At 64.5% G+C, this 57671-nt stretch carries 49 protein-coding genes (1 of these 49 running past the window's edge); 16 read left to right on the top strand and 33 right to left on the bottom strand.

Annotated features, from left to right (window positions below; genetic code table 11):
* Positions 1-15: the 3' end of an MDR family MFS transporter gene (locus JQ604_RS30400; RefSeq protein ID WP_212364382.1), read on the top strand. The gene continues 1545 nt to the left of window position 1, outside the view; only the last 15 of its 1560 coding nucleotides appear in the window; its start codon lies beyond the left edge, outside the window; the stop codon is at positions 13-15.
* An 86-nt stretch (positions 16-101) separates the two neighbouring features.
* Here the strand turns inward: JQ604_RS30400 and JQ604_RS30395 are convergent, their stop codons facing one another.
* From JQ604_RS30395 to JQ604_RS30345, 11 genes are all read right to left on the bottom strand, one after another.
* Positions 102-1928, bottom strand: coding sequence for a tannase/feruloyl esterase family alpha/beta hydrolase (locus tag JQ604_RS30395; protein WP_212364381.1), 1827 nt, complete (start codon positions 1926-1928; stop codon positions 102-104).
* Between the two features lie 294 nt (positions 1929-2222).
* Positions 2223-4082 carry a bifunctional sugar phosphate isomerase/epimerase/4-hydroxyphenylpyruvate dioxygenase family protein gene (locus JQ604_RS30390; protein ID WP_212364380.1) on the bottom strand — a complete coding sequence of 620 codons (1860 nt, stop codon included), beginning with the start codon at positions 4080-4082 and terminating at the stop codon, positions 2223-2225.
* 31 nt (positions 4083-4113) lie between these two features.
* Positions 4114-4851, bottom strand: a complete 738-nt coding sequence (locus JQ604_RS30385) for an ABC transporter ATP-binding protein (RefSeq protein WP_212364379.1) — start codon at positions 4849-4851, stop codon at positions 4114-4116.
* A 10-nt stretch (positions 4852-4861) separates the two neighbouring features.
* Positions 4862-5605 (bottom strand): ABC transporter ATP-binding protein, encoded by a 744-nt coding sequence (locus JQ604_RS30380; RefSeq protein ID WP_212364378.1) that lies wholly within the window; start codon positions 5603-5605, stop codon positions 4862-4864.
* Entirely contained in the window at positions 5602-6603 is a 1002-nt protein-coding gene (locus JQ604_RS30375) for a branched-chain amino acid ABC transporter permease (RefSeq protein ID WP_212364377.1), read from the bottom strand. Before JQ604_RS30375 ends, JQ604_RS30380 begins: the two co-directional genes overlap by 4 nt.
* Positions 6600-7475 carry a branched-chain amino acid ABC transporter permease gene (locus tag JQ604_RS30370; RefSeq protein ID WP_212364376.1) on the bottom strand — a complete coding sequence of 292 codons (876 nt, stop codon included), beginning with the start codon at positions 7473-7475 and terminating at the stop codon, positions 6600-6602. Before JQ604_RS30370 ends, JQ604_RS30375 begins: the two co-directional genes overlap by 4 nt.
* A 232-nt stretch (positions 7476-7707) precedes the next feature.
* Positions 7708-8844, bottom strand: coding sequence for an ABC transporter substrate-binding protein (locus JQ604_RS30365; protein ID WP_212364375.1), 1137 nt, complete (start codon positions 8842-8844; stop codon positions 7708-7710).
* Between the two features lie 137 nt (positions 8845-8981).
* Positions 8982-9962, bottom strand: coding sequence for a LysR family transcriptional regulator (locus JQ604_RS30360; RefSeq protein ID WP_212364374.1), 981 nt, complete (start codon positions 9960-9962; stop codon positions 8982-8984).
* Between the two features lie 146 nt (positions 9963-10108).
* Entirely contained in the window at positions 10109-10666 is a 558-nt protein-coding gene (locus tag JQ604_RS30355; protein WP_212364373.1) for a DUF4863 family protein, read from the bottom strand.
* 27 nt (positions 10667-10693) lie between these two features.
* A complete protein-coding gene (locus tag JQ604_RS30350; protein ID WP_249158891.1) occupies positions 10694-11419 on the bottom strand; it encodes a nitroreductase in 726 nt (241 codons plus the stop codon).
* A complete protein-coding gene (locus JQ604_RS30345) occupies positions 11395-12603 on the bottom strand; it encodes an ABC transporter substrate-binding protein (protein ID WP_212364372.1) in 1209 nt (402 codons plus the stop codon). The genes JQ604_RS30350 and JQ604_RS30345 overlap by 25 nt, the downstream gene beginning before the upstream one ends.
* Positions 12604-12812: 209 nt before the next feature.
* Here JQ604_RS30345 and JQ604_RS30340 point away from each other — a divergent pair, with 209 nt between their 5' ends.
* The gene (locus JQ604_RS30340) at positions 12813-13856 is read left to right on the top strand and encodes a LysR family transcriptional regulator (RefSeq protein WP_212364371.1); all 1044 of its coding nucleotides are present in this window, start codon (positions 12813-12815) and stop codon (positions 13854-13856) included.
* Between the two features lie 12 nt (positions 13857-13868).
* Here JQ604_RS30340 and pcaG read toward each other — a convergent pair whose 3' ends face one another.
* The 3 genes from pcaG to pcaF all read right to left on the bottom strand — a co-directional run bounded on the left by pcaG (position 13869) and on the right by pcaF (position 16481).
* Complete coding sequence (pcaG, locus tag JQ604_RS30335) at positions 13869-14465, bottom strand: protocatechuate 3,4-dioxygenase subunit alpha (RefSeq protein WP_212364370.1); 597 nt, start codon at positions 14463-14465, stop codon at positions 13869-13871.
* Positions 14466-15167, bottom strand: coding sequence for a protocatechuate 3,4-dioxygenase subunit beta (gene pcaH, locus JQ604_RS30330; RefSeq protein ID WP_212364369.1), 702 nt, complete (start codon positions 15165-15167; stop codon positions 14466-14468).
* Positions 15168-15272: 105 nt separating this feature from the next.
* Positions 15273-16481, bottom strand: coding sequence for a 3-oxoadipyl-CoA thiolase (gene pcaF / locus JQ604_RS30325; RefSeq protein WP_212364368.1), 1209 nt, complete (start codon positions 16479-16481; stop codon positions 15273-15275).
* Positions 16482-16696: 215 nt separating this feature from the next.
* Between pcaF and mutS the strand changes: the two genes are divergently transcribed.
* Positions 16697-19420 (top strand): DNA mismatch repair protein MutS, encoded by a 2724-nt coding sequence (gene mutS, locus JQ604_RS30320; protein ID WP_212364367.1) that lies wholly within the window; start codon positions 16697-16699, stop codon positions 19418-19420.
* 123 nt (positions 19421-19543) lie between these two features.
* On the top strand, positions 19544-20554 hold the full coding sequence (locus tag JQ604_RS30315; protein ID WP_212364366.1) for a hypothetical protein: 1011 nt from the start codon (positions 19544-19546) through the stop codon (positions 20552-20554).
* Between the two features lie 231 nt (positions 20555-20785).
* Here JQ604_RS30315 and JQ604_RS30310 read toward each other — a convergent pair whose 3' ends face one another.
* The 5 genes from JQ604_RS30310 to JQ604_RS30290 all read right to left on the bottom strand — a co-directional run bounded on the left by JQ604_RS30310 (position 20786) and on the right by JQ604_RS30290 (position 25105).
* Positions 20786-21586, bottom strand: a complete 801-nt coding sequence (locus JQ604_RS30310; RefSeq protein ID WP_212364365.1) for a hypothetical protein — start codon at positions 21584-21586, stop codon at positions 20786-20788.
* Between the two features lie 128 nt (positions 21587-21714).
* Positions 21715-22224: an OsmC family protein gene (locus JQ604_RS30305; RefSeq protein ID WP_212364364.1), complete on the bottom strand. Its 510-nt coding sequence runs from the start codon at positions 22222-22224 to the stop codon at positions 21715-21717.
* A gap of 57 nt (positions 22225-22281) precedes the next feature.
* Positions 22282-23067, bottom strand: coding sequence for an ABC transporter ATP-binding protein (locus JQ604_RS30300; RefSeq protein ID WP_212364363.1), 786 nt, complete (start codon positions 23065-23067; stop codon positions 22282-22284).
* Positions 23067-23915, bottom strand: coding sequence for an ABC transporter permease (locus JQ604_RS30295; protein ID WP_433996298.1), 849 nt, complete (start codon positions 23913-23915; stop codon positions 23067-23069). Before JQ604_RS30295 ends, JQ604_RS30300 begins: the two co-directional genes overlap by 1 nt.
* 215 nt (positions 23916-24130) lie before the next feature.
* Entirely contained in the window at positions 24131-25105 is a 975-nt protein-coding gene (locus tag JQ604_RS30290) for an aliphatic sulfonate ABC transporter substrate-binding protein (RefSeq protein WP_212364362.1), read from the bottom strand.
* Positions 25106-25302: 197 nt separating this feature from the next.
* Here JQ604_RS30290 and JQ604_RS30285 point away from each other — a divergent pair, with 197 nt between their 5' ends.
* A complete protein-coding gene (locus JQ604_RS30285) occupies positions 25303-28098 on the top strand; it encodes a [protein-PII] uridylyltransferase (RefSeq protein ID WP_212364361.1) in 2796 nt (931 codons plus the stop codon).
* A gap of 166 nt (positions 28099-28264) precedes the next feature.
* On the opposite strand, the gene JQ604_RS30280 is transcribed toward JQ604_RS30285, so the two are convergent.
* From JQ604_RS30280 to JQ604_RS30270, 3 genes are all read right to left on the bottom strand, one after another.
* On the bottom strand, positions 28265-30208 hold the full coding sequence (locus tag JQ604_RS30280) for a glycosyltransferase (protein ID WP_212364360.1): 1944 nt from the start codon (positions 30206-30208) through the stop codon (positions 28265-28267).
* The gene (locus JQ604_RS30275) at positions 30205-31458 is read right to left on the bottom strand and encodes an HlyD family secretion protein (RefSeq protein ID WP_433996297.1); all 1254 of its coding nucleotides are present in this window, start codon (positions 31456-31458) and stop codon (positions 30205-30207) included. Before JQ604_RS30275 ends, JQ604_RS30280 begins: the two co-directional genes overlap by 4 nt.
* 319 nt (positions 31459-31777) lie before the next feature.
* The gene (locus JQ604_RS30270; RefSeq protein WP_212364433.1) at positions 31778-32344 is read right to left on the bottom strand and encodes a methylated-DNA--[protein]-cysteine S-methyltransferase; all 567 of its coding nucleotides are present in this window, start codon (positions 32342-32344) and stop codon (positions 31778-31780) included.
* A 93-nt stretch (positions 32345-32437) separates the two neighbouring features.
* Between JQ604_RS30270 and JQ604_RS30265 the strand changes: the two genes are divergently transcribed.
* The 3 genes from JQ604_RS30265 to JQ604_RS30255 all read left to right on the top strand — a co-directional run bounded on the left by JQ604_RS30265 (position 32438) and on the right by JQ604_RS30255 (position 35645).
* Positions 32438-32800: a DUF1304 domain-containing protein gene (locus JQ604_RS30265; RefSeq protein ID WP_212364358.1), complete on the top strand. Its 363-nt coding sequence runs from the start codon at positions 32438-32440 to the stop codon at positions 32798-32800.
* Positions 32801-32959: 159 nt separating this feature from the next.
* The gene (locus JQ604_RS30260; protein WP_212364357.1) at positions 32960-34183 is read left to right on the top strand and encodes an ABC transporter substrate-binding protein; all 1224 of its coding nucleotides are present in this window, start codon (positions 32960-32962) and stop codon (positions 34181-34183) included.
* Between the two features lie 235 nt (positions 34184-34418).
* Positions 34419-35645 carry an ABC transporter substrate-binding protein gene (locus JQ604_RS30255; protein ID WP_212364356.1) on the top strand — a complete coding sequence of 409 codons (1227 nt, stop codon included), beginning with the start codon at positions 34419-34421 and terminating at the stop codon, positions 35643-35645.
* 171 nt (positions 35646-35816) lie between these two features.
* Here the strand turns inward: JQ604_RS30255 and JQ604_RS30250 are convergent, their stop codons facing one another.
* The gene (locus JQ604_RS30250; protein ID WP_212364355.1) at positions 35817-36242 is read right to left on the bottom strand and encodes a DUF1330 domain-containing protein; all 426 of its coding nucleotides are present in this window, start codon (positions 36240-36242) and stop codon (positions 35817-35819) included.
* 131 nt (positions 36243-36373) lie between these two features.
* On the opposite strand from JQ604_RS30250, the gene JQ604_RS30245 reads away from it, so the two are divergent.
* Positions 36374-38638 (top strand): transglycosylase domain-containing protein, encoded by a 2265-nt coding sequence (locus JQ604_RS30245; protein WP_212364354.1) that lies wholly within the window; start codon positions 36374-36376, stop codon positions 38636-38638.
* Positions 38639-38809: 171 nt separating this feature from the next.
* Here JQ604_RS30245 and JQ604_RS30240 read toward each other — a convergent pair whose 3' ends face one another.
* The 4 genes from JQ604_RS30240 to JQ604_RS30225 form a co-directional block, all read right to left on the bottom strand.
* A complete protein-coding gene (locus JQ604_RS30240) occupies positions 38810-39649 on the bottom strand; it encodes a M48 family metallopeptidase (RefSeq protein ID WP_212364353.1) in 840 nt (279 codons plus the stop codon).
* A 198-nt stretch (positions 39650-39847) separates the two neighbouring features.
* A complete protein-coding gene (locus JQ604_RS30235) occupies positions 39848-41176 on the bottom strand; it encodes a polyhydroxyalkanoate depolymerase (protein ID WP_212364352.1) in 1329 nt (442 codons plus the stop codon).
* A 125-nt stretch (positions 41177-41301) separates the two neighbouring features.
* Positions 41302-42123 carry an ABC transporter permease gene (locus JQ604_RS30230; protein ID WP_212364351.1) on the bottom strand — a complete coding sequence of 274 codons (822 nt, stop codon included), beginning with the start codon at positions 42121-42123 and terminating at the stop codon, positions 41302-41304.
* A complete protein-coding gene (locus JQ604_RS30225; protein ID WP_212364350.1) occupies positions 42120-42914 on the bottom strand; it encodes an ABC transporter ATP-binding protein in 795 nt (264 codons plus the stop codon). Before JQ604_RS30225 ends, JQ604_RS30230 begins: the two co-directional genes overlap by 4 nt.
* A 108-nt stretch (positions 42915-43022) precedes the next feature.
* On the opposite strand from JQ604_RS30225, the gene JQ604_RS30220 reads away from it, so the two are divergent.
* Both JQ604_RS30220 and JQ604_RS30215 read left to right on the top strand, forming a co-directional pair.
* Positions 43023-44348 carry an ActS/PrrB/RegB family redox-sensitive histidine kinase gene (locus tag JQ604_RS30220; RefSeq protein WP_212364349.1) on the top strand — a complete coding sequence of 442 codons (1326 nt, stop codon included), beginning with the start codon at positions 43023-43025 and terminating at the stop codon, positions 44346-44348.
* 118 nt (positions 44349-44466) lie between these two features.
* Complete coding sequence (locus tag JQ604_RS30215; protein WP_212364348.1) at positions 44467-45021, top strand: ActR/PrrA/RegA family redox response regulator transcription factor; 555 nt, start codon at positions 44467-44469, stop codon at positions 45019-45021.
* 61 nt (positions 45022-45082) lie between these two features.
* Here JQ604_RS30215 and JQ604_RS30210 read toward each other — a convergent pair whose 3' ends face one another.
* Both JQ604_RS30210 and JQ604_RS30205 read right to left on the bottom strand, forming a co-directional pair.
* A complete protein-coding gene (locus JQ604_RS30210) occupies positions 45083-45502 on the bottom strand; it encodes a hypothetical protein (RefSeq protein WP_212364347.1) in 420 nt (139 codons plus the stop codon).
* 103 nt (positions 45503-45605) lie between these two features.
* A complete protein-coding gene (locus JQ604_RS30205) occupies positions 45606-46091 on the bottom strand; it encodes an MmcB family DNA repair protein (RefSeq protein ID WP_212364346.1) in 486 nt (161 codons plus the stop codon).
* Positions 46092-46238: 147 nt separating this feature from the next.
* Between JQ604_RS30205 and JQ604_RS30200 the strand changes: the two genes are divergently transcribed.
* Both JQ604_RS30200 and JQ604_RS30195 read left to right on the top strand, forming a co-directional pair.
* The gene (locus JQ604_RS30200; RefSeq protein ID WP_212364345.1) at positions 46239-47357 is read left to right on the top strand and encodes a vWA domain-containing protein; all 1119 of its coding nucleotides are present in this window, start codon (positions 46239-46241) and stop codon (positions 47355-47357) included.
* A gap of 100 nt (positions 47358-47457) precedes the next feature.
* Positions 47458-49149 (top strand): alpha-amylase family protein, encoded by a 1692-nt coding sequence (locus tag JQ604_RS30195; RefSeq protein ID WP_212364344.1) that lies wholly within the window; start codon positions 47458-47460, stop codon positions 49147-49149.
* Here the strand turns inward: JQ604_RS30195 and JQ604_RS30190 are convergent.
* On the bottom strand, positions 49146-50750 hold the full coding sequence (locus JQ604_RS30190) for an alpha-amylase family glycosyl hydrolase (protein WP_212364343.1): 1605 nt from the start codon (positions 50748-50750) through the stop codon (positions 49146-49148). The genes JQ604_RS30195 and JQ604_RS30190 overlap by 4 nt on opposite strands.
* Before the next feature lie 96 nt (positions 50751-50846).
* The gene (locus tag JQ604_RS30185) at positions 50847-51659 is read right to left on the bottom strand and encodes an RMD1 family protein (protein WP_212364342.1); all 813 of its coding nucleotides are present in this window, start codon (positions 51657-51659) and stop codon (positions 50847-50849) included.
* A 183-nt stretch (positions 51660-51842) separates the two neighbouring features.
* Here JQ604_RS30185 and JQ604_RS30180 point away from each other — a divergent pair, with 183 nt between their 5' ends.
* The gene (locus JQ604_RS30180; protein WP_212364341.1) at positions 51843-52511 is read left to right on the top strand and encodes an MBL fold metallo-hydrolase; all 669 of its coding nucleotides are present in this window, start codon (positions 51843-51845) and stop codon (positions 52509-52511) included.
* A gap of 17 nt (positions 52512-52528) precedes the next feature.
* Here JQ604_RS30180 and JQ604_RS30175 read toward each other — a convergent pair whose 3' ends face one another.
* Positions 52529-53722 (bottom strand): extracellular catalytic domain type 1 short-chain-length polyhydroxyalkanoate depolymerase, encoded by a 1194-nt coding sequence (locus JQ604_RS30175; RefSeq protein WP_212364340.1) that lies wholly within the window; start codon positions 53720-53722, stop codon positions 52529-52531.
* A gap of 123 nt (positions 53723-53845) precedes the next feature.
* Positions 53846-55252 carry an MFS transporter gene (locus tag JQ604_RS30170; RefSeq protein ID WP_212364339.1) on the bottom strand — a complete coding sequence of 469 codons (1407 nt, stop codon included), beginning with the start codon at positions 55250-55252 and terminating at the stop codon, positions 53846-53848.
* Between the two features lie 234 nt (positions 55253-55486).
* Between JQ604_RS30170 and JQ604_RS30165 the strand changes: the two genes are divergently transcribed.
* Both JQ604_RS30165 and JQ604_RS30160 read left to right on the top strand, forming a co-directional pair.
* On the top strand, positions 55487-55687 hold the full coding sequence (locus JQ604_RS30165) for a hypothetical protein (RefSeq protein WP_212364338.1): 201 nt from the start codon (positions 55487-55489) through the stop codon (positions 55685-55687).
* 162 nt (positions 55688-55849) lie between these two features.
* Positions 55850-57091 (top strand): LLM class flavin-dependent oxidoreductase, encoded by a 1242-nt coding sequence (locus JQ604_RS30160; protein ID WP_212364337.1) that lies wholly within the window; start codon positions 55850-55852, stop codon positions 57089-57091.
* The last annotated feature ends 580 nt before the right edge of the window (positions 57092-57671 follow it).

Below are 57671 nucleotides of genomic sequence, written 5' to 3'. Positions count from 1 at the left end.
GCGGTGATGGAGTAATTTTCGCGAGCACTTGCGGCACTCACAGCCGTCGTCCTGGCGAAAGCCAGGACGACGTGGATAGATTTTGCCGCGCATCAAGCGCCCTACTTGCACCCAAAGCTCGCCGCCTGCGTCACCGGGCCGTGGCCGTCCCATGTCGTCCGCTTCGGATAGACGCAGATGGGATAGCTGACGCTGCCGTCGCGCGACGTCAGCATGATCTCGCCGGGCGCAATGCCCTTCTCCACCCAGTCGGTCAGCGCCGAGAAGAACTGGTCCTTGTCGCGGGTCGGCGTCTGGTTGGCATTGCCCGGCAGCTTCGGCAGCGGTACGGCGTCGTCCTTGCCGGTGACGGTGTAGGGGCGGCCTTGCGAGGAATGCGCGACGCCGGGCACGAGATACATCCGCATGAACTTGCCGACCTCGGCATCGCCGCCCATCGCGGCCAGCACGCGCTCGTGATAGTTGACATTGCCGGCGGGCGGGATCGCATCGTCGGCAAGCCCGCTCCACACGATCACCTTGCGGCCGAGATCGCGCAGCTTGGTCAGGTCGGCCTTGTCGGTGATGAGGTTGCTGAACAGCGTCGGCTGCAGCTCCACGTTCTTGTCGACGCCGGCGGCGAAGCCAGCGTAATCGAGCTCAAGCCAGCGGTTGCGCGTGGCGGTCGAGCTATTGGTGATCGGAATACCCGAGGTCGCATCAGGACCCGCGGCGTAGCTGACGTCCTGCAGTCCCAGCGCGAAATTGTCGGTCGAGGCGCTCTTGATCTGCATCGAGATCGAGGTGCCCCTGGTGAAGGTCCACCACAGCTGCTTCGCGCCCAACGCCTTGCCGCCGCGAGCCTCCGCCGTCTGCGCCGGATCGACGCTGCCGTCGCGGCTCGCGCCGTACCAGATCTTGTTCAGCGCACCCGCTTCCTTCGCACTCATGCAGACCGCCTTGTCGGCATTGCTGCCGGTCACACCGTCGCCCGCCTCGCCGGCGCAGAGCAGCGCCGCATCGCGTGCGGGATTGTAGTCGCAGCTGAAGGGATCGAGCAGGAAGCCGAGGCCGGCCTTGTCGCACGCCGCGACCGCGCGCTTGTTGGCGGCCTCGACCTTGGCGGCGAAAGCAGCGGCCTCCGGCTTGTTGATCGCGGTGAAGCCGAGCTCGGTCTTCATCACGATCTGCGGATAGAGCGAGGTGGTGCCGAACTTCGCGATGTTCGGCGCCGGCTGCGCGATCATGTAGCCGTCATAGAGCTCGGGATAGTCCTGCAGGATCTTCAGGCCCTGGCGGCCGCCCTGCGAGTGGCCGTCGTAATAGACGAATTGCGGCGCCTTGCCGTAGTAGAGGTTGACCAGCGCCCTGGTCTTGACCGCCTGCTCGACCATCGCGCGCACCGCAAAGTCGCGCATGCCTTCGGCGTTGACCTTGCCATCGGACAGGAAGGCGAACGAGCCGTCCTGATACCAGGGCTGGCCGGCATCAGTCGTGCCCGAGGCATAACCGATATTGGCGTTGACGATCGCCGGCACCTTGCTGCCGATCTTGTCGGCATAACGGTGCCCGCCGCCGACCCAACCGCCGCCACCATAGTTGCGGATACGCTCGTTCCAGTTCGCCGTCGTCGGCAGCCAGACCTCGATGCCGATGCCTTCCGAATATGAGCGCGCGGTCTTGTCCTTCTCGGCGGTGACGCCGGGGCCGACCAGCAGCTTCACCAGGCAGAGGTCAGCCGCAGCCGTGATTGGCTTCGGCGCGTCGGGCGCGAGCAATTCATCGCCCTTCTTGACCTGACGGACGGCGATGACGGTCGTGACCTCGTCCGGATGGAAGGCGGCCTTGATGCCGTCGTCGCAGGCCATCGGTTCGGCGGACGCCGACGTGACCTGACAAGACGCGGCCAGCAGCAGCAACGCCCAAAGATTCTTTCGCGCGATCGGCATCATTCTCTCCCTTATCTTGTTGTTTGTAATCGGTCTCGCTGTCACCTCATCCCATCAGGGAAAGTGGTTGCAGTGCTGATCTCGTGCGGCAAGCTCTGCTGTACCTTCTCCCCTTGTGGGAGAAGGTGGCGCGCAGCGCCGGATGAGGGGTATCTCTCCGCGAGCTCAGACGGAGAGAGTATTACGCGTGGAGAGATACCCCTCACCCGACTCGCATCTGACGATGCGAGCCGACCTCTCCCACAAGGGGAGAGGTGAACCACCGATGCCGCTCGACCTCGTGTCATGTGCGCGTCAATCCATCCGCGGCATCGTCAGCGGCCGCGACTCGCGGGTCTGTGCCGCGAGACGGACCGCGGCGTTGGCGGCGCCAAAGCCGTGATAGTTGCGGCGCTCGACGATCTCGAAGAAGAAGCGGTCGTCGACGGCGTGGGTGTAGACCTGGAAGAATTCGCCGTCGCCTTCGCGGTCATACAGGATCTGGTTGTCGCGCAGCGCCTGCATGGTCGCGGCATCGAGGCCATACTTGGCTTCGATGTCGTCATAGTAATTGTCGGGGATCTTCAGGAAGTCCGCGCCGCGGGCGCGCATCGCCGCCACGGCGGCGAAGATATCGCCGCAGGAGAAGGCGACGTGCTGAACGCCTGAGCCGAAGAATTCGTTGATGAAGCGCGCCGACAGCGTGCGCGTCGCCGAGGACCCGTTCAGCACCATGCGCAGGCTCTGGCTCGGATTGATCAGCGCCTGGCTCTGCACGAGGCCGACGGGATCGGCGATCTCCATCTGCGGCAGCCGCTCGAGATCGAGGATGCCGGTATAGAACAGCAGCCACGACAGCATCTCGTCGTAGGGCATCGACTGCGAGATGTGGTCGACCACATCGAGCTGGTCGGCCGCAGCATCGCTGTGCAGCGGTTCGAAATCGAGATCCCAGTTCTTGCCGGCATCCTCCAGGAAATACAGCAGGCTGCCGCCGACGCCGCGGATCGCGGGGATTTCCAATTCCCCCGGCCCGACCGGCGTATAGAAGGTGCGCGCCTTCAGCGCCTCGGCGCGCGCCATGGTCTTGGCGGCATTGTCGACATCGAGCGCGATGGCGCAGACGCCGGCGCCATGGGTGAGATAATGCGAATGGGCAAAGCCGTCGGGCTCGGAATTGATCACGAGATCGATCTGGCCCTGCGACCAGCGCTCGACATCCTTGCTGCGATGCGCGCCGGTCTTGCGGAAACCGAGCTGGCCGAGCAGCGTCGCGAGCGACGTCGCCTTGGCATCGCTGACCGCGAATTCGATGAAGCCGACACCACGGCTCTGCGCCCTCGGTTGCAGCGGCGTCCCGGATGCCGGCGCAGCGTCATCGAGCAGGATCAGCGAGCGCAGGCCGTCGGTCGCGGTGCGCACCGCCGAGCCGGCGCGGAACTGATCGTTGAAGATCTCGTGCGACAGCGGGCCGGAATAGCCGGTGGCACGGACCGCGGCGAGGAAATCGCCGACCGGCAGATCGCCCTGGCCGGGGAAGCAGCGGAAGTGCCGGCTCCAGGACAGCACGTCGAGGCCGAGCTTCGGCGCGTCAGCCAGCTGCACGAGAAATATCTTGTCGGCCGGGATCGAGCGGATCGCGCCGACCGGCAGTGCCGGCGCCAACGTGTGAAAACTGTCGAGGATGACGCCGATCGATTTGTGATCGGCGCGGCGCACGATCTCCCAGGCGTCGCGATAGTCGTTGACGTGACGGCCCCAGGCCAGCGCCTCGTAGCCGACACGCAAACCGCGCGAGGCGGCGAGATCCCCGAGCTCATGGAAATCGGCGGCCGCGCGATCGATGCCGCCGAGTGACGCCGGCGAAACGTTGCTGCAGACCAGCATCAGATCGGTCTGCAGCTCGGCCATCAGGTCGAACTTGCGCTCGGCGCGGGCGAAGTTGCGCGCACGCTGCGGCTCGGGCATGCCCTCGAAATCGCGGAACGGCTGGAACGCGCAGATCTTCAGATTGAGGTCGCGGCACATCTGGCCGACGTCGCGCGGGCTGCCGTTGAACGTCAGCAGGTCGTTCTCGAAGATCTCGACCTCCTGGAAGCCGGCGGCGGCGATCGCGCGCAGCTTTTCGTCGAGCGAGCCGGAGAGACAGACGGTGGCGATCGAGAGCGTGTTCATGTTGTGCTCCACAAATTTGGTGGTATGCGCGTCAGGCCGCGCTGTCCTCCATGGCGCCGCCCAGGAACAACTGGCCGATGCGCGGATCGTTCAGCACCTTTTCGGCGCGATCGACCAGCCGTGTGCGGCCAAGCTCCAGCACGATGCCGTAGTCGGAAATCTCCAGCGCCGAACGCGCGTTCTGCTCGATCATCAGGATCGAGACGCCGCGGTTGCGCAATTCTTTCAGGATGTCGAAGGTCTGCTGCACCATCAGCGGCGACAGCCCGATCGAGGGCTCGTCGATCAGCACGAGCTGCGGATCGAGCAGCAGGCCGCGGACGATCTCGAGCTGCTTCTGCTCGCCGCCCGACAATGTCGAGGCCTGCTGATTGGCTTTCCTGCGCAGCACCGGGAATTTGTCGAGCGCAGCTTCGATCCGCGCGGGCAGATCGGGGATATTTTCGGCAACCACGGCGCCGAGCTGGATGTTGTGACGCACCGTCAACTCGGGGAAGATGTTGCGGCCCTGCGGCACGTAGCAGATGCCGGCGCGCAATAGCTCGCGCTGGCTCAAGCCCGTGACGTCGCGGCCCTTGAAGGTGACCTTGCCTTCGCGCAGCTTGAGCAGGCCGAAGATCGCCTTGAACACCGTCGACTTGCCGGCGCCATTCGGGCCGATCACGGTGGTGATCGATCCGGCCGGCACCTGGAACGTGGTGCCGTTCAGGATCGTCATCTTGCCGTAGCCACCGACCAGGTTTTGAACGTCCAGGATGATTTCGCTCATCGCCGGCTCCTCAGTGACCCAAATAAGCTTCGATGACGGCGGGATTGGCGCGGACTTCGTTCGGTTTGCCCATCGCCAGCACCTTGCCTTCCGCCATCACCATGACGCGCGTGCACAGCGACATCACGAATTCCATGTTGTGCTCGATCACGACGAAGGTGGCCCGCTTCTCGCGGTTGATCGCCGCCAGCCGCTCCTTGAGATCGCCGAGCATGGTGAGGTTGACGCCGCCTGCAGGCTCGTCCAGCAGCACCAGCCGCGGCCCACCCATGAAGGCCATCGCGACGTCGAGCAGCTTCTGCTGGCCGTAGGACAGACCGCCAGCCTGCTCGGTGGCGAGATGGTCGAGCTTGAAGAAGCCGATCATCTGGTCCGCCGCGCCGGAAAGCCCCGCGTCGGACGGACCGAACAGGCGCGAGGCCATGTTGCCCTGATGCTCCTGCCCGGCGAGGATCAGATTCTCGCGCACCGACAGTTTTGGGAACACCTGCAAGAGCTGGAAGGTGCGGCTGACGCCGAGCTTGTTCAGCTCGGACGGACGCAGGCCGGTGACGACCTTACCGTCGACCTTGACCTCGCCGCCGCTTGGCGTGAGTTGGCCGAGGATGCAGTTGAACAAGGTCGACTTGCCGCAGCCGTTGGGGCCGATCAGGCCGAGGATCTCGCCCTCGTGGACGTCGAAGCTGACGCCGTCGACGGCGGTGATGCCGCCAAAGCTCTTCTTGATGCCGCTGACTTCGAGGACGGCGCTCATGCTGCCGTCTCCAGCTTGGGCTTTGCCACTTCGCGCAGCGCGGACGCCGCCTTGGTGCGTCGCTCGGTGAGATAGCGATCAAGGATGCCGAGGATACCGGTCGGCGAGTAGATCAACAGCAGGATCACGGCGAGCGCATAGAGCATCAGATAATAGCCCTGCGTGAAGCGCAGCCACTCCGGCAGCAGCACCGCGATCATAGCGCCGAGGAACGGGCCGAAGTAGAAGCCGGAGCCGCCGACGATCACCATCATCAGGAGATCCAGCGAGAGCGAGAGGTTGAACGGGACGGGATCGATATATTGCGTCAGCGGCGCATAGAGCGTGCCGGCGACGCCGCCGAGCGCCGAGCCGATCGCAAACGCCATCAGCGTGTAACGCCGCGTGTCGATACCGAGCGACAGCGCGCGGATCGGGTTCTCGCGCAAAGCCACGAAGGCGCGCCCCCAGGGCGAGCGGATCAGCCACCACACCGCCAGCGATACGATGCCGAGCGAGCCGAGGCAGACATAGTAGAACGGCAGCGGCTTGTTGGTGGCGAAGCCGAAGAGGTGGGGCCGCGGGATGTTGGAGATGCCGTAGATGCCTTTGGTCAGCCAGTCCTCGTTGCGGAACACCAGGAAGGCCAGCGTCGAGAAGGCGAGCGTCACGAAGGCGAGATAATGATGCTGCACACGCAGCGCCGGATAGCCGAGCAGCCAGCCGATCGCAAAGCACAGCACGATAGACACGCCGAGCGCGCCAATCAGCGGCAGGCCCTGCGTCGTCATGATGGCGGCGGTGTAGGCGCCGATGCCGACGAACGCGCCCTGCGCCAGCGAGACCTGGCCGGCATAGCCGAGCGTGAGGTTGAGCCCCATCGCGGCGATGGTCATCACGGCCCATTGGCTCAGGATGAACAGACCGTAGCGGTTGAAATTCATGGGTACGAAGATCAGCGCCGCGATGACGGCGAGACCGAACGCGATGCGCAGATATTTTTTGGTCGCCGCGCTCATACCGTGCGCTCCTCGGGCCGGCCGAGCAGGCCCTGCGGGCGGAACAGGATGATCACGATCAGCAGCAGCATCGGCACCGCCGCGCGGTACTGCGTCGAGACATAGGCGGCGGCGAGATTGTCGACCACGCCGATCAGAAGACCGCCGGCGATCGCGCCGCGCACCTGGTTGAAGCCGCCGACGATCGCGGCGATGAAGGCCGCCTGCCCCAGCACTTCACCGGAGGAGAACTTTGCCAGATAAATCGGCGTGATCAGCAGCGAGGCCAGCGCGACCAGGAACGCGTTGATCAGGAAGGTCAGCAGGATCATGCGCTCGACGGGCACGCCGATGATGCGCGCGACCGTCGGGTTCTGCGCCGCGGCCTGCATCTGGTGGCCGAGCGAGGTGCGGTTCAACAGCAGCGTCAGCGCGACGACCGCTGATATCGCCAGCGCCAGCACGCCAAGGCTCTGCAGCGAGACCAGGCGGCCGAACACCGAGATGTCACCGGCCGGCACGATCGAGGGGAACGGCGAAGCTTCGGCCGAGAAGAACTGCTTCACCGCTTCCTTGATGCCGATCGCCAGCGCCATGGTGGCGATCGCCAGCGGCAGCACACCGTGGCGCAGCATCGGATCGACCAGCAGCATCTTGAAGCCGAGGCCGAGCAGCAGCATCGAGAGCAGGATGCCGAAGATGATCGCAAGCCAGAACGGCACGCCGGCATGCATCGCCGCCAGCATCAGGAACGCCGGCAGCATGACGAACTCGCCCTGCGCGAAGTTGATGGTTTGCGACGTCTGCCAGAGCAGCGTGAAGCCGACGGCGACGATCGCATAGATCGCCCCGGTCGCCAGCCCCGCCACCAACAGGTCGAGCAGATTGGACATGGTTTCCCTCAGCCACACGCGGAGACGGTCTCCGCTAAACTCGCTACGTCCGTTCAGTCGCCGCACGGTACGCTCCACCTCTCCCGCTTGCGGGGGAGGTCGCATCGCATCGAAGATGCGATGCGGGTGGGGGCTCTTTCCACAATATGACTCGTGGAGAGAGCCCCCACCCCAGCCCTCCCCCGCAAGCGGGAGAGGGAGTAGAGCGCCGATGCGGCGTAACCTCATTCCATCAGTTCAGCTTCGGCAGCACCTGCTTGATGACCTGCTTGCCGTCGACGATCTCGACCAGGAAACCCTGGCGGTCGATATCGCCCTTCTCGTCGAAGGTCACGTCCATCAGGATACCCGGCTCCTGCGCAGCCTTGATGGTGAGGCCGTGCAGTGCGTTGGCAACGCCCTTCGGATCGACCTTGCCCATCTTCTCGGTCGCGGCCTTGACCATGTAGATCGCGAGGTAGCCCTTGATGCCGTTATGGTCGGGCACGTAATTGTACTTCTTGACGAACTTCTCGCGGAAGGCCTTGACCAGATCGACCGGCGCATCGGTGGTGAGGCCGACATGGCCGCGCGCGCCGTTGGCGGCGTCGCCGGCGAGCTCGACCACCTTCTGGCCGACCAGCGTGGTCTCGCCGATCAGGGGCGCGGTGACGCCTTGGCGCTTCAGCTCCTTCAGCATGCGCGCGCTCTCTTCCTCGTTGACGTAAACGAAGACAGCATCGGGCGCGGCCGCCTTGATCTTGCTGACGTCGGCGGCGAAATCAGCCTGGCCCGCCTCGGTCGAGAGGTCGGCGGCGACCTTGATGTTGTACTTGGCGAATTCCTTGGTGATGACGTCGCGGCCGCCCTTGCCGAAATCATTGTTGACCCAGACGATCGCGACCGACTTCGCCTTCAGCTCGTCGTTGATGTATTTGGCGACCTTCGGCATCGATGATTGCTGGCCGAACGAGGTGCGGAACAGATATTTGTTGCCGCCTTGCGTGAGCTCGGCGGCTTCGCCACCCATGATCTGGGTGATCTCGGCTTCGGCCGCCAGCGGCGCGGTGACCTTGACCGAGCCGGAATAGCCGGGCCCGAGCAGGACATAGGGCTCGCCGTCGAGCGCCTTCTGCACCTGGGCGCGGGCGATGCCGGGATTGGACTGCGAATCGGCGTGGCTGACTTCGAGCTTGCGGCCGAGCACGCCGCCCTTGGCGTTGACCTCTTCGACCGCGAGGTCGATGCCGTTCTTCCAGTTGTTGCCGACGGTGGCGCCGCCACCGGACAGTTCCGCAACATCGGCGATCTTGATCGGCGCGCCCTGCGCGAAAGCAGCTCCGCCCGACAGGGCCGCGAGCATCAAACCAGCGATAATTTTCGACTTCACGTCCGTCCCTCCATTGTCTTCCACAGGCCGTTTAGCCGGCCTCATATTGTTGATTGCGCAGCTGCAACTGCCCCTCAACGATACCGCGTCGTCCACCTAACACAATTATCCAATTGTGTAGCAAACATAACATGATGTTATTTTTTGCCGGATCTGCCATTCGCCTTGGCCCCGGGCCTGGCTGGGGCGGGCTTGGCCGGAGCTGATTTGGCCGGGGCGGCCTTGCCGGGCTCGACCGCCCGCATCTCCGAGCGCAGGCAGTCGATGAAATGCTCGATATGCAGCGACAGCGGTGCGCCGCGCTTCACCGCGACATAGGTGTCGAACTGGGTCGGCTCGACGATCCTGAGCAGCTCGATGCCGGGATAGCCGCCATGGGCGACGGTGAACTGGTCGATCACGGCGATGCCGAGCCCGGCCTTGACCAGCGCGCACACCGTGGTGCCGAAGCGGGCGCGGATCGTGATGTCGTAGTCGAGCTGATGGCGGGCGAAGATCTCGGTCATGATCCGCCCATAGGGATCGTTCGGATCGATGCCGATCAGCGGATATTTGATGATCTCGGCGGCCGAGACCTGCTTGCGCTTGGCCAGCTCATGGCCGGGCGGCACGATGCAGTACAATTCACCCGAGGCCAGCGGCAGGAAATCCAGGCCGGGATGATCGAGGCGATAACTCATCGCCACGCACTCGCCGCGGCCGAGCAGCAGATAATCGACGGCCTCCTCGAGCTTGAGGATGTTCACGTCGATCCGCAGTTCCGGATAGCGCTTGCGGACGCGGGCGATCGCGCGCGGCACCATCACCTGGGAAATCGACGGCACCGAGCCGACGCGCAACTCCGACAGCGCACCGCGGCCGATCTTGGAGATGATCTCGGTGAGATCATCGACCTTCTCGTAGACGCTGTTGATCTGCTCGAAGATGTTGTGGGCTTCGGCAGTCGGGAAATAGCGGCCGTTCTGGCGCTGGAAGAAGCGGATGCCGAGCGACTTCTCGGTGTATTTGACCAGACGGCTGATGCCGGGCGCGGAGACGTTGAGCAGCCGCGCCGCACCGCCGATCGTGCCCGTCACCATCACGGCCCGGATCACCTCGACCTGGCGAAGCGTCATCATCTGCTTGAATGTCTCCCGGCCCGGATGGCCCGGCCGGGAAACTAGCGCAGATCAGGCGGCGAACAACACCGTTTCCTTGTCGCCCTGCAGATCGACGCAAGGGGTTGTGGACAGTGCTGCCGACGGATGCAGCCCGGGCCTCCTCCTCAAGAGGATGGCGGGAAGTCGTAGGAAATCCGCCCCGCAGGGAGATAGAACAGCGCGATCACGGCACCACCCTTCACCTCCGGATAGTGCCTGCTGCCCGGATCGGGCGCTGTCCATCCCGGTCCCTGCCAGCCCTGCAATCCCATCAGCTCGGCGCCCTCGTCCAGCGGCACGACCAGGTTCAATTCGCCATAGGGATGGCCGTGATACTGGCCACGCAGGACATCATCATGGCCATCATGATCATGGTCGTCCGCATCGTTGAAGCGGCGACCATCCTTGCTGTTCATGTAGACGGCCGTGATGCTGAAGTGGAAGGTCTCCGCCGACGGTTCGTGAATCCGGCTGCGCCGGTAGTGCGGCCCGTCGATCTCCTGATTGGCGGCCCAGCCTTCCGCGACACCTGCCTTGATGAGGCGGGCAAGATCCTTGTAGAGCGCGCTGTCGGCACCATAGGTCTTGTTGAGCCACGCCTCCATCTCGGCGCCCGGAGTCATGTCCCTGACTTCACGCAGGAAGGGAATGCTGCGCGCGATCAGCTCTTCGCGATGTCCCATGTTGGTCTCCTCATATCTTGATGTGGGTCAGTCGAATCCGGTGAATGACGCGAAGTCCGCGACATCAGCGCGCGGCATCAGCCGTGGCGATTGTCTCGCCTCGTCGCGCGCCCAGCCGATCGAGACGCCGCAAACCACCATTTGCTCTGCGGGGATCGGCAGCATCTCGCGCAGCAGAAGGTGATATTTGGCGAATGTCTCTTGCGGGCAACTGTCGAGACCACGCGCCCGCGCGGCCAGCAGCACGGTCTGGATGAACATCCCGAGATCGAGCCAGTTTCCGACTGCGAGCCGGCGGTCGATGGTCACGATCAATCCGACCGGCGCACCAAAGAAGGTGTAGTTCTTGGCGGTCTGGTTCGCGCGCGCCTCAGCGTCGGACCGCGCAATTCCGAGCGAGCTATAGTAAAGATGGCCAAACTGCCCGCGGCGCGACAGACAAGGTTCCGGCAGCTCCGCCGGATAGTAGGTGTATTCCGCGACGTGCTGATCGCGGGCTTCGTGATGCGCCTTCACCAGCGCATTGGAGATTCTTTCCTTCTGCGCTCCCGCGACGACATGGACCTGCCAGGGCTGAATGTTGGCACCGCTCGGCGCGAACCTAGCGACATCGAGGATGTCCTCGACCATGCGCCTGCTCACCGGGCGATCGGTAAAGTTGCGGCAGGCGAAGCGGCTCAGGATGATCTGGTCGAAGGAAGCGCCGGCATCACGGCCCTCGGATCGCATCACTGGGTTTTCAAGAACGGACATCCGCCTTCCTCCATTGGCCGGAACGCTTCGTCACCGGGGATCGTCGCCAGCAGCGTGTAGTCGTCGAACCGGTATTTCGAGTCTTGCGGCGACTTGACGCGGAACAGGTACATGTCGCGCACCAGCCGGCCGTCCGCCCTGATCTTGCCGTTCGTCGTCATGAAGTCGTTGACCGGCAGCTCGCGCATCTGCTTCGCCACGACCGGGCCATCCAGCGTGCCGGCCTTTTCCACCGCCTTGAGGTAGTGCGCGACGGCGCCGTATGTCCCTGCATGGATCATGGTCGGGACCTTCTGATGTCGTGCGATGAACCGCTTCGACCAGTCGCGGGTCTGGTCGTTCAAGTCCCAATAGAACGCCGAGCTGAGCAGCAGACCTTGCGCGCTCTGCAAGCCCAGGCTCTCGATGTCGGCGATGAAGACGATCAGCCCGGCGAGCTTCTGCTTGCCTATGACGCCGAACTCGCTGGCCTGCTTCACTGCATTGATGAAGTCGCCGCCGGCATTGGCGAGCGCGATCACGTCGGCGTTCGACGCCTGGGCCTGAAGCAGGAACGAGGAGAAGTCGGGCGTATTGACCGGATGCTTCACCGCGCCGACGACCTTGCCACCGGTCGCGGCAATGACTGCGCGGCTGTCGGCTTCGAGCTGCGCGCCCAGCGCATAGTCGGCCGACAGGAAGAACCAGGACTTCGCTCCGAGCCTCGAGATCGCCTTGGTCGTTCCTTGCGAGAGCGCATAGGTGTCGTACGTCCAGTGAATTCCGGTCGGCGAGCACTGGTCCCCGGTGAGACGCGACGTTGCCGCGCCGGTCGCCAGCAGGATCTTCTTGCGCTCCCGGGTGATGCCCTGAACGGCAAGCGCCACCGCCGAATTCGGAACGTCGAGAATCGCCTCGACGCCGTCCTGATCGATCCAGCGCCGCGCGATGGTGCTGCCGATATCGGCCTTGTTCTGGTGGTCGCCCGCGATCACCTCGATCTTGCGGCCCAGCACTGATCCGCCGAAGTCCTCGACCGCCATCTGCGCGGCAATCACCGACCCCGGCCCGCCATTGTCGGCATAGAGCGAGGACATGTCGGTGAGGACGCCGAGCCGTATGGGACCGGTCTGCGCGCCTGCCGAAGCCGTCGACAGCAGTGCAACAACCAGCATGCCAGCGAACGATGTATGCCACGAACGCATTTTGATTTCCCTCCGCCTGCCGCTCGTCGAGATTTAAGGCTGCGGAAGGGGAAACGCGGAAGTGAAATGATTTCAGCATCCAAATGCACGGCGTGCAGATGGCGGCTATCGGGGGGCGGTTGCGCGGAATTGCGGCATGACGTTTAGTGCTGCCAGAGAGATTGTCGCGTGCCGGATACCGGCACGTCACCCGCGGGAGAGCCCTGAGCATGACGGTCTCCTTCAAGACCCTGGATCTAAATCTGCTGCGGGTGTTCGACGCCGTGATGGAGGAGCGCAGCGTGCTGCGTGCAAGCCAGAAGGTGTCGCTCAGCCAGTCCGCGGTGAGCCACTCGCTGGCCCGGCTGCGCGAGATGCTGGAAGACGAGCTGTTCGTCCGCACGACGGCCGGCATGCAACCGACCGCGCGCGCATTGGGGATGGCACCGCTGGTGCGCGAGGCGCTGAAATCGCTCGAGATCGCGGTCGAGCTGCCAAAGTTCGAGCCGGACAAGTCGACCAAGCTGTTCACGCTGGCCGCCAACGACTTCACCACGATGATGATCGCATCCCCGCTGCTGCAGATCCTCGGACGGGAGGCGCCGCACGTCGACCTCGTGATCAAGCCGGTGACGCGGATCGATCTCGCCGAGCAGATCGACCTCGGCCGCATCGACGCTGCGATCGGCATCTTCGCGACGCCGCCCGAAAGGTTTCGCTCGAGCTTCCTGTTCGAATATGACGACGTGCTGATCACGGGTGCGAAGCGGAAGCTCGGCAAGCTCGACATTGCCGGCTTCGCCCGGCTTCCGATCGTCGTCGTCTCGTTCGGCGGCGAGCAGGAAGGTGCCGTCGGCGGCTTCCTGTCCGAACGCGGCCTTGCCCGGCGATCGGAAATGTTCGATCGGCCCGCCCTGGAGAAGGCGCTGGCGGAAAGCGAGAGCCCGCCGCGCATCGCGGTGTCCGTCCCGCATTTCCTGGCGCTGCCCGCGCTGTTGGAAGACACCGAGCTCGCGGCGATCGTACCGCGTCCGCTCGCCCATTCGTTCGCGCGCACCCATGCGATTGCGACGCATGAATTGCCCTATCCGACCAGCCCGATCGAGGTCCGCGTGCTCTGGCATGAGCGCCACGAGGGCGATCCCGCGCAGGAATGGCTGCACGAGGTGGTGCGGCGGTCGGCGGAGGACGTCAGGTCCGGCGCGAAACAGAGCGCCGGCAATGCGCCTCCGCCCGGCAAGCGTGAACGTCAGGTCGCGGCAAAGAACGCCTGAGCTGCGCCGGCGTCAGACGTCGAAGAACACCGTTTCCTTGTCACCCTGCAGGTGGACGTCGAAGGTATAGACGCCATTGCCGGTGCGCTTGGCGATCAGGGTGGCGCGGCGGTCGGCCGGCACAAGGGCCAGCACGGGATCAGCCGCGTTGGCCGTCTCGTCCTCGAAATAGATCCTTGTGTAGAGGTGCAGCAGCATGCCGCGGGCGAACACCGCGAGCACGATGTGCGGCGCCTGCGGCTTGCCGTCGGGATCCGCCACCACGCCGGGCTTGATGGTATCGAAGGCAAAGCAGCCCCTGCCATCGGTGCCGACGCGGCCGAATCCCTTGAACGAATTGTTGGGCTGCGCGCGCTTGTCCTGCGGATCGGAGAAACGGCCCTGCGCGTCGGCCTGCCAGATCTCCAGCATGCAGTCGACGATCGGCGCGCCGTCGCCGTCGTACACGACACCCGCGACGCGGATGCGATCGCCCGAGGTGTCGGGCGTCACCAGATTGCCGGTGAAGGCGTCGTTCCACTCATACTTGCCGTTCGGCGTCAGGCCGTAGGCGAAATACGGACCGACCGTCTGCGACGGGGTCACTCCATCAGGACGCGGGTTCGACACTTACTTGATCTCCATCGGCGTGGCGTTGCGCCCGCGCAGCACAATGTTGAAGCGATAGCACAGCGCCCAGTCGGGCTTGGTGTTGTCGAGATCGAACGAGGAGATCATCCGCGCCCGCGCCTTCTCGTCGGTCACCGAGTTGAAGATCGGATCGAACGGGAACAGCGGATCGCCGGGGAAATACATCTGCGTCACCAGCCGCGACACGAAGGAATGGCCGAACACCGAGAAGTGGATATGCGCCGGCCGCCAGGCGTTGTGGTGATTGCCCCAGGGATAGGCGCCGGGCTTGATGGTGATGAACTTGTAATAGCCGCCGGCATCGCTCTGCGCGCGGCCGGCGCCGGTGAAGTTCGGATCGAGCGGCGCGGGATGCTGGTCGACGACATGGACATAGCGGCCGCAGGCATTGGCCTGCCACAGCTCGACCAGCACGTTCGGCACGCCGCGGCCGTCCTCGTCGAGCACATGGCCGTGCACGATGATGCGCTCGCCGATCGGCTCGCCCTTGCCCTGGATGGTGAGATCATGATCGTGCTCGCGCACGGTCTCGTGGCCGTAGACCGGACCGGTGAGCTCGGACAGCGTGTGCCGCATCGGGATCAGCGGCTTGGTCGGCGAGCGCTTCACGGTGGAGCGATAGGCCGGCGACAGCCGCGCCGGATGCGCCGCGAGCGACTGCAGCGGATAGACCAGAGTCATGACGAATCCCCCTCCCGGGCCGGTTTGCCGGCGAGCCCGCGACGATCATTATAGGATATAATCAATCTGGGGAAGTCCTGTTTATGCCCTCCCCAAATCCTTGTTTCAATTCAGCTTTTCAATCGCGACCGCGACGCCCTGACCGACGCCGACGCACATGGTTGCCAAGGCAAGCTTCCCGCCCCGCTTCTCCATGCCGTGGACGGCGGTCAGCACCAGCCGCGCGCCGCTCATGCCGAGGGGATGGCCGAGCGCGATCGCACCGCCATGCGGATTGACGAAATCGGCATCGTCCTTGACGCCGAGCTGACGCAGGCAAGCAATGCCCTGCGAGGCGAAGGCTTCATTGAGCTCGATCAAATCGAAGTCCGAGATCTTCTTGGCCAGCCGCTCCATCAGCTTGCGCGTCGCCGGCACCGGGCCGATGCCCATGATGCGCGGCGGCACCGCGGCCGACGCAAGGCCGAGGATTTTCGCGCGCGGGGTCAGGCCGTGCTTCTTCACCGCCGCTTCGGAGGCAAGGATCATCGCGGCCGCGCCGTCATTGACGCCCGACGCATTGCCGGCGGTCACGGTGCCGGGATTGCGCACGATCGGCTTCAACTTGGCGAGACCTTCGAGCGTGGTTTCCGGTCGTGGATGCTCATCCTTGTCGACCGTGATCGGACCGGCCTTGCCGCCGGGCACCTGCACCGGCACGATCTCTTCCGCGAAATAGCCGGCGGCGATCGCCGCGCCCGCGCGCTGCTGCGAGCGGATCGCCATCGCGTCCTGGTCGGCGCGCGAGACCTGGAATTCCTCGGCAACGTTCTCGCCGGTCTCCGGCATCGCATCGACGCCATACTGCGCTTTCATCAGCGGATTGATGAAGCGCCAGCCGATCGTGGTGTCATAGATGTCGGCCGAGCGGGCGAATGCCTCCGGCGCCTTGCCCATCACAAAGGGCGCCCGCGTCATCGATTCGACGCCGCCCGCGATCGCGAACTCGATCTCGCCCGCGCGGATGGCGCGGCCGGCGGCGCCGACCGCATCGAGGCCGGAGGCGCAGAGCCGGTTCAGGGTCTGGCCGGGAACCGAATCGGGCATGCCCGCCAGCAGCAGCGCCATGCGCGCGACGTTGCGGTTGTCCTCGCCGGCCTGGTTGGCGCAGCCGAAAAACACTTCATCGACCTGCGACCAGTCGAGGCCGGGGTGCTTGGCCATCAGCGCCTTGATCGGAGCTGCGGCGAGATCGTCGGCGCGTACCTTGGCGAGCGAGCCGCCAAAACGGCCGATCGGGGTCCGGACGGCATCGCAAATATAGACATCACGCATTGAATCTCTCCCTGAATGCCGTGGTTTAGGCGCTGGATCGCTTGGAACTTGAGCGGAGTTTTAGGAGCGTGCCTGTCGGAGGTCAATTGACCGGAACGCGCGTCAAGCGCGCGTTAGCGTGAGGTCTTGTCGTATCTTGAGACGGTGGAGAGGGTGGAAAACCCCACCGCCGGAGGTAGGACCGCGCGGCGAAATTTTGTAGTTTCCGCCCCCTCATGACCATTCAGCAGTCCATCCCCGTTCCCCCCGAAGCCTCGTCCGCTGAAGCGCCGTCGCGCGTCACGCCGATGATGGAACAGTACCTTGAAATAAAGTCCGCGCATCCGGGCTTGCTGCTGTTCTACCGAATGGGCGATTTCTACGAGCTGTTCTTCGAGGATGCCGAGATTGCCTCGAAGGCGCTCGGCATCGTGCTTACCAAGCGCGGCAAGCATCAGGGCATGGACATCCCGATGTGCGGCGTGCCGGTCGAGCGCTCGGAAGACTATCTGCATCGCCTGATCGGCGCCGGCCACAGAGTCGCCGTGTGCGAGCAGACCGAAAATCCTGCGGAAGCCAAGGCGCGCGGCAACAAGAGCGTGGTCCGCCGCGGCGTGGTGCGGCTGGTGACGCCGGGCACGTTGACCGAAGACACGCTGCTGGATGCCCGCACCAACAATTATTTGCTCGCGATCGCGCGCGCCCGTGGCTCGGCGGGCGCAGATCGATTGGGGCTTGCCTGGATCGACATCTCGACTTCCGAATTCATGGTGACGGAGTGCGCGACTGCGGAGATCGCGGCGACATTGGCACGCATCAATCCGAACGAGGTGATCGTCACCGACGCGCTTTATAGCGACAACGAGCTCGCGCCGACCTTGCGCGAGCTGCCGGCGGTGACGCCGCTGACCCGCGACGTCTTCGACTCCGCCACCGCCGAACGAAGGCTCTGCGACTATTTCGCGGTCGCGACCATGGACGGCCTCTCCGCGATGTCGCGGCTGGAAGCGACCGCGGCTGCCGCTGCCGTCACCTATATCGACCGCACCCAGGTCGGAAAGCGCCCGCCGCTGTCGCCGCCGGCGCGCGAGGCCGCCGGCACCACGATGGCGATCGACCCGGCCACCCGCGCCAATCTCGAGCTGACGCGCACGCTTGGCGGCGAACGCCGCGGCTCACTGCTCGATGCGATCGACTGCACGGTCACCGCGGCAGGTTCGCGCCTGCTCGCACAGCGGCTCGCCGCACCGCTGACCGATGCGGCCGCGATCGCACGGCGGCTCGATGCGATCGCAGCGTTCGTCGCCGACAGCGCGGCACGCGAGGACATCCGCACCGTGCTGAAGGTCGCGCCCGACATGTCGCGCGCGCTGGCGCGGCTGTCGGTTGGTCGCGGCGGTCCCCGCGATCTCGCGGGCCTGCGCGACGGCATCCTCGCCGCCGATCAGGCACTCGATCTGCTGGCGCAGCTCGACAATCCGCCGACCGAAGTCGCCGCCGTGATGGCGGCACTGCGCCGACCCTCGCGCGATCTCGCGCAGGAATTTTCCTGCGCGCTGTCCGAGCAACTGCCGCTGATCAAGCGCGACGGCGGCTTCGTGCGCGAAGGTTATGAAGCAGCCCTCGACGAGAGCCGCAACTTGCGCGACGCCTCGCGCCTCGTGGTCGCGGCGATGCAGGCGCGCTACGCCGAGGACACCGGCATCAAGGGCCTGAAGATCCGGCACAACAATGTGCTCGGCTATTTCGTCGAGGTGACCGCGCAGCACGGCGACAAGCTGATGACCGCGCCGCTGAACGCGACCTTCATCCATCGCCAGACGCTGGCGGGACAGGTTCGCTTCACGACATCCGAGCTCGGCGAGATCGAGGCCAAGATTGCCAATGCGGGCGACCGCGCGCTCAATCTCGAGCTCGAGATCTTCGATCGCCTCAGCGCGATGGCGCTTGCGGCCGCGGATGATCTGCGTAACGCCGCGCATGCCTTTGCGATGCTCGACGTCGCGACCGCGCTGGCCAAACTCGCGGTCGACGACAACTACGTGCGGCCCGAGGTCGATGGCTCGCTCAGCTTTGCGATCGAAGGCGGGCGGCATCCCGTGGTGGAGCAGGCGCTGAAGCGTGACGGTCAGCCGTTCATTGCGAACGCATGCGATCTGTCGCCGGCGCCGGCGCAGAAGTCCGGCCAGCTCTGGCTGATCACCGGCCCCAACATGGCCGGTAAATCGACCTTCCTGCGCCAGAACGCGCTGATCGCGCTGCTGGCACAGATCGGAAGCTACGTTCCGGCCTCGCGGGCGCGGCTCGGCATCGTCGACCGTCTGTTCTCGCGCGTCGGTGCGGCCGACGATCTGGCGCGGGGACGCTCGACCTTCATGGTCGAGATGGTCGAGACCGCCGTGATCCTGAATCAGGCGAGCGAGCGTTCGCTGGTGATCCTCGACGAGATTGGCCGTGGCACCGCAACCTTCGACGGCCTCTCGATCGCCTGGGCCGCGATCGAGCATCTGCATGAGAGCAACCGCTGCCGCACGCTGTTCGCGACGCATTATCACGAGCTGACCGCGCTCTCGGCCAAGCTGCCGCGGATGTTCAACGCGACCGTTCGCGTGAAGGAATGGCAGGGCGACGTCGTGTTCCTGCACGAGGTGTTGCCAGGCTCGGCCGACCGTTCCTACGGCATCCAGGTCGCCAAGCTCGCCGGCCTGCCGCCAGCGGTGATTGCGCGCGCCAAGTCGGTGCTGGCGAAACTCGAAGCCCAGGACCGCGGCCAGACCGCGCGCGCCCTGGTCGACGATCTGCCGCTGTTCGCGGTGCCCTCGCGCGCGGCGGCGGAAGCCGCGCCGCCGACGGAGGCCGAGCTATTAATCGAGGCAGTGAAGGCGCTGCACCCCGACGAGATGTCGCCGCGCGAGGCGCTGGACGCGCTGTATGCGTTGCGGGCGAAACTGCCGAAGTAGCCTGGCGCGGCTTCCAACAACCGGAGAATGCTGCCAAGCTGGGGTATGTCATCGCCTGCTCGGCCCATCCTCTCGCCATCGCTTTCGGCCATGCTTGCCACACGGCCAGCAACCAATCGTGAATTGGACGACATCCTTACCGAACTCGCAGCGCTGCCGACGCATCTCATCGTCCGTGCGAGCCGGGACATCGCGACGACAGCTCGACTCGGCTGGTGGCAGCCGGAAAAGCAACCGCGACAAATCATCCCGGCGCGCCGGACAAACCTGTTTTTCCAACGGATCACCGACCGGCTCTGGCCGAAAGCGCCGCCTGCTCCCTTTCCATCTGACCGGGAATTGCTCGCCACAAATGCGGACTTCGCGTGGCTATTCCTGTTCCACCCCAGCGGCTATCTCCGGGAAGCGGCGCTCTGCCGCATCGCCACGCCGCCGACCTCGCCATTCTTCCTAGCGGCTCTTGCGTTGAGGCTTAATGACTGGGTTGGACCGGTTCGCCAGGCCGCGGCACGGTGCGTCAAGCATCTTGCACCTGATGTCGCAGCAGACGTTGCAGCGGATGCAGCCGCGTATCTGCTCGGACGTCGCTTCGCCTGGGAGCGTTGGAGCGATGAGGCACACATGCTCGATCTTGTCTTCGCGCGCGCAGACGTTCTTGCGGCTTTGGCGAAGCGATTACAGGACACCCCCACCGGTCCGATGGGCGATTGCCTTCGCAACGCGTTGCGCTTTCCCGACTCCGATCAGCATCTGTCGAAGTTGGCAGCAACCGCCATTCAACCATCCGTCCGCGCGATCGCGTACAAATGCCTGATCTCCCGGAAAGCCGCGTGGCACGCCGGCTTCGAGTGGGCGTGGATCGACAAGGTCTACGGCCTGCGACGGCGCGTTCCCAAGCTCGAGACCCGCGACATCCAGACCGATGGTCCCGTCGTCGATTTCATCGTCGCCGGCATTCGCGACAGGTCGGCCTTCGTTCGGAAGACGGTCGCAGATGCCATGATCGGCGTGCGGTCTCAAATTGAGGATGAGGGACACTTGGTGGCTCAACTGGCGGCGGACCCAAACCCGGCCGTGCGGTCGCGTGGCGACTTTATGGTGAGGCACCAGGGAGAGAGGTCACCGTCTTCTTGAAGGCGATGGTGCCGGCGGTGCCGTAGGGTGGGCAAAGCGAAGCGTGCCCACCATTCCCGCCAGTGCTCTTGATGGTGGGCACGGCGCAAGCGCGCCTTTGCCCACCCTACGCAGCTACTGCCGAAGTAATCGCTCTCTCCCCGTCATTGCGAGCGAAGCGAAGCAATCCATTGCTCCACATGTGCGGAGAGATGGATTGCTTCGTCGCTTTGCTCCTCGCAATGACGATGGTCAGGTTCGCGCGCTCTTCCGCCGTCCATTCCACCACAGCATCAAATTCCACGCGATACACGTCGCGAGCGCGCAGCTGAGCCCGATCGCCGAGCCGAATTGCGCGACCGCGAGGTGCAACACCGCGACGCCAAGGCCGAAGCCCAGCAGGCCCCAGGCGCTGTTGGCGAGCACGGCCGCGGTGGCGGGGCCGCCGATGCGGGGATGCAGGATCAGCATCATCGAGGAGAACACGATCGGAAACAGCGCCATCACGCCGGTCACGCGCGGGCCGACCCAACTCGACGCCGTCACCACGGTCCCGACCAGGCTCGCAACCAGCGCCGCGCGCAGCGGGATGTCGTACCAGCGCCGCGCGATCAGCGGCATCTTCGCGACGTGGCGATACGGCTTGAGCAGGGGAATGCAGATCGCAAAGGTGACGGCATTGACGATCAGCCCGGCGGCAAACGACCAGGCGAACTGGCGCATGATGGTGGCGAGCACCAGCCAAAGCGCGATGGCGCTGCCGGCACTGATCCACATGCTGAAGCGCTGCGCCAGCACGGTATAGGCGAGACCCATGCAGACGGTGGCGGCATTGACCGGCAGGCTCGCCAGCGCGCCCTCGGCAATGAAGGCCGGGTCATGGTCGAGTGCGAGGAAGACATAGGCCGGCCCGGCCGAGATCGGCAGTGTGGCGACCAGCGCACCGATCACCGGCCCCGAGCGCTCGGTGATGATGGACGCGCTGACCACGAACGCCGCCGCGACGGCCATGCGCAGCACGAGGATCAGGAGAAAGTAGAGGTCGGGGGACATGGATTGTCGTCCCGGCGAAGGCCGGGACCCATAACCACGACAGTGCGTGGGGAGCAAAAGTCGGTGGGCAACGAGGCTTGAAGCGAAAGAGCACGGCGTATGGGTCCCGGCCTTCGCCGGGACGACAACTAAATCCGCTTCATCGTCACCGAGACCTTCGGACCGTTCTTGATGGTCTGATAGACCACGCAATAACGCTCGGTGAGTTTCAGCAGGAGATCGAGCTTTTCCTGCGGCGCGTCGGTGCCGACTTCGAAGCGTAACCTGATCTCGGCGAAGCCGACCGGGGTCTCCTTGTCGACGCCGAGCGTGCCGCGGAAATCGAGATCGCCCTCGGCGATCACGACGCCGCTCGTCAGGGGCACCTCGACGGCGGTGGCGACCGATTTCAGGGTGACGCCGGCGCAGGCGACCAGCGCTTCCAGCAGCATGTCGCCGGAGCAGAGCTCAAGCCCGGAGCCGCCAGTTGCGGGATGCAGGCCTGCAACCGCGAGCGCGCGGCCGGTCTCGACCTTGCAGGCAATCCCTTCGTTCTCGATCGAGCCCTTGGCCTTCAGCGTGATCACGGCGGCCGACGGATCGGCCTTGTAACGCTCCTTGATCGGGGCCTGCATTGCGCGGAGTTCGGCGGCGTCCATGGTCTGTCTCCCGGCGTTCTTCTTGCCAACCGGGTGTAAGGCCTTATGGCGCCGATGTCACCACCACATGGCCTCTCCAGCGCTTGATTTGTCCGCGATCGCCCGCACCGAACGGTCCAGCGAGCGGTCGAGTGCGGTCAGCACCCGCCGCTTGAAATTGTCGAACAGCTCCGACTTGCGGTCGCGCGGCCGCGCGAGGTTGATCTTGATCTCCTCGAACAGCCGGCCCGGCCGCGGCCGCATCACCAGCACGCGGTCGGCGAGTACCACTGCCTCGTCGACATCATGAGTGACCAGGATCAGGGTCGGACGCTGGTCGGCCCAGAGAGCGAGCAGATGGTCCTGCAGATCGCGCCGCGTGAAGGCGTCGAGTGCGGAGAATGGTTCATCCAGCAGCAGCACTTCCGGCTGCGGCACCAGCGCGCGCGCAATCGCGACCCGCTGCGCCTGCCCGCCAGACAATTCGCGCGGCCAGGCGGCGGCCTTGTCGGTGAGGCCAACGCGTGCGAGCGCCAGCGCGATCCGCTTGCGCCGCTCCTCGGCCGGGAGATCGGTGAGGCCGAAGCCGATATTGTCGGCGACGCTGAGCCAGGGCAGCAGCCGCGGCTCTTGGAAGATGATGCCGATCTTGGCATGCGGCGAGGTGATGGTGGTGTTGTCGAGCGTCACCGCGCCGGTCGAGGCGCGATCGAGGCCGGCGATGGCGCGGAGCAGAGTCGACTTGCCACAGCCGGAGCCGCCGATGATGGCGACGATCTCCCCCGGCGGAATTTCTGCCGTGAAGCGCTCGAGCGCGTGCACGCCGTTCGGATACGTCTTGCCGACGTCCTTCAGGGCGAGCATCAGGCGCCTCCCCGATGGCTGAAACCGTCCTGCCAGCGCAGCAGCGGCGCGGTCGCGAGCTCGATGAGCCAATCCGTGGTCTTGCCGAGGATGGCGAAGATCACGATCGCGGCGAGGATTTGCGCGGGCTTGCCAAGCTGCTGGCCGTCGATCAGGAGATAGCCGAGCCCTTCGGACGCGCCCATGAATTCGGCGGCGACGACGAACATCCAGCCCAGCCCAAGGCCAACGCGCAGCGCCACCACATAGGCCGGCAACACGGCGGGCAGCAGGATGCGGCGGATCATCGCCAGTCCCGAGAGACGGAAGATGCGGCCGACCTCGACGATCTTGCGATCGACCGAGAGGATCGCGCCCATCACGCCGAGATAGACCGGAAAGAACACGCCGACCGCGATCAGCGCGATCTTCGAGGTCTCGAAAATGCCGAGCCAGAGGATGAAGAGCGGCACCCAGGCGATCGACGGGATCGCGCGCAGCGCCTGCACGGTCGGATCGAGCAGCCGGCGCGCCAGACCCCAATAGCCGCAGATCGCGCCGAGGATAGTGCCGGAGATCACGCCGAGCACGAAACCGGCACCGACGCGGGTCAGGGTCGCGATAATGTGGCGGGTGAGCTCGCCGCTTTTGGCGAGTTCGACAATGGTGGCGAAGATCCTTGACGGCGGCGGAACGAGGCGGCCGTTGGACCAGCCGAGCATCACGACGAGCTCCCAGCCGAGCGCGAGCACGACCGGCAGCAACAGCCCGAGCGCGGGGCGCGCGTAACGCGACCACCCTGCCGAGGCCACGCGGTGCGCGGTCACGTCGGTTCGTTCAAGGGCTGGCAGGTCGACGGTCATGGCCATAGCAAGAACGACTCTTCGGAGAGGATTGCAAGGCGGGGCTCGCTCCGAACTATCCCCGTCGTCCTGACGAAAGTCAGGACCCATTACCACCGGGTCCAGTTGTTGGAAGCAAGCGTAGCCCCGGCGTCACGCCAAAACGCACATTCGTGGTAATGGGTCCTGGCTTTCGCCAGGACGACAGTTTTTTGCGGCGCTTGTGCCACCCCTCACTGCAACTAATTCGTCGGCAGCGGAACCTGGTCGTCGATCAGCGAGTCCAACGCCGCCTTCACATCGACCTTGGCGTCGATGACGCCGGCCTGCTGCAAAGCGAGGCCGGCCGCGAGGATGGACTCGCGCTGGGCGCTACCGATGCGGCTGTGGGTCAGTTCGGTGCGTTCCTTCAGCTGCTTGTCGACGACCGCATCCGGCAGCTTGGTCACCGCGATGAAGGTCTTCTTCAGCTCATCGTAGTTCGCCAGCGAATATTTCCGCGCCTCTTCGTAAGTGGCGAGCACGCGGCGGGCGATGTCCGGATAGTCCTTCAAGAACTGCTCGCGCACATTGAGGATGCCCCAGGTGTTGGCATCGGCCTTGCGGTAGAACAGCTTTGCGCCCTCCTCGACCTCGGCCTGCGCCATCATCGGATCGAGGCCGGCCCAGGCGTCGACGTCGCCGCGGATCAGCGCGGTCTTGCCGTCGGCGTGCTGCAGCAGCACCGGCGTGATATCCTTTTCCGACAGGCCGGCGCCGAGCAGCGCGCGGACCAGGAAGATGTGCGGGTCGGTGCCGCGGGTCACCGCGACGCGCTTGCCCTTGAGGTCCGCAACGGAGGCGATCCTGGAGTCCTTGCCGGTGACCAGCGCAGTCCATTCCGGCCGCGAATAGACATAGATCGACTTGATCGGGTTTCCGTTGATCCTGGCGACCAGCGCGGCCGAGCCCGCGGTCGAGCCGAAATCGATCGAGCCGGCGTTGAGGAATTCCAGCGCCTTGTTGGAACCGGCCGACTGCACCCAGGTGACGGTGATGCCGTCCTTGGCGAACTCCTTCTCGAGCAGCCCCTTCTGCTTGAGCACCATCGACACCGGGTTGTAGGTCGCCCAGTCGATCCGGATCTCCTTCAACGCGTCGGCGGCAAATGCCGCGCCGGGAAGCAGGGCCGCGGCCGCGACGAGGCCAGCCAGAGCACGCCGTGAAAATTTGGGCATAGTGTCGATCTCCCCGAGACGATAAAAACGCCCTTTTATTTCAATGTGTTAGACTTGCGGTCAACAGGAAAATCCATACTTTCGACGGGGCGGCGCGAGAACGGTTTTGCCCAAAGCGTCGTCAGGAGAGCATGGAGCCACTGCCCTCATACTTTGGTCAGTGACAGCAAAGGCCGCGTCCGTTATCGGAAGAGTGCATGGACAGTGTCGTAGCAGAAGGCCGCGCTGAAGCGGATGACCGGTTCGAGACCGCGCGGATATCAGCCGCGCTCGATGCGCTCGCCGAAAAACATTCCGGCCGCGAGGACCAGTTCCGCGCCGCCATGGCGCAGATGCTCAAGGCCGAGATGGTCAAGGCCCGCGCCACCGCGCAGGCGGTGCTGCTGAGGGATCGTCACGGCCGGCGCTGCGCGGAGCGGCTCTGCTTCATGCAGGACGAGATCATCCGCATCCTGTATCAGGCGGCGACCAAGCATCTCTATCACACGCCCAACCCGTCCGGCGGCGAACGCATGTCGGTGGTCGCGACCGGCGGCTATGGCCGCGGGCTGATGGCGCCGGAATCCGACATCGATCTCTTGTTCATCCTGCCCTACAAGCAGACCGCTTGGGGCGAGCAGGTCGCCGAGGCCATTCTCTATGGCCTGTGGGACATGGGGCTGAAGGTCGGCCATGCCACGCGCTCGGTCGACGAATCGATCCGCCAGGCCCGCGGCGACATGACGATCCGCACCGCGATCCTGGAGACGCGCTTCCTCGCCGGCGACCAGCCGCTCTATGACGAATTGGTCGAGCGCTTCGACAAGGAGGTCGTGCAGGGCACGGCGTCCGAATTCGTCACCGCCAAACTCGCCGAGCGCGAGGAGCGGCATCGTCGTGGCGGCCAGTCGCGCTACCTGGTCGAGCCGAATGTGAAGGACGGCAAGGGCGGCCTGCGCGACCTGCACACGCTGTTCTGGATCGCCAAATACGTCTACCGCGTGCGCGAAACCGACGAGTTGCTGGAACGCGGCGTCTTCGACGCGCAGGAATATCGCACCTTCCGCCGCTGCGCCGATTTCCTCTGGTCGGTGCGCTGCAATCTGCACTTCTTCGCCGGCCGCGCCGAGGAGCGGCTGTCGTTCGACATGCAGCGCGAGATCGCGGTGCGGCTCGGCTACACCTCGCATCCAGGCATGCAGGACGTCGAGCGCTTCATGAAGCACTACTTTCTGATCGCAAAGGACGTCGGCGACCTCACCGCGATCCTGTGCGCCAAGCTGGAGGACGAGCAGGCCAAGCCCGCGCCGGTGCTGAGCCGCATGGTGGCGCGGCTGCGGCCGGGCAACGCCAAGCGGCGGCGGGTGCCGGACAGCGACGATTTCATCGTCGACAACAACCGCATCAACCTCGCCGCGCCCGATGTCTTCAAGCACGACCCGGTCAATCTGATCCGGATTTTCCGTTTGGCGCAGAAGAACAATCTCGCATTCCATCCCGATGCGATGCGCACGGTGACGCGCTCGCTGAAGCTGGTCAACACGCAGCTGCGCGAAAATCCGGAAGCCAACCGTCTCTTCATGGAGATCCTGACCTCGAACGACGCCGAGACCGTGCTGCGGCGGATGAACGAGACCGGCGTGCTCGGCCACTTCATCCGCGCCTTCGGCAAGATCGTGTCGATGATGCAGTTCAACATGTATCACCACTACACGGTGGACGAGCATCTGATTCGCTGCGTCGGCTTCCTGCAGGACATCGAGCGCGGCGGCAATGAAGAGTTCGTGGTCGCGAGCGACCTGTTCCGCAAGATCCAGCCCGAGCATCGGCCGGTGATCTACATCACCGTGCTGTTGCACGACATTGCCAAGGGCCGGCCCGAGGATCACTCGATCGCGGGGGCCAAGGTGGCGCGGCGGCTGTGCCCGCGGCTCGGCTTTTCCGCCGCCGACACCGAACTCGTGGCCTGGCTGATCGAGGAGCATTTGACGATGTCGACGGTCGCGCAGTCGCGCGATCTGTCGGACCGCAAGACGATCGAGAATTTTGCCGCCGTGGTGCAATCGGTCGAGCAGATGAAGCTGCTGACCATCCTGACCACCGCCGACATCCGCGGCGTCGGCCCGGGCGTGTGGAACGGCTGGAAGGCGCAGCTGCTGCGCACGCTGTATTACGAGACCGAGCCGGTGCTGACCGGTGGCTTTTCGGAGGTCAACCGCGCCCAGCGCATCGCGATGGCGCAGGCCGAGTTCCGCCGCGAGTTCACCGAATGGCCGGAAGTCGAGCTCAACGCCTATATCGGCCGGCACTATCCGGCCTATTGGCTCAAGGTCGAGCTGCAGCGCAAGATCCGCCAGGCGCGCTTCATCCGCGCCAGCGAGCAGGCCGGCCACAAGCTTGCGATCAATGTCGGCTTCGACGAGATGCGCGGCGTCACCGAGCTGACCATCCTCGCCGTCGACCACCCCTGGCTGCTGTCGATCATCGCGGGCGCCTGCGCCTCGGCCGGCGCCAACATCGTCGACGCGCAGATCTACACGACCACCGACGGCCGCGCGCTCGACACCATTTCGATCTCGCGGGAATACGACCGCGACGAAGACGAGGGCCGGCGTGCCACGCGGATCGGCGAGATGATCGAGGACGTGCTGGAAGGCAAGCTGCGGCTGCCCGAAGCGGTGGCGCGCCGCACCGTGCGGACCAAGACCCGGCCCTTCATCGTCGAGCCTGAAGTCACCATCAACAATGCCTGGTCAGACCGCTACACCGTGATCGAGGTCTCCGGCCTCGACCGGCCCGGCCTGCTCTACCAGCTCACCACGGCGATCTCGAAGCTGAACCTCAACATCGCCTCCGCCCACGTCGCGACCTTCGGCGAACGCGCCCGCGACGTGTTCTATGTGACTGACTTGCTCGGCGCCCAAATCAACGCGCCGACCCGACAGGCCGCGATCAAGAGCGCGCTGCTGCATCTGTTGTCGAGCGAGGACAACGCCGCGAAGCCCGCGGCGTAGACGGTGCCGTAGGGTGGGTTAGCCGTAGGCGGAACCCACCATCTTTCCGACCAACTCGCATCATCGAGCAATGAAATACCGCCGGTGGGTTACGCCTTGCATGATCGCATGTTGAACGACCGCCGATGCGTTCCGGCTAACCCACCCTACGATCCGTCGTTGCACCTCAACTGAACAGCCGCAACAGCAGCGCCTTGCCGACAGGCGCGGCGCGCACGCCGTGGAAGGCGCGGACATATTCGCCGGCGTAGAAGGCGCGGACCACGCTCACCCGCGTTGCGACCGCATCCTCGAAACGGACGCCAAAGCCATCGCTGGTCCGGCGCACGACGAGCGCGGAGACGCTCTGGCCATAGACATTGCACTTCAGGACCGTGCCGACCGGCGGCGGCGCGGCATCGATGAAGCGCGCGCCGGTGATCGAGATGTCGGCCATCCGCACCAGCCGCGACGCGTGGCCTTGCTGGATCAGCACCGGCTCGTCGCGCTCGAAGCGCTCCGCCTTGCGGCGGCGCGGCTGCTCGATGCAGATGAAGCAGACGATCGCCAGCACGACGCAATTGTACAGGCTCCAGGCCAGCGCCAGCCCGCCATAGGCGATGTTTTCTCCTCTCAGGTTCAGGATGAACGCATAGGAGATCGCGAACAGCGTGATCACGAGCGCGGCGCCGTAGATCCGCAGCAGCGGCCACTCGACAAAGCGGCGGTTGCGATCGCCGCCCTTGGCGGTGACCTTGAACTTGTGGCCCTGCGGCTTGGCCAATCCGGTCACGACGGCCTTCAACACGGCGGGCGCGGCGATGTATTGCGACACGTCGGTCATGATCGCGAGCGAGCGGCCGCGCGAGATCCAGGCCATCGTGAAGGCGTGCCAGACATAGAACGGCAGGAAGTATTTCAGCAGTTCGAACAGATCGGCATGCACCGCCTTGATGCCGAACAGCAGGAACAGCCAGGGCACCACGAGTCCAAGCACCTTCGTGCTGTAGACGGCGGCCCAGCTCATGAAAGAATCGACCAGCGACAGCCGATCCATGAAATCGAGCCTCGATTGCGTCGAGAACGGCCCGCTGCGCCCCCTGATGATCTGCATGAAGCCGAGGCACCAGCGGCCACGCTGGGTGATGTATTCCTTCAGCCCTTCCGGCGCGAGGCCGAGCGTCAAGCGCTCGTTCAGATAGACGGTGCGCAGGCCGTGCTCTTTCAGACGCAGGGTGACGAGGTAGTCCTCCGTCACCGAGTCCGTCGGGAAGCCGCCGATCTGCATCAACCCGTCGAAGCGGATCACCGAGGAGGTACCGCAGCAGAACGCGGTGCCCCAGGCGTCCTTTGCCGGCATCAGGATGTCGAAGAAGAAGCGCTGCTCGTCCGGCCAGACCTCCGACGTTGCAAGATTGACCTGGATCGGATCGGCATTGATGAAGTGCTGCGGCGTCTGCACCACGCCGACATCGTCTCGCATCAGGCTCAGGGCCCGGGTCAGGAAGTCCGGCATCGGCACGAAATCGGCATCGAGGATGGAGATGAATTCCGGCCGGTCCTGCAGACCCGCGACATGCTTGAGCGCGTGATTGATATTGCCGGCCTTGGCGTGGCTGTTGTCGGGCCGAGTCAGGTAGTTGCAGCCGAGTTCCTGGGTCAGCCGCTTCAGCCAGAGCCTGCGGCCATCGTCGAGCACCCACACCCGATAATAGGGATAGTCGAGCCCGGTGGCGCCGATGATGGTGCGCTCCAGGATCGCCTTCTCTTCATTGTAGGTGCAGATGAAGACGTCGACGAGTGGCGTCGACTGCTGCGCCTTCGGCTGGCGCAGCCGGCTGTTCACCTCGGGCGAGCGATCGATGGTGCGGCTGAGAAACAGCAGCGACAGGCAGACCGCGACCAGCGAGGCCGCCTCCGCCAGCATGAAGGGATAGCCGACGATGGCGTCGGCGGTGAGGGCGAGCGGCGGCATGGTCTCGGTAACGCGCCAGACGAAGTAGCGAGCCAGCAGGACAACGGACACGCCCGCCATCAGCACGCGCGCGAACATGTGCTCGCGCCGCAGCAGCGGCAGGATGGCAAGGCAGGCGCCGAAGGCGATCATCCCGGGCGCAAGGGCCGCGATCATGGCTTGGCCGCGGTGTCGTTGAACACGACCCGGCCGGTGCGGCCGACCGCGCAATCCTTGCCCGCGGCCTCGCTCGCCGGGACGGACACCGTGACCCGATAAGGCTCCTTGTTGAGCGCATCGGGGTTGATCGCGAGATTCGCCGGCGCGCCCGACGCGCCCGTCAGATTGACCACCTGACCCCTGAGCACGGGGCTGCCGTCATTCGGCTCGAAGCTTGCGGGCTCGCCGAGCTTCAGGCGGTTGTAGACGCTCTCGGTGACATTCGCGGTGACGACCGCGCCCGCGCAATCCAGCACCTTCAGCAGGGACTGCCCGCCCCTGACATCCTCACCAGGCGAGGTCATCATCTCCCAGATGCGGCCGGCGACCGGCGCCTTGATATCAGCCTCCGAGCGGCTGATGTAATGCAGCTGCTCGACCGCGATCTCATGGGTCAGCCATTCGATCTCGGCATCGGTGTGCGTGAGGTCGGCGCGCAAATCTGCAGCGCGCTGGCGCATCTCCTCCTCGCGCTGCGCCGAGCTCGGCCGGTCGTTGTAGCTGTCGCCGAGATAGGTGCCGCTGCGGACGGCGGTCAGTTCGACCTTGGCGGCATCGAGCCGCCGGCGGGCGCCGACCTCGGTCTGCTGGGCGACCGACTGCTCGCGAGTCAGCCGCGCCAGCTCCACGGTCGAGACAGTGCCCGTCTTGGCGAGCGACGACGCGCGCTCAACGGCGGCGACCGCGTCCTCGCGGCGAGCGGCGGCGGCTTCGATCGCCGACTGGATCTCGGCGATGCGCGCCTCGAGCTGCAGGATACGGCCGTCGCGGAACTGGCCGGCCTGGCGAGCGAGATCCTGCTGCGCAGCCTCGGCGGTGGCGAGCTTCGCTGCCAGGCTCGGCCGCTGATTTTCCAGCCGCGACATCTGCCGCCTGAGATCGTCGAGCCTGGTCCGGTCACCGCGCGTATTGACGACACGCAGGATCACGTCGCCCTCGCTGACGCCGCTCAATCCGGTGGGATAGCCGGCCTTTGTGGTCACAGTGCCGTCGATCGGCGAGCGCAGCGTGACGATCCGCGCATTGACCACGGCCTCGACGCTCGAGGTCTGCCAGATCGCCTTGAGCGGCAGCCACCCGAACACGGCGACGATGGCAAGTCCCGCCGCGATCTTGAAGAAGCGGCGAACTATCCGGCCTGATGAGCGCGCAGGCGCGTCAGCATTCGCTGAACCGTCGGCGACCGGCTCCTCCACAGGCGGCTGCACTCGATCGTGCAGGTCGCGCTGCAGAGCTCGCGCGCCGTGGCCGCGATCGAATGATGTGGTGCTTGGCTCATCGGGAGACGTGGGCACATCTTCCCTTGAGACCTGTTTTTGTTGCGCCTGGTCCATGGCAGCTGGCCCTGAGTTTGTCAGCGATAGAACTAACGCATCACAACCCATGGGCGATGCGGGTGCCAATCAAGGAGATACAAGTGTGCTTAAGAACGCCCTAAAGGGGGTCCTGGCATCGTTTGGAAAAACTGATGCAATGTTGAAATGGTACTTTCGTACTTCAGTCGTGCCGATGCGTCGGCAAAATCGGTTAAATTGCAACCCCCTCGTGGCGCAGCAGCCAGCGCTTGCGCTCCAGCCCGCCGCCATATTTCACCAGCGAGCCGTTGGCGCCGATCAGGCGGTGGCAGGGCACGACGACGCTGATCGGATTGGAGCCGTTGGCATGGCCGACCGCGCGCATCGCGTTCGGCACCTTCAATTTTGCAGCCAGCGCGCCATAGCTCATCGTGGTGCCCGCCGGAATGTTGGGCAGCGCGGTCCAGACCTTTTGCTGAAACGGCGTGCCGGCGACGCGCCATTTGATGGTGGCAAGACGGTCGAGATCGCCCTTGAAGTAGCCGGCAAGCGCGGTCCTGAGATCGCCGGGCGCGCGAGCCTCCTTCAGGTTCACCGCGCCGTAATGCAGCCGAAGCAACTCCAGCATCCGCGCCTCGTAATCGTCCCAGTCGAGCGCGCGCAACAGACCGTCGTCGTCGGTGACCAGCAACGCGGTGCCGATCGGCGTGGTCAGGCGGTCGAGGCGGAATGTCTCAGACGTCTTGGTTTGGAGCGGCTTCGTTTGGAGCGTCTTGGCGGTCGTCTTTTGCGCGGTCATCGTCGGTCCGGAAAATCCATTGTCGTCGGTCGCACTTTCGGCCTGGCACGTGCTAACGTCCACCCGAATTCCGTGGGGTTGGGGGACCGCATCATGCTCTCGCTTGCCAATATCCTGGTCGCGGTGGTGGCCGCGCTGCATATCTATTTCCTGATCCTCGAGATGTTTCTCTGGACCAAGCCGCTCGGCTTGAAGACGTTTCGCAACACGATCGAGAAGGCGATCGACTCGGCCGTGCTCGCAGCCAATCAGGGACTTTACAACGGCTTCCTCGCCGCGGGCCTGATCTGGGGCCTGTTGCATCCGACACAAGCGATTGGTTTCCAGATCAAGACATTCTTCCTGCTCTGCGTGATCGTGGCCGGAATCTATGGCGCGATCAGCGTCAGCAAGCGCATCCTGTTCGTGCAGGCCGCGCCCGCAGCGCTGGCGCTGATCCTGCTTTGGCTCGCGTAGCGGAATATTGCTTCACATTTTACACCGACGCGACCCTGACGCGCAGGTGGCATTGCCTTGCATTGCCACCCCCCTTCCTTCATCATCCTCTCAACGATGACAACCGCCGGTCAACGCAGACCGGCGGCCAAGATCATCGGCAACATGGGAGGTCACGCTATGAAGAGCAGCATTCGATTGCTGGCGGGGACTGTGCTTGCCATTGCGTTGTCGGCGACATCAGCCACCGCGCAGAAGAAATACGACACCGGAGCCACCGACACCGAGATCAAGATCGGCCAGACCGTGCCGTTCTCGGGCCCCTATTCCGTCTATGCCGGCATCGGCAAGACCCAGGCCGCCTACCTCAGGATGATCAACGATCAGGGCGGCATCAACGGCCGCAAGCTGAACCTGATTCAGTATGACGACGCCTATTCGCCGCCGAAGACGGTCGAGCAGATCCGCAAGCTCGTCGAAGGCGACGAGGTGTTGTTCACCTTCCAGGTCATCGGCACCGCCGCGAATGCCGCCGTACAGAAATATCTCAATGCCAAGAAGGTGCCGCAACTGCTCGCCTCGACCGGGGCTGCGCGCTTCACCGATCCGCAGAACTATCCCTGGACCATCGCCTTCAATCCCAACTATGTGTCCGAAGCCCGTATCTACGCGAAATACATTCTCGCCAATCACCCCAATGCCAAGATCGGCGTCCTCTATCAGAATGACGACATGGGCCGCGACTATCTCGCGGGCTTGAAGAGCGGGCTCGGCGACAAGGCGGCGAGCATGATCGTCGGCGAAGTCTCCTATGAGGTCTCCGATCCGACTGTCGACTCGCAGGTGGTCAAGCTGAAGTCGACCGGTGCCGATCTGCTGTTCGACGCCTCGACGCCGAAATTCGCGGCGCAGGCGATCAGGAAGGTCAATGATCTGAACTGGAATCCGGTGCACATCCTCGACATCAACGCGAGCCCGGTGTCGGCGACGCTGAAGCCTGCGGGGCTCGACATCTCCAAGGGCATCATCTCGACCAACTACGGCAAGGATCCAGGCGACCCGCAGTGGCAGAACGACCCGGGCGTGAAGGCCTATTTCGCCTTCATGGACAAATATTACCCGGAGGGCGACAAGCTCAATACGGTCAACACCTACGGCTATTCAGTGGCCGAACTGCTGGTGCACATCCTTCGCCAATGCGGTGACGATCTGACGCGCGACAACGTCATGCGCCAGGCAGCCAACCTCAAGAACTATGTCGGCAGCCTGTCGCTGCCCGGCATGTCCGCCACGACGTCGCCGAGCGACTATCGCATCAACAAGCAGATGCAGATGATGAAGTTCAACGGCGAGCGCTGGGAGCTGTTCGGCCCGATCATCGAGGACACCGGGCCGTCGGGTTAGTAGCCTCCATCCGCATTACGGAATTACCGGCGCAGCGGGAAACCGTTGCGCCGGCTGCGGTTCTGCAGTGCCCCCTACTTTCGTTGACCTGATGTCGCTCACCTTTTCAGCATCGCTCATCTTGCGTCGCAACAAGCGTTCCTCCACAATCCAGGCCAGCGATGGCGCGTTGCGGGGATTTGCCCCCGCCGATGAGATCATCGACCAATATCAATCACGTGAGGAAAGCAGCATTATGAGGAACGGGATTTTCCATCTGGTCACGGCAACGGCGCTGACGATCGCGCTGTCGGCGTCGTCGGCCTACGCGCAGAAGAAGTACGACACTGGCGCGAGCGACACCGAGATCAAGATCGGTCAGACCAATCCGTTCAGCGGACCGGCCTCCGCCTATGCCACCATCGGCAAGACCCAGGCCGCCTACATGAAGATGATCAACGATCAGGGCGGTGTGAACGGCCGCAAGATCAACCTGATCCAGTATGACGATGCCTACTCGCCGCCCAAGGCCGTCGAGCAGGTGCGCAAGCTGGTCGAGAGCGACGAGGTGCTGCTCACCTTCCAGCTGCTTGGCACGCCGTCGAACGCGGCGGTGCAGAAATATCTCAACTCCAAGAAGGTGCCGCAGCTGTTCGCCGCCACCGGCGCCTCGAAGTTCACCGACCCGAAGAATTTTCCGTGGACGATGGGCTTCAACCCCAACTACTTCGTCGAAGGCCGCATCTACGGCCAGTACATCATCAAGAACCATCCGGCTGCCAAGGTCGGAATCCTCTATCAGAACGACGACCTCGGCAAAGACTATTTGAACGGCATCAAGGCCGGCCTCGGCGACAAGGCTGCGACCATGGTGGTCGCGGAAGCCTCCTACGAAGTCTCCGATCCGACCATCGATTCGCAGATCCTCAAGATCAAGGCCGCCGGCGCCGACCTGTTCTTCAGCGCGACCACGCCGAAGCAGGCCGCGCAGGCCATCAAGAAGATCGCCGAGCTCGACTGGCATCCGGTGCACATCCTCGACATCAACGCCACCTCGGTCGGCGCGGTGATGAAGCCTGCGGGCCTCGAGGCCTCCAAGGGCGTGATCAGCGTCAACTACGGCAAGGATCCGCTCGATCCGACCTGGAAGGACGACGCCGGCATGAAGAAGTACTTCGAGTTCATGGCGAAGTACTATCCGGATGGCGACAAGGACTCGAGCTTCAACAGCTACGGCTACTCGACCTCGCAATTGATGGTCTATGTGCTGCAGCAGTGCGGCGACAACCTCACCCGCGAGAACGTCATGAAGGTCGCCACCAGCCTGAAGAATGTTCAGCTCGATCTGTCGCTGCCGGGCATCGTCGCCAACACCACGCCGGACGATTACCGCGTCAACAAGCAGTTGCAGATGATGAAGTTCAACGGCGAGCGCTGGGAGCTGTTCGGCCCGATCCTCGAGGACAACGGCCCGTCGGGCTAGTTATTGGGAAATCTGGACAACGATCGGCGGCCTTCGGGCCGCCGATTTTGTTTCTGGGTCGCTGCGATCGAGGTCGGTAGGGTGGGCAAAGGAGCGCAGCGACGTGCCCACCATTCTCGACGTGCTCGTGACGGTGGGCACGCTTCGCTTTGCCCACCCTACGCATCTGACTTACTTCGGCACCTCGCCGAACGTCTTGCCGACCGGCAGCACCGCATGGCGGATCAACCGCGAATCCTCCACCGCGGCCTGGCGATGCTTGACCGCCTCGCGATAAACAGGATCGCGGATCATCTCGACGAAGGCGCCGACGCTCGGGTACTCGGCAATGAAGCAGTGGTCCCAGCGTTCCTCTTGCGGACCGATCAGCATCAGCTCGAAGCGGCCCTGCCAGACGATCCGTCCGCCGAGCCGTTCGAACACCGGGCCGCTCTCGCGCCCGTAAGCCGCATAAGCCTCCGCGCCGCTGACCTTGCGGCCGTCGGGATAGGCGGCCCATTCGCGCAGGCGGACCAGGTTCAGCATGTGGATCGGGCCCGGCCGATCGCTGTCCCGAAATTGTGCAAATACCTCTTTGGTCGGATCGATGTGGCCCATGTCGCGCTCCCTTGATGTTGCAAGGTAATTTAGCACGCGCCGCCGCACCTCCTAATGCCGCGTTAAGCTTTGCGTAACCGCACCTTAAACCGGGAACGCTAGCTTGCCGCGGGATTAGTGCGGGTTCGCGGATGGCGTGGGGACGGAAAAAGAGCGGTGCGCGCAAGGAGCCGCTATTCGGGCTTCCGGCCGCGCTTGCCGATCTCCGCCTGTCGCCCGAGGACCGCATTCCCGGCGGCGGCGACGACAAGCCGAAGAAATCCAAACGCAAAAGCGAGGGTTCCGACGACGACAAGCCGCGCGAGCGGAAAGCGCCGGTGCCGCGCAGCGGCAGCAAGCGCCGCAGCAAATCGCGCGGCTTCGGCATCGGCCGTCTCTTCTACTGGACCGCGGTGCTCGGCCTGTGGGCCGGCATTGCCGTGATCGGTGTCGTGATCTGGGTCGGCGCGCATCTGCCGCCGATCCAGTCGCTGGAGATCCCGAAGCGTCCGCCGACCATCCAGATCGTCGGCATCGACGGCAGCGTGCTGGCGCAGCGCGGCGAAATGGCCGGCGCCAATGTTTCGCTGAAGGACCTGCCGCCCTATCTGCCGAAAGCCTTCATCGCCATCGAGGACCGCCGCTTCTATTCGCATTTCGGCGTCGACCCGATCGGTATCGGCCGCGCGCTGGTGACCAACATCATGCATCGCGGCGTGTCGCAGGGCGGCTCGACCCTGACGCAGCAGCTCGCCAAGAACCTGTTCCTGACGCAGGAGCGCACCATGGCGCGCAAGCTGCAGGAAGCGGAACTGGCGCTGTGGCTGGAGCGCAAGCACTCCAAGAACGAGATTCTCGAGCTCTATCTGAATCGGGTCTATTTCGGCTCCGGCGCCTACGGCGTCGAGGCCGCGGCGCAGAAATACTTTGGCAAGCCGGCCAGGAACGTCACGGTCGCGGAAGCAGCGATGCTCGCCGGTCTCGTCAAGTCGCCGTCGCGGCTGGCGCCGAACCGCAACCCCGAGGGCGCCGAGCAGCGCGCGCAGGTCGTGCTGGCGGCGATGGCGGATGCCAAGTTCATCACGGAGGCGCAGGCTAAGGCCTCGATCGGCGCACCCTCGATCAATGTGAAGCCGGCCGGCGCCGGCACCGTCAACTATGTCGCCGACTGGATCGGCGAAGTGCTCGACGATCTCGTCGGCCAGATCGACCAGAGCATCACGGTCGAGACCACGATCGATCCGAAGCTGCAGAGCGTGGCGGAGGCCGCCATCATCGACGAACTCGCCGCCAAGAGCGTGAAGTTCAATGTCAGCCAGGGCGCGCTGGTGGCGATGACGCCCGACGGCGCCGTGCGCGCCATGGTCGGGGGACGGAACTATTCCGAGAGCCAGTATAACCGCGCCGTGACCGCGAAGCGCCAGCCGGGCTCGTCGTTCAAGCCGTTCGTCTACCTCACCGCCGTCGAGGCCGGGCTGACGCCGGACACCATCCGCACCGACGCGCCGCTCGATATCAAGGGCTGGAAGCCGGAGAACTACAGCCACGAATATTTCGGCTCGGTGACGCTGACCCAGGCGCTGGCGATGTCGCTCAACACGGTCGCGGTGCGGCTCGGGCTCGAGGTCGGAGCCAAGAACGTGGTGCGCACCGCGCACCGGCTCGGCATCGCGTCAAAACTCGAGGCCAACACCTCGATCGCGCTCGGCACCTCCGAAGTCTCTGTCATCGAGCTGGTCGGTGCCTATGCGCCGTTCGCCAATGGCGGGCTCGCCGTCTCGCCGCATGTGGTGACACGGATCAAGACCGCCGAGGGCAAGGTGCTTTACAACCGCCAGCCGGACGAGCGCAACCAGGTGATCGAGCCGCGCTATGTCGCGATGATGAACACGATGATGCGCGAGACGCTGATCTCGGGCACCGCGCGCAAGGCCGAGATCCCCGGCTGGATGGCCGCCGGCAAGACCGGCACCAGCCAGGATTATCGCGACGCCTGGTTCATCGGCTATACCGCGAACCTCGTCACCGGCGTCTGGCTCGGCAATGACGACAACTCACCGACCAAGAAGGCAACCGGCGGCGGATTGCCCGTCGAAGTCTGGTCGCGCTTCATGAAAGCGGCGCATCAGGGCGTGCCGGTCGCGAGCCTGCCGAATTCGCAAGGTGGCTGGGCGCTGTCGAATCTGATGCAGACCTCGTCACAGGTCAGCGCGCCCTCTTATCCGACCCAACCGCCGCAGATGCAGCCGAGCCAGTTGCAGGCGCCGCCGATGATGCCGCCCTCGCCGATCCCCTCGGCGGGCGCCTATCGCCCGCCGCCGACGCGCGCGTCGGCACCGCCGAACCCGAATGCGCGGCCGGAATCCTCGGCAGGGCTGGACGGATGGCTGGTGGATCGGTTGTTCGGGGGACGGTAATCGTTGTGGCGACACTGCCGTAGCCGCACACACCGCGTGTCATCCCCCGCGTACGCGGGGGATCCAGTACGCCGCGGCTTCTCGATTGATAACGACTGTCTCTGGAATACTGGGGCGCCCGCTCCAGTGCGCAGTTGCGCACAAGGCGGGCGATGACACCGCGTGTGAGGCCTAATCCTCGATCCCGTACCGATGCAGATCGTTGCCGTTGGTGTCGAGCCAGTTCTTGGCGCGCGTCACCGAGGAACAGACCTTGTCAACCACCCGCCAGAACCGCGGCGAGTGGTTCATCTCGACGAGATGGGCGACCTCATGGGCTGCGAGGTAGTCGAGCACGAAGGGCGGCGCGAGGATCAGCCGCCAGGAGAACGACAGCGCGCCGGCCGAGGTGCAGGAACCCCAGCGGCTCGATTGATCGCGGATCGTGATGCGGCGGACGCGGACACCGAGTTCCCCGGCATAATATTGCGCGGCCTTCTGCAGATCCTTGCGCGCCTCGCGCTTGAGGAAGTCATGGACACGGCGGTCCATATGCTCAATGCCGCCGGCAACGCAGAGGATCTTATCGCCGCTGTCGCGGGTTTCGGTCCACACCGTGCCGCGCTCACCGGCGCGATGCACCAGCCGATGCGGCACGCCACGCAACGGCACCACGGTGCCGGGCTGAAACGGCGCCGCCTTCGGCAAACGACCAAGACGTGCGGCGATCCAGCCGCCATGGAGCTGCGCAAACTCCTTGGCTTCCACGAGTGTGCCGCGGGGCGGCATGGTCAGGATCGCTTCACGGTCGGTCGGATGGATTCTGAGCGTGTAACGGCGCGCGCGCCTGTGCCTTCTCAGCCGAATTGCAAAGAATTGGGAGCCGTGTCTGACCAGAAGAGTCGCGGGTTCGGCGGGCCGCCGGTAGAGGAGCGCGCGAGTAGCCATGTCTTGGAGTCCGGGGAGCAGGAGTTCGCCCGGATTCTGCCATAACCGCCGCCAGTGAAATCGCTCGGCGCAAAAACAAATCATTTGCCCAATATACAGGGGCTGGCCGGTTCTGAACCTCTACCGGCAGGGGTTGGAACCCGATTTTTTCGGATGAACCCGGCGCGAAAACATCGTTCAAGAAATGAGGCTGAACTCACTCCTTTAACGATCCGGAAATCGGAATTCTTTGAACCAATTCAGAGTCTTACCCAGCCCCTGAAATCGAGGCCGGGTTGACACCTATTCGGCCGCCGCGACCAACGACAATCGTGTATTCGCCGCCGAGACCATGAAATCGGAGATGCGCGGCACGATTTCGGATCGGAAACGCGATCCATTGAACACGCCGTAATGTCCAACGCCCTTCTGCACGTAGTGAACGCGGCGATGATTGGGAATCGAGGTGCACAGCGCGTGCGTCGCCTCGGTCTGGCCGAGACCGGAGATGTCGTCCTTCTCGCCTTCGACCGTCATCAGCGCGACGCGGCGGATCTTCGACGGCATCACCCGCTGGCCACGATGGGTCATCTCACCCTTCGGCAGCGCGTGCTTGACGAACACGGTGTCGACCGTCTGCAGGTAATACTCGGCGGTGAGGTCCATCACCGCGAGATATTCGTCGTAGAACTCACGGTGCTTGTCGACGAGATCGCCGTCGCCCTTCACCAGATTGGCGAACAGCGCCTTGTGCGCGTCGGTGTGCCGATCCAGGTTCATGCTGATGAAGCCGGAGAGCTGCAGGAAGCCCGGATAGACGTCGCGCATCACGCCGGGATGCGGGAACGGCACCTTGGTGATGACATGGTTGCGGAACCACTCGATGCCGCGCTCTTCGGCGAGCTGGTTCACCGCGGTTGGATTGCGGCGGGTGTCGATCGGACCGCCCATCAAGGTCATCGACAGCGGCACGAACGGATCATTGTTGGCTTCCATCACGGAAACCGCTGCTACCACCGGCACCGACGGCTGGCACACCGCGATGACATGCATGTTGCCGCCGAGCACGTGCAGCATCTCGATGACGTAATCGACGTAGTCGTCGAGGTCGAAGCGGCCGGCGGTGACCGGCACCATCCGCGCATCAGCCCAGTCGGTGATGTAGACCTCATGCGTCGGCAGGAAGGCCTCGACCGTGCCGCGCAGCAGCGTGGCGTAGTGGCCTGACATCGGCGCCACGATCAGCACGCGCGGCTGCGGGCTGCGCAGCGGGCGGGTCAGCTTGCGATCGAAATGCAGAAGGCGGCAGAACGGCGCTTCCCAGATCGACCGCACCTCGACGGGGGTGCGGATGCCGTTGACCTCGGTGGTCGGCAGATTCCATTCCGGCTTGCCGTAACGGCGCGTGGTGCGCTCGAACAATTCGCAGGCCGCGGCGATCGATTTGCCGACTTGCGTGTGGGTCCAGGGATTCAGCGGGTTTTGAAACAGGATCTTGGTCGCATCCGTGACCGCGCGCGCCGGATTAAGCGAGGCCTGCCCCATCTCATACATCCAGTACAACGGCGTCGTGAGTCCCGGGCTGCCTTCCGCCACCAGTGGCGGTGCGCCACCAAATTCACCAATCGGCATGTCTTCAAATCCCACTTTTGCGACGCAACATCCTGTCGAATGCAAAATAATGCGTCAATGCACACCTCGGTATAATTCGTGCTCCCAAAGGGCTAAATGCGCGAGAATCCACGGGAAAGTGACATTTATTCACCACCTGCCAGGAGCGAGCCATGGCGCTTGGCGCCGCGCAAAAGGGCAAGGAAGGTCGCAAAAGATGCAGCGAACAGGACGGCGTTGATGACCAGCGCCTGCACCATCAGGTCGCCACGGAAGGTGTGATCGATCAGGAGCGCGCGCATTCCCTCGAACACATAGGTCGGCGGCAGCGCCCAGGCGACATATTGCAGCCAGACCGGCAGCACCTCGGCCGGGTAATAGACGCAGGCGAGCGGCATCACCGCGAACATCAGCGTCCACACGATACTCTCGGCGCCGAGCCCGTTGCGCAGCACGAGGCCGGAGGCAAATACGCCGACCGACCAGCTGATGAAGATCAGATTGCAGAAGAAGGCGATCAGCGGCAGGCCGAGGCTGTAGAAATTGAAGCCGAAGAAGAAATAGGCCAGCACCGTCATCGGGATCACGCCGATCGCCAGCCGGATCAGGCTCATGATCATCAGCGAGATCAGGAACTCGATCGGCTTCAGCGGGCTCATCATCAGGTTGCCGAGGTTGCGCGACCACATCTCCTCGAGGAAGGAGATCGAGAAGCCGAGCTGGCCGCGGAACAGGATGTCCCAGAGGATCACGGCGCCGATCAGCGAGCCGCCGGCGCGGGCGAAGAACCCGGATGTCTGCGAGATGTAGTTCTGCAGAAAACCCCAGGTGATGATCTGCAGCGTCGGCCAGTACACGAGCTCAAGCAGCCGCGGCCAGGACGATAGCAGGAGATACCAATAGCGCAGCACCATCGCATTGACGCGATGCGGCGCGAAACCGTGATGACTGGTGACAACGTCACTCATGACGCGCCTTCCCGCACCCGTCCGCGCGCGACGTCGAGAAACACCTCTTCCAGCGTATCGCGGTTGTAGCGCGCCATGATGCCGTCGGGCGTGTCGTCATCCTCGATCTTGCCGCGCTTCATGATGATGACGCGGTCGCAGAGCCGCTCGACCTCCAGCATGTTGTGCGATGCGAGCAGGATGGTGGCGTCGCGGGCCTTGCGATAGGTCTGAAGATGCTGGCGCACCCAGTCCGCCGTATCCGGATCGAGCGAGGCCGTCGGCTCGTCCAGCAGCAGCAGCTCGGGCTCGTTGATCAGCGCCTTCGCCAGCGCCACGCGCGTCTTCTGGCCGGCCGAGAGTTTTCCGTTGGGGCGGTCGAGGAAATCCTTCAGGTCGAGATCGGAGGCGAGCTGATCGATCCGCTCCTTCAGCTGCTTCACCGCGTAGAGCCGGCCGAAAATCGTCAGGTTCTGCCGCACCGTGAGCCGCATCGGCATGTCGACATAGGGGCTCTCGAAATTCATCCGGCCGAGCACGTCATAACTCTGCTCCGGCATCTTCGCGCCAAGCACCTGGATGCGGCCGGAGGTCGGCAGCACCAGGCCCATGATCATGGCGATCGTCGTGGTCTTGCCGGCGCCGTTGCCGCCGAGCAGCCCGGTGATGCTGCCGCGCGCGATGCGAAACGTCACACCGTCAACCGCGCGCGTGGTCTTGTAGACCTTGACGAGATGCGCGACATCGATCGCCGCCGATCCGCCGGAATCGGCCGCGGCCGATTGCCCCGGACCTGTCTTGCCTTGTTGCATTGGCTCCGTTCATTGGGCCATTGCGAGAACAAGCGCAAGGCGCGCCCCGAAATCATTGAGACAGGTCGCGAATTTGTGGTCGGCCTGCCCTCCAGCTAAACTCCCGACATGACCGACATTGCCGTCTCCGACATCAGCCAGCCGCGCCGTTACGTCCGTCTGGACACGATCCTGCGGCTGCGCTGGCTCGCCGCCCTTGGTCAGTTGGTCGCGATCTTCATCGTGGCCCAGGGCCTGGAGTTCGAGGTTCCGATCATCCCCTGCGTCAGCATCGTCAGCTTCTCGGCGCTGCTCAATCTGGCGCTGCAGGTCGCCTTCAACCCGATGCAGCGGCTGGAGCCGCTCTATGCGGCAGGCCTGCTCGCGCTCAACATCGTCGAGCTCGCAGCGCTGCTGTACTTCACCGGCGGCCTGCAGAACCCGTTCTCGTTCCTGTTCCTGGCGCCGGTGCTGATCTCGGCGACCGTGCTGCCGGTCCGGCTGACCATTGCGCTCGGCCTGCTCGCGGTCGCCTGCGCCTCGGCGCTGTTCTACTTCCATCTGCCATTGCCATGGGATGCCGACGACCCGCTGGTGCTGCCGCCGATCTATCTCGTCGCCGTCTGGCTCTCGATCGTGCTGGCGATCGGCGTGACCAGCCTCTATGCGTTTCAGATCACCGAGGAGGCGCGGCAACTCTCCGACGCGCTGGCCGCGACCGAGCTGGTGCTGACGCGCGAGCAGCACCTGACCCAGCTCGACGGCCTCGCCGCCGCCGCCGCCCACGAGCTCGGCACGCCGCTTGCGACCATCTTCCTGATCGCGCGCGAGCTGGAGAAGACGGTGACCGACCCGCACCTCGCCGGCGAACTGAAGACACTGCATGAGCAGGCGCAGCGCTGCCGCGACATCCTCGGCAAGATCACCCAGCTGTCCTCGAGCGGTGCGCCCTTCGACCAGATGAAGCTGTCGACCCTGATCGAGGAGACGGTGGCGCCGCATCGCGATTTCGGGGTCGCCATCAAGGTGCGGCTAGCTGTCGCACCGACGCGCGAGCCGGTCGGCGCCCGCAACCCCGCGATCCTCTATGGCGTCGGAAACATCCTGGAAAATGCCGTCGATTTTGCCCACCAGACCGTCGAGGTGAACGCGTGGTGGAATGCCGAAACGGTCGAGATCGTGATCTCCGACGACGGCCCCGGCATTGCACCGGACATGCTGAAGCGGATCGGGGAACCCTATCTGTCGCGCCGGCGCAGCGCGGATGAGGCCAAAAATGCCCATGGCGGCCTGGGACTTGGCGTTTTCATCGCCCGCACCCTGCTGGAGCGGACCGGCGCAAAGGTTTCGTTTACCAATCGCGTTTTCCCCGATCACGGCTGCGTGGTGCAGATCGTCTGGCCGCGCGAGCGCTTCGAGGAAGGCACCTCCCTCGAAGGTGAGGCGGTGTCATAGAACGGTTCTCGATCACGCGTCTGGCATTAGGCATGCTGATATCGCGACTTTAGGCTGCCTTGGCAACGCCGCACTGCCACGCCATATTTTGTAGATCGATAACTGGGAAAAATGGACCGTGAACGCCACTGTCGAACTGAATGAAATCACCGACCGCTCGCTCCTCATTGTCGAGGATGACAAGCCGTTCCTGGAGCGCCTGTCGCGCGCCATGGAGACTCGCGGCTTCGCGGTGAAGTCATGCGATACGGTGTCCGACGGCATTGCCGAGATCGGCCGCGCGGCGCCCGCCTTCGCGGTGGTCGATCTGCGTCTCGGTGACGGCAACGGGCTCGATGTCGTGTCCGCGCTGAAGCGCAAGCGGCCCGATGCCCGCGCGATCGTGCTGACCGGCTATGGCAACATCGCCACCGCCGTGACCGCGGTGAAGATGGGCGCCGTCGACTATCTCTCCAAGCCTGCGGATGCCGACGACGTCGTCGCCGCGCTGCTCGCGAGCGGCACCGAGAAGTCGGAGCTGCCGACCAACCCGATGTCGGCCGACCGCGTGCGCTGGGAGCACATCCAGCGCATCTACGAGATGTGCAACCGCAACGTCTCGGAAACCGCGCGCCGGCTCAACATGCACCGCCGCACGCTGCAGCGGATTCTCGCCAAGCGCGCACCGCGCTAAGGGATTTCAGGTTTCGGAAGACGGGAGCGCCGCGCAATTGCGCGGCGTTTTCGTTTGCGGATTACATCACGCCGCCGGCGTCGATCGTGCGCTTGGCAAACTCGACCGCCTTCTCGGCGGTGAGCGCATCCGATCCCGTGGTGGCGTGATCGACCACCGCAGGCGGCGAGGCGATCCGGATCTTCTTGCCGTCCTGCCGACGGATCGTCGAACGCCAGCGATCGGTGTCACGCCGGAAGGCATCGATCACATAGGACTTGTAGCTGACGCTGCCCATCGGAGCCGGTGTTGCAGCACTGTCCGGCACATCCTGTCGCGAAGACGGTTCGTTCGCGACTCCCTGCACGATATCGATGATCTCTCGTACGGCATCGTCGTGAGCGCTGCCGCGGAGATCCCTGAGCAGATACTTCACAGCCGCGCCGATCTTCGTCTTGGCATCGTGGTCGCCGGCAAAACTTCCTTCGATCCGATCCAACATTGTCGCCTTGCACTCCCAGCAGTTCGCGAATTCGCAGGCTGCAGATAAGCGGAGGCCCCGTTAAGGTCGGATTATTGGAAAAGTTTCGATTTTATCGGCTTGGCTAGAACTCGCCATGCCCCTGCGGGTCGACCAGCCGGTTGATCCGCTGCGCTGCCGCCATGGCAAAGCGCACCGTCATCGCCTTGCGCGTCGCAGCCTGCAGCCGATGCTCAGGGGCCTCGCAGTGCAGATGCGCGCCATAGGCATCGGCGATGATCAGGCCGGTGTCTTCCGGAAAGATCTCGCAGGGCAGGTCCTGCGTGAAGGCGAAAAACAGCCGGTCGCAATGCATCCGGTAGTCCTGCCATTTCTGGTCGGCGCGCAGATCCTCGACCGATGATTTGATCTCGACGATCCAGATCTCGCCCTTGTCGTTCAGCGCCACCAGATCGGCTCTGCGGCCGGACGGCAGCGGCAACTCGCTGATGCAGGAAAATCCGAGCGATCTCAAAAGCCTCGCCGTGCCCCGCGCGATCGCAAGCGCGGTCTCCGACTGGCGGCGGTCGGGCGCAGGCACGAGCGCGATCTGGCGGGCGGGCGATTCCATGAACGAGAGACTAGCCGATTCCGCAAACGGTCGCCGCACCGGAATCGGCCGCAAATTCGCGGCCAGACCGCCTTGATTCCGGCCTCAAGCCACCGCGATGCCGATGGAACCTTGGTTCCGAGGGGACGGAACCACTGGAGGAGACCCATGAGGTCACACATCAAGCTTCGCTCACTCGCCCTAGCTCTCACTGCCCTTCCACTTACCGCCGGACTGTCGTCCGCGCTGGCAAAACCGACCGTCGAGGTCGCCTTCGTGCTCGACACCACGGGCTCGATGGGCGGCCTGATCGAGGGCGCCAAGCGCAAGATCTGGTCGATCGCCACCGCGATCGTCGATTCCAATCCCGACGCCGATATCCGCATGGGCCTCGTCGCCTATCGCGACATCGGCGACGACTACGTCACCAGGAAGATCGAGCTCACGCGGGACATCCAGGATCTGTACGCCAATCTGCTCGAGCTGAAGGCGCGCGGCGGCGGCGACTGGCCGGAGAGCGTCAACGAGGCACTCGATGTCGCCGTCAACAAGCTGCAATGGACCCAAGGCAGCGAGGCCAGACGCATCGTCTTCCTGGTCGGCGACGCGCCGCCGCACATGGACTATGCGCAGGACACCAAATATCCGGTGACGCTCGCGACCGCCAAGCAGAAGGACATCGTCGTCAACGCCGTGCTCGCCGGCAATGCCGCCGACACCGAGCGGGTCTGGCGCGACATCGCGCAGAACGGCAACGGCCGCTTCATCCCGATCCCGCAGGACGGCGGCCAGGTCGTGCTGATCGAGACGCCGTTCGACGAGGACATCATCATCCTGCAACGCGAGATCAACGGCACCGTCATCCCTTACGGCCCGGGCGCGATGCAGAAGCGCACCGAGTACAAGACCAAGCAACTGTCCGAGGTGGCCGCGGCCTCGCCAGCGCGCGCCTCCGAGATGGCGAGCTTTATCAACAAGCGCGCGAAGGCAACCTCGGAAGCCGTCACCGGCGATGGTGACCTCGTTGCCGACGTCACCGCCGGCCGCAGCGATCTGTCGAAGATCAAGGACGACGAGCTGCCCGACAATCTCCGCGCCATGAAGCCGGAGCAACGCAGCGCCGAGATCAGCAAGCAGATGGAGCAGCGCAAGGCGTTGAACGAGAAGCTCGCCGCCCTCGTCGCCAAGCGCGACAAATACGTCGCCGAGAAGCGCGCCAATGCGCCGAAGGTCTTGTCATTCGACCGCGTCGTCGAGGACACGCTGAAGGCGCAGATCAAGCGCTGACCTTTGCACGGTTCCGGTCGCCCAGGCGGCCGGAACCCGCACGTCCTTCGTCGCTTATCTCCCGACCGCTGCGGTTGATAGAGCGACGAGGACGACCTTCGTGATCGACGACCTCTGGTACAAGAACGGCGTGTTCTATTGCCTCTCCGTCGGCACCTATATGGATGCCGACGGAGATGGGATCGGCGACTTCAAGGGCCTGATGCGGCGGCTGGATTATCTGCACGGGCTCGGCATCACCGCGATCTGGCTGATGCCGTTCCAGCCCTCGCCGGACCGGGACGGCGGCTACGACATCTCCGACTATTACGGCGTCGATCCACGCTACGGCACGCTGGGCGATTTCGTCGAGTTCACCCATGGCTGCCGGCAGCGCGGCATCCGCGTCATCATCGACCTCGTCGTCAACCACACCTCCGACCAGCACGCCTGGTTTCAATCGGCACGCAGTGCGAAGGACTCACCCTATCGCGACTGGTATGTCTGGTCCGACAAGCGGCCTGCCAATGCCAACACCGGCATGGTGTTTCCCGGGGTGCAGAAGTCGACCTGGTCGCGCGACAAGCAGGCCGGCGCCTGGTACTTCCACCGCTTCTACGATTTCCAGCCCGACCTCAACACCTCGAACCCGCATGTGCAGGCCGAGATCCTCAAGATCATGGGGTTCTGGATCCAGCTTGGCGTCTCCGGCTTCCGGATGGACGCGGTGCCCTTCGTGATCGCGACCAAGGGCGCCAAGGTGCGCAAGCCGGTCGAGCAATACGACATGCTGCGCGCGTTCCGCGAATTCCTGCAATGGCGGCAGGGCGACGCCATCATCCTCGCCGAAGCCAATGTGCTGCCCGAAACCGACATGGATTATTTCGGCCGCGACGGCGACCGCATGCAGATGATGTTCAACTTCCACGTCAACCAGCACATGTTCTACGCGCTGGCCTCTGCCGACGCCCGCCCGCTCGCAAAATCCCTGATGGCCACCAAGCCGCGGCCGGCGACCGCGCAATGGGGGCTGTTCCTGCGCAATCATGATGAACTCGATCTCGGCCGCCTCACCAAGGCGCAGCGCGAGACCGTGTTCAAGGCCTTCGGCCCCGACAAGGACATGCAGCTCTACGATCGCGGCATCCGCCGGCGGCTCGCACCGATGCTCGGCGGCGACCGGCGGCGGCTGGAGCTTGCCTACAGCCTGATGTGCACCCTGCCCGGCACGCCGGTGATCCGCTATGGCGACGAGCTCGGAATGGGCGACGATCTCGACCTCCCCGAACGCGGCTGCGCCCGCACGCCGATGCAATGGTCGACCGAGCCGCATGCCGGCTTCACCACCAGCAACGAGCCGTGCTGCCCTGTCATCGACAAGGGCGCCTATGGCTATGAGCACGTCAACGCCGCCAAGCAGCGGCGCGATCCGAACTCGATGCTGAACTGGACCGAGCGCATCGTCCGGATGCGCAAGGAAGTGCCGGAGATCGGCTGGGGCGACTTCAAGGTGATCGCGACGCGCGATCCGACCGTGCTGGTGATCCGTTACGACTGGCGCAACAACTCGGTGCTGTTCGTGCACAATTTCAGCGAGGAACCACACGAAATCTCCTTCGCGGTCGGATTGCCCGACGACGCCGGCGACCTCCTGGTCAATCTCCTGAGCGAGGATCACAGCCGCGCGGACGAGCGCGGCCGCCACAACATGCTGATCGAAGCGTACGGCTATCGCTGGTATCGCGTCGGCGGACTCGACTATCTGCTCAAGCGCAGCGACATCGACACCAAGACGCCGCGCACCGCGCGCTAATCCTGACGCGGGCCGAGGATCAAGCCCTCATTGGCGCGCAGTTCGAGCTCGCCCTCGACCTGCTCGCCCTGCCGATCCAGGAAGGTCGACAGCATGATCTCCTTGTTGAAGCCGATGGCGCTCGACGTGAACATGGCCGGCTCATTGCCGAGATTGAGCGCGATCACGACCGACCCCTCATTGCTCCGCCGTCGATAGACCAGGGTGTCGCCTTGAGCGGCGATCGCTTCGTAGGTGCCGGTGACGAGCTGCGGCAGTCGGCGCCGCAGTTCGATCAGGGCCTTATAGAGGCTGAGGATCGAACTTCCGTCGGCGCCGAGACTGGCGACGTTCTCGCGCGCGAAATCATGCGCGAGCGGCAGCCAGGGTTTTGCGGTCGAGAAGCCGGCATTGGCCTCGGTGCTCCACTGCATCGGGGTGCGGCAGCCGTCGCGACCGACGCCGATGCCGGGCACGTTCTTCTCGAAGGGATCCTGCACCTGGTCCGGCGCGATCGGCAGCTGCCGCATGCCGATTTCGTCGCCGTAATACAGCGTCGGCGTGCCGCGCAAGGTCAGCAGCAGCATCGCCGCGACGCGGGCCTGCTCGGCGCCGACCCGGCTCGCCACCCGTTGCCGATCATGATTGCCGAGCACCCAGTTCGGCCAGGCGCCGGGCGGCAGCGCCTTCTCGTAGTCGGCGACGATCTCCTCGATCGAGCGCGCGCTCCACAGCGTCGACAGCAGCGCGAAATTGAACGGCATCTGCGCGCCGCGCAGATCATTGCCGTAATAGGCGACCAGCCGATGCAGCGGCAGATAGATCTCGCCGATCAGCACACGGTTGTCGAACTCCTCGGTGACCGCCCGCATCTCGGCGATCACCCCATGCACCTCCGCCTGGTCGGTCGAATATTGCGTCAAGATCTTTTCGTGCGGCGGCCGGCCTTCGAGGAAATGCGGGTTCGGCGGATTGTCGCGGAAGTCGGCGTCCTTGATCAGGTGCCAGATCACGTCGACGCGAAAACCGTCGACGCCCTTGCCGAGCCAGAAGCGCATCACGTCATAGATCGCCTGACGCACCTCCGGATTGCGCCAGTTGAGGTCCGGCTGCTTGTCGAGGAAAGCGTGGTAGTAATATTGGCCCGACGCTTCGTCATAGGCCCAGGCGCTGCCGCCGAACTCCGACAGCCAGTTGTTCGGCGGGCCGCCGTCAGCGCCACCATCGCGCCAGATGTACCAGTCGCGTTTTGGGTTCTCGCGCGAGCTCCTCGATTCAATGAACCAGGGATGCTGGTCGGAGGTGTGGTTCGGCACGAGATCGAGGATCAGCTTCAGCCCGGAATCATGGGCTGATGCGATCAGCGCATCAAAATCCTCCATCGTCCCGAACAACGGATCGATGCCGGTATAGTCGGAGATGTCGTAGCCGAAATCGGCCATCGGCGAGGCGAAGATCGGCGACAGCCAGATCGCGTCGATGCCGAGCGCCCGCAGGTAAGGCAGCCGCCGGATGATACCCTTGAGATCGCCGACGCCGTCGCCATCGCTGTCCTGAAACGAGCGCGGATAGACCTGATAGAAGACGCCGTGCCGCCACCAGTCCCTGTCGTCCCGATCCATCCCGTCCACCCCTCACACTACGGATCAAGTGAGGCAACGCTCGAAGCCTCGTTTGGTTCAGGGATGACGAGCAATTCGGGGCAGAAGATGGCGATTCTAATGCCTTGCCATGGCGAGCTGATAGACCGTGATCAGCACCTCGAACAGGATCAGGAAGACGATGATCAGCTCCAGCCGCAGCGAGCGGCTGGTGTCGATGATGTCGGTCAGGACCTGCGCCGTCTCGGCGACGACCGAGAGCTTGCGGTTCAGCGACTCGGCGCGCTCCTTCAGCTCGTATTCGTCCTCGAGCCGCGCATAGAGCCGCTCGAGCTGCGGCTTGTCCCAGAGGATGTCGGGCTTCTCGGAGACCTCGACCGGGCCCGAGACGCGATGTCGCACCGCCAGCGCACTGCCGATATGCCTGAGCGCCGCGGCACGGCCGCCGCGGATGCGGCCACCCTTGGCGAGCTCGCGCGCGAACGGCTCGGTCATGTCGAACACAGCGGCGACCTCGCGCTCGTGCCGCGCCAGGGCCACGCTTTTGGCCAGGGCTTCGCCGACCAGGATCAGCCGCTCCGGCGACAGGCTCTGCAGATAGATCGGGCCGCCCGGCGGAATTTGGTCGTCCTTCTCGGAAGCGACCTCGATGATCGCGATCTCCTCCTCGCGCCGCGCGAAGCTCCCGGTCATGCGCGATTCCAGGCTGCGCAAGAATTCATCTTCCTCCAGCGCGTTGAGGCCGATCAGCACGACGACGCCGTAGCGAAACAGGATGGCGACGCCGTTGTCATTGACGCGGAACGCCAAGGGCGTCGTCGCTAGCACATCGCCGCGCTCCAGCCCCGACGTGTTGATGCGGTCGGCGACGGAGAAAGCGCGGGCCGTGATGCGGGACCCGCCGAGCGGCGATTTGGAAGCCTGGGTCATGGAATTTTGGGTATGAGAGCTTAAATTTCTCTATTGGAGCATGATCTTCTCGGAAAACCGCTTCGCACTTTTCCGGATCATGCTCTCGATCGAGCATATCACGGACTGTTTCGGGATCGCACGCCATCGCGCGGCGTTGCCATCCGTGTTGACGGCCTCCCCCGGTAGCCTATGGTGCCCGCTATGGATGACAAAACCGAGACCAAACCGAAGGCTGGCGCGATCATCGTGCCGGTGACGCTGTTCGAGCAGAACTGCACCATCATCTGGCATGAGCCGAGCAAGAAGGCCGTGGTGATCGACCCCGGCGGCGACGTGCCGAAGATCCAGGCCGCGATCAAGCAGACCGGCGTCACCGTCGAGAAGATCTGGCTGACCCACGGTCACATCGATCACGTCGGCGGCGCCGCTGACTTGCGCGATGCGCTGCAGGTGAAGATCGAGGGGCCGCACATCGCCGACAAATACCTGCTCGACAATGTCGTCTCGAGCGGCGAACGCTTCGGCATGACCGGCGTGCGCAACTTCGGACCCGACCGCTGGCTCGACGAGGGCGACCAGGTCTCGATCGGCGACCTCACCTTCGACATCCTGCATTGCCCCGGCCATTCGCCGGGCAGCGTGGTGTTCTTCAGCAAGGAGCTGCGCTTCGCACATGTCGGCGACGTCTTGTTCGCCGGTTCGGTCGGTCGCACCGATCTGCCTGGCGGAAGCCATCCGACCCTGATCCAGTCGATCAAGGAGAAGCTGCTGCCGCTCGGCGACGACGTCGGCTTCATCTGCGGCCACGGCGCGGGCTCCAGCATCGGCCAGGAGCGGCTGACGAACCCGTTCCTGACCGGCGAGATGTAAGCGCGCCATCGTCCCCGCTACTTCATGAGTCCGGCAGCCGTCAGCGCCCGCGCAATGACGCGGCCGACGTCGATGCCCTTGCTCCGTGGCTTCCGCGGCCGGGCGCGGTAGCGGCCCGACGGAGCCGCGGAAGCCGGCTCGGTCGCGGGCACTGCAAGCGTCATCGAAATCGTGTCGGCACGCTCGCGCGGAATGCCCGTCGATACGACCTGCGGCTGACGCGCCTGGTCGGTGACGCCGAAGAATTTGGCGATGTGATAGGATGATGAAATCCCCGCCTCGATCAGGAACGCACCTTCGACGCCATAGCGTTCGTCGTTCTCGGCAAGGCCGAGCGGCGTGCCGTGGGCCATGTCGGTGATGGTGTAGGACTCGACCAGCGTCTGGCCGTCGGCATTCCACCAGACCTCGCGCGGATAGCCGTCGACATTGGCCTTCGACATCGCGGCTTCCGGCAAACCATGAACGTCGAGCCACTGCCGCACGATCGCATCGGCATTGGCCGCGCTGACGGTGCGGTCGGCGCTGCCGTGCCACACCGACACCTTCGGCCACGCACCGTTGTATTTGGACGCCGCGCGCACGCGATCGCCGAGCTCGGCAGCCGGCAGATCGCTTCCCTGCATCATGACATTCAGCGCCTCGCGCAGATTGGTGGCGAGACCGAACGGCAGGCCGGCGATGATGGCGCCGGCGGCGAACACATCCGGATAGGTCGCGAGCATCGCCGACGTCATCGCGCCGCCGGCAGAAAGACCGGTAATATAGATGCGCTTCGGATCGATTTTGTGCGCGGCGACCATGTGCGCGATCATCTGCCGAATCGAGCAGGCCTCGCCCTTGCCGCGCGCGATGTCTTCGGGATCGAACCAGTTGAAGCAGGTGTTGGCGTTGTTGGCGGTCTGCTGCTCCGGCATCAGCAGTGCAAAACCGTAATGCTTGGCGAGCGTCGACCAGCCGGCGCCGAGATCGTAACCGGCCGCGGTCTGACCGCAGCCATGCAGCACCACGACGAGCGCGGGCGACCGCGCCAGATGCGCGGGTACGAACGACAACATCTTCAGCGCGCCCGGATTGCTGCCGAAGTCGGCCGTTTCGATCAGCGGCGTCGGGACGGCAGGCGCGAAGGCGGGCGTGTAGACGCCCAAACCCTTGAAGGCATTCAGCTTGCGAAGATGGCGCAGAAAATCAACGTTGCTCTCGAGCGACAACGGCAACTCCTGGAGTGATTGCGTGTCTTGTTTCACCCTGACCAGATAATTGTTGCATCGCAAAATAAAAAGGCCGTTCGCGGTCCAATCCCCCGCAATGTGAGAATCGGCGTTAACGTGTGATCAGGCGCTCGCACGACGCATCCATGACAGAAATGCGGCACAGCCGAGAATCGACAGCGCAAATAATGCGCATGCCGCAAACAACGCCACGCGTGGCGAAGTTGCGGCCTCGATCGCGAAGAAAACCGCGGCGATCGCAGCCACACCGGCCGCATTGCCGATCTGCGTTGTCGTGCCGTACATGCCCGAGCCCGCGCCTGCGCTCGCCGGCGCCACCGTCGACAGCACCGCGCTCGACAACGGCGCCATCACCAACCCCTGGCCGTAGCCGAAGATCATCAGCACCAGCGCGAGCATCAGCGGCGATGGTGCTGTGACCAACTCGATCGCCGCCAGCAGCACGGCAAGGCCGACCATCTGCACCAGACAGCCTTCGATCAGCACCAGCGTGCCGCGGTGCTTTGCGCGCACGCCGCTATGACGCGAGGCGATGACGAAGGTCAGCGCCAGCGGCACGAACACCAGCCCCGCCTGCAGCGGCGGGATCTGCAGGCCCTTCTGCATGAACATGGTCATGATCAGGTAGAAGGAGAGGTTGGCGAAGAAGAAGCTGAACACCGCGAGCAGCCCGCGCATGAAGGCCGCGTCCGACAACAGCGTCAGATCGATCAGCGGCATGCCGCCGCCCCGCGCCACGCGTTGCTCGAGCTTCACGAAACCCGCGATGATCGCCACGCCCGCGGCCATCACCAGCCACACCCAGACCGACCATTGCGCGTCGTGGCCGAACAGCAGCGGCCCGATCACGCAGAGCAGGCCCGCGAACAGCACGATCGCGCCGGGAAGATCCAGCCGCGTGCCGACGCGGCGCGGCACCGTCGGCATGATCTTGAGGGCGGCTGCGATGATCAGCGCGCCGCAGGGCACGTTGACGAAGAACACCGCGCGCCAGCCGAGGCCTCCGAGGTCGAGCGTCACCAGCAAGCCGCCGAGCGTGAAGCCGGCGGCACCGGCAAGCCCCAGCACGATGCCGTAGATCGCGAATGCCCGGGCGCGGGCGGAGTCGGAGAACAGCAGATGAAGCGTCGCCAGCACCTGCGGCACCATCAGCGCCGCAGTCGCGCCCTGCGCCAGCCGCGCCAGGATCAGTTCGGGCCCGGACTGCGCCAGCCCGCACCACAGCGAGGTGACGGTGAAGCCTGCGACACCTGCGATGAACACGTTCTTGGTGCCGTGGATATCGCCGAGCCGGCCGCCGGTGATGACGAGCGTGGCATAGGCGATCAGATAGATCGCAATGACAGCCTCGATCTGGGTCGGCGTTGCGTGCAGCTCGGCGGCAATGGTCGGGATCGCGACGTTGACGATGAAAGCATCGACCCCGAACATGAATTGCGCCGCGACCACGGTCGCGAGCACCCACCAGCGGCGCGAGGTATCGACGGGTTGGATGACGATCTGATGCATGGCGGGCAATCCGGTTCGCAGGTTCTGCCAGCAAGCATTGCCGATTCCAGTCATCGCAGCGATTACCTCGGAGGTAAGCCGCGGCTCGCGAACCCTGAACGCGATCCCCCGAGCCCGCGACCAAGCAGCAGCTCCCTTCGGCGCAGAGGATGTTGCATGCCCGGTCGTTTCCACCTGCGGTGATATCTGTCGTCGCTTCGGCCAGCTTCGCCTCCGCCGGGCCACGGCCGGCGCATGGCGGGCTTCAACAAGCGCTACAACGAGGACACGCCGGTTAACGGCGCGCCCTGGCTCGAGGGCGATTGCAGCAAGCGCATGCTGCGCGGCGGCACCTGGGACTGGACTGCCAACATGGTGCGCGCCGGCTATCGGGAGAGCGCGATCGTCGACGGTGGATACAGCTTTCGCGTGGTGCGCACGCTCAATGTGCCGTGACAGCCGGCGATTTGCGTTGACACGCTGAGCGACGAATTCCGGGGCGCGGCAGACGCGGTCATTTGCGCAACAACCATGCGGCGCAGGCGATTGCGTTGCTGCGCGCCAGCCCGTAACTTTCTCCGCAAGCCCGCAACAACAACAATCCGGAGAGAACGACCCATGGCGCGCCTCAAGTTCGGAGCCTTCCTCGCCCCGCATCACCCGGTCGGCGAGCATCCGACGCTGCAGTTCCGCCGCGACCTGGATTTCGTCCAGCAGCTCGACGAACTCGGCTATGACGAATTCTGGTGCGGCGAGCATCATTCCTCCGGCTGGGAGATGATCGCGTCGCCCGAGATGTTCCTGGCCGCGGCCGGCGAACGCACCAAGCGCATCAAGCTCGGCACTGGTGTGGTGTCGCTGCCCTATCACCATCCCTTCAACGTCGCCCAGCGCATGGTGCAGCTCGACCACATGACCGGCGGCCGCGCCATCTTCGGCTCCGGCCCCGGCGCGCTCGCTTCCGACGCCCATACGCTCGGCATCGACCCGATGACCCAGCGCGACCGCCAGGACGAGGCGATCGGGATCATCCGCCGCCTGTTCAACGGCGAGCGCGTCACCGCCAGGAGCGACTGGTTCACCATGCAGGACGCAGCCCTGCAGATCCTGCCCCTGCAGGAGGAGCTGCCGTGCGTCGTGGCCTCGATGATCTCGCCGTCGGGCATGACGCTGGCCGGCAAGTACGGCATCGGCATCATCTCGCTCGGCTCGATGTCGGCGAAGGGATTGACGTCGCTGGCGCAGCAATGGGAATTCGCCGAAGACGCGGCGAAGAAGGCCGGCACCACGGTGAGCCGTGCCAATTGGCGCGTGCTGCTGTCCTGGCACATCGCCGAAACCCGCGAGCAGGCCCGGCGCGAGGCGCGCGAAGGGCTGATGCGCTGGCACAATGAGTATAATGTCGGCACCCTGATGCGGCCGGGCGTCAATGCGTTCAAGACCCCCGATGAGGCCGTCGACCAGACCGCCTTCATCGACGGCGCCGCCTCCGCGATCGGCACGCCTGATGATCTGGTGGCCCTGATCAAGAGCGTGATGAAGATGTCCGGCGGCGTCGGCGCCATCATCGGCTTTGCGCATGACTGGGCCAACATCGAAGCGACGCGGCGGAGCTGGGATCTCGTCGCGCGCTATGTGGTGCCCGAGATCAACGGCTACGTCGCCAGCCTGCGCAAGTCGCAGAAATTCGTGATCGAGAACCGCGCCATCTTCGAGCGCGCCGGCGAGGCCGTGATGGCCAAGATCATGGGCAACGAGAAGGCCGCCGCGGCCCTCGCCGACACCGGCCCCGGCCGCGTCACCATCGCCACGGCAAACGCGCCGGATCTGCAGAAGGAAGCGGCGAAGCGGAAGGCGTAGCGGCTTCGTCCCCGGTCTCTCAACACCGTCGCCCTGGCGAAAGCCAGGGCCCATAACCACCGAGTGTTGTTGTAAAAGGGATCGTGGCCCCAGCGTCGCGCGCCAACGAACATTCGTGGCAATGGGTCCTGGCCTCCGCCAGGACGACAAGTGTGTTGCGTACTCCATCCGCAATCACTCCTGTCGTAGGGTGGGCAAAGGAGCGTAGCGACGTGCCCACCATTCCCGGCGTGCTCGTGATGGTGGGCACGCTTCCGCCTTCGCTCGTTGAGCTACGGAGTGACGGTGTCGCTTTGCCCACCCTACGGCAGATCGACATGAGCTCGCATTCTCGCGACATGATTTGTCCGAGTTTTCCATCTCGTTCCGCCCTCTCATTGGAGCGAGGGCGCAGGGAAGACCGGGTGCACGCCGCACCCGCGGTCCCGTGCGCCATGTGCACAAAAGAGTGCGCGCACGAGCATACAGGTTCGGCGGAGGCATCCGGCCTTCCCTGCGCGATGGCTTTACGGCTTATACGTGCTCGCCCTGGTGAGACTCTGCGTTTGTGCCACCATCATCCACGATCGGCTTTGGACCT

This window comes from Bradyrhizobium jicamae (assembly GCF_018130695.1).
GTDB classification, from domain to species: Bacteria; Pseudomonadota; Alphaproteobacteria; order Rhizobiales; family Xanthobacteraceae; genus Bradyrhizobium; species Bradyrhizobium jicamae_B.
Note: the sequence above shows the minus strand (reverse complement) of the source record. Positions and strands in the feature narration are given on the sequence as shown.

What these genes read in the sequence shown, in the direction of transcription:
- JQ604_RS30285 (WP_212364361.1), top strand. Translation starts at nt 25,303, where the DNA reads ATGGACAGTGTCGTAGCAGAAGGCCGCGCTGAAGCGGATGACCGGTTC.
- JQ604_RS30205 (WP_212364346.1), bottom strand. Translation starts at nt 46,091, where the DNA reads ATGGAATCGCCCGCCCGCCAGATCGCGCTCGTGCCTGCGCCCGACCGC.
- JQ604_RS30230 (WP_212364351.1), bottom strand. Translation starts at nt 42,123, where the DNA reads ATGAGTGACGTTGTCACCAGTCATCACGGTTTCGCGCCGCATCGCGTC.
- JQ604_RS30235 (WP_212364352.1), bottom strand. Translation starts at nt 41,176, where the DNA reads ATGCCGATTGGTGAATTTGGTGGCGCACCGCCACTGGTGGCGGAAGGC.
- JQ604_RS30380 (WP_212364378.1), bottom strand. Translation starts at nt 5,605, where the DNA reads ATGAGCGCCGTCCTCGAAGTCAGCGGCATCAAGAAGAGCTTTGGCGGC.
- JQ604_RS30345 (WP_212364372.1), bottom strand. Translation starts at nt 12,603, where the DNA reads ATGCGTTCGTGGCATACATCGTTCGCTGGCATGCTGGTTGTTGCACTG.
- JQ604_RS30360 (WP_212364374.1), bottom strand. Translation starts at nt 9,962, where the DNA reads ATGATGACGCTTCGCCAGGTCGAGGTGATCCGGGCCGTGATGGTGACG.
- JQ604_RS30210 (WP_212364347.1), bottom strand. Translation starts at nt 45,502, where the DNA reads ATGTTGGATCGGATCGAAGGAAGTTTTGCCGGCGACCACGATGCCAAG.
- JQ604_RS30170 (WP_212364339.1), bottom strand. Translation starts at nt 55,252, where the DNA reads ATGCATCAGATCGTCATCCAACCCGTCGATACCTCGCGCCGCTGGTGG.
- JQ604_RS30200 (WP_212364345.1), top strand. Translation starts at nt 46,239, where the DNA reads ATGAGGTCACACATCAAGCTTCGCTCACTCGCCCTAGCTCTCACTGCC.
- JQ604_RS30310 (WP_212364365.1), bottom strand. Translation starts at nt 21,586, where the DNA reads ATGTCCCCCGACCTCTACTTTCTCCTGATCCTCGTGCTGCGCATGGCC.
- pcaF (WP_212364368.1), bottom strand. Translation starts at nt 16,481, where the DNA reads ATGCGTGATGTCTATATTTGCGATGCCGTCCGGACCCCGATCGGCCGT.
- JQ604_RS30300 (WP_212364363.1), bottom strand. Translation starts at nt 23,067, where the DNA reads ATGCTCGCCCTGAAGGACGTCGGCAAGACGTATCCGAACGGCGTGCAC.
- JQ604_RS30355 (WP_212364373.1), bottom strand. Translation starts at nt 10,666, where the DNA reads ATGGGACATCGCGAAGAGCTGATCGCGCGCAGCATTCCCTTCCTGCGT.
- JQ604_RS30295 (WP_433996298.1), bottom strand. Translation starts at nt 23,915, where the DNA reads ATGGCCATGACCGTCGACCTGCCAGCCCTTGAACGAACCGACGTGACC.
- JQ604_RS30165 (WP_212364338.1), top strand. Translation starts at nt 55,487, where the DNA reads ATGGCGGGCTTCAACAAGCGCTACAACGAGGACACGCCGGTTAACGGC.
- JQ604_RS30340 (WP_212364371.1), top strand. Translation starts at nt 12,813, where the DNA reads ATGACGGTCTCCTTCAAGACCCTGGATCTAAATCTGCTGCGGGTGTTC.
- JQ604_RS30185 (WP_212364342.1), bottom strand. Translation starts at nt 51,659, where the DNA reads ATGACCCAGGCTTCCAAATCGCCGCTCGGCGGGTCCCGCATCACGGCC.
- JQ604_RS30280 (WP_212364360.1), bottom strand. Translation starts at nt 30,208, where the DNA reads ATGATCGCGGCCCTTGCGCCCGGGATGATCGCCTTCGGCGCCTGCCTT.
- JQ604_RS30240 (WP_212364353.1), bottom strand. Translation starts at nt 39,649, where the DNA reads ATGATTTGTTTTTGCGCCGAGCGATTTCACTGGCGGCGGTTATGGCAG.
- JQ604_RS30370 (WP_212364376.1), bottom strand. Translation starts at nt 7,475, where the DNA reads ATGTCCAATCTGCTCGACCTGTTGGTGGCGGGGCTGGCGACCGGGGCG.
- JQ604_RS30180 (WP_212364341.1), top strand. Translation starts at nt 51,843, where the DNA reads ATGGATGACAAAACCGAGACCAAACCGAAGGCTGGCGCGATCATCGTG.
- JQ604_RS30160 (WP_212364337.1), top strand. Translation starts at nt 55,850, where the DNA reads ATGGCGCGCCTCAAGTTCGGAGCCTTCCTCGCCCCGCATCACCCGGTC.
- JQ604_RS30385 (WP_212364379.1), bottom strand. Translation starts at nt 4,851, where the DNA reads ATGAGCGAAATCATCCTGGACGTTCAAAACCTGGTCGGTGGCTACGGC.
- JQ604_RS30290 (WP_212364362.1), bottom strand. Translation starts at nt 25,105, where the DNA reads ATGCCCAAATTTTCACGGCGTGCTCTGGCTGGCCTCGTCGCGGCCGCG.
- JQ604_RS30245 (WP_212364354.1), top strand. Translation starts at nt 36,374, where the DNA reads ATGGCGTGGGGACGGAAAAAGAGCGGTGCGCGCAAGGAGCCGCTATTC.
- JQ604_RS30375 (WP_212364377.1), bottom strand. Translation starts at nt 6,603, where the DNA reads ATGAGCGCGGCGACCAAAAAATATCTGCGCATCGCGTTCGGTCTCGCC.
- JQ604_RS30390 (WP_212364380.1), bottom strand. Translation starts at nt 4,082, where the DNA reads ATGAACACGCTCTCGATCGCCACCGTCTGTCTCTCCGGCTCGCTCGAC.
- JQ604_RS30220 (WP_212364349.1), top strand. Translation starts at nt 43,023, where the DNA reads ATGACCGACATTGCCGTCTCCGACATCAGCCAGCCGCGCCGTTACGTC.
- JQ604_RS30190 (WP_212364343.1), bottom strand. Translation starts at nt 50,750, where the DNA reads ATGGATCGGGACGACAGGGACTGGTGGCGGCACGGCGTCTTCTATCAG.
- JQ604_RS30250 (WP_212364355.1), bottom strand. Translation starts at nt 36,242, where the DNA reads ATGGGCCACATCGATCCGACCAAAGAGGTATTTGCACAATTTCGGGAC.
- JQ604_RS30270 (WP_212364433.1), bottom strand. Translation starts at nt 32,344, where the DNA reads ATGACCGCGCAAAAGACGACCGCCAAGACGCTCCAAACGAAGCCGCTC.
- JQ604_RS30255 (WP_212364356.1), top strand. Translation starts at nt 34,419, where the DNA reads ATGAGGAACGGGATTTTCCATCTGGTCACGGCAACGGCGCTGACGATC.
- mutS (WP_212364367.1), top strand. Translation starts at nt 16,697, where the DNA reads ATGACCATTCAGCAGTCCATCCCCGTTCCCCCCGAAGCCTCGTCCGCT.
- JQ604_RS30305 (WP_212364364.1), bottom strand. Translation starts at nt 22,224, where the DNA reads ATGGACGCCGCCGAACTCCGCGCAATGCAGGCCCCGATCAAGGAGCGT.
- JQ604_RS30350 (WP_249158891.1), bottom strand. Translation starts at nt 11,419, where the DNA reads ATGTCCGTTCTTGAAAACCCAGTGATGCGATCCGAGGGCCGTGATGCC.
- JQ604_RS30265 (WP_212364358.1), top strand. Translation starts at nt 32,438, where the DNA reads ATGCTCTCGCTTGCCAATATCCTGGTCGCGGTGGTGGCCGCGCTGCAT.
- JQ604_RS30225 (WP_212364350.1), bottom strand. Translation starts at nt 42,914, where the DNA reads ATGCAACAAGGCAAGACAGGTCCGGGGCAATCGGCCGCGGCCGATTCC.
- pcaH (WP_212364369.1), bottom strand. Translation starts at nt 15,167, where the DNA reads ATGACTCTGGTCTATCCGCTGCAGTCGCTCGCGGCGCATCCGGCGCGG.
- JQ604_RS30260 (WP_212364357.1), top strand. Translation starts at nt 32,960, where the DNA reads ATGAAGAGCAGCATTCGATTGCTGGCGGGGACTGTGCTTGCCATTGCG.
- JQ604_RS30395 (WP_212364381.1), bottom strand. Translation starts at nt 1,928, where the DNA reads ATGCCGATCGCGCGAAAGAATCTTTGGGCGTTGCTGCTGCTGGCCGCG.